The 44869-nt window shown below is 69.8% G+C and carries 38 protein-coding genes and 1 pseudogene; 19 read left to right on the forward strand and 20 right to left on the reverse strand.

Features of this window, described 5'->3' with window-relative positions; all coding sequences use genetic code 11:
• Positions 1-138 precede the first annotated feature (138 nt).
• From ACFXC1_RS24550 to ACFXC1_RS24585, 8 genes are all read right to left on the reverse strand, one after another.
• Positions 139-1149 carry a PAC2 family protein gene (locus tag ACFXC1_RS24550; RefSeq protein WP_381245830.1) on the reverse strand — a complete coding sequence of 337 codons (1011 nt, stop codon included), beginning with the start codon at positions 1147-1149 and terminating at the stop codon, positions 139-141.
• Positions 1150-1347: 198 nt separating this feature from the next.
• Entirely contained in the window at positions 1348-2019 is a 672-nt protein-coding gene (locus ACFXC1_RS24555) for a FadR/GntR family transcriptional regulator (protein ID WP_019066078.1), read from the reverse strand.
• Between the two features lie 85 nt (positions 2020-2104).
• Positions 2105-3400, reverse strand: a complete 1296-nt coding sequence (locus tag ACFXC1_RS24560) for an amidohydrolase (RefSeq protein WP_381245832.1) — start codon at positions 3398-3400, stop codon at positions 2105-2107.
• Positions 3397-4149 (reverse strand): nucleoside phosphorylase, encoded by a 753-nt coding sequence (locus ACFXC1_RS24565; RefSeq protein ID WP_381245834.1) that lies wholly within the window; start codon positions 4147-4149, stop codon positions 3397-3399. The genes ACFXC1_RS24560 and ACFXC1_RS24565 overlap by 4 nt, the downstream gene beginning before the upstream one ends.
• Positions 4146-5018 (reverse strand): ABC transporter permease, encoded by an 873-nt coding sequence (locus ACFXC1_RS24570; RefSeq protein WP_381245836.1) that lies wholly within the window; start codon positions 5016-5018, stop codon positions 4146-4148. The genes ACFXC1_RS24565 and ACFXC1_RS24570 overlap by 4 nt, the downstream gene beginning before the upstream one ends.
• Complete coding sequence (locus ACFXC1_RS24575) at positions 5018-6070, reverse strand: ABC transporter permease (protein WP_381245837.1); 1053 nt, start codon at positions 6068-6070, stop codon at positions 5018-5020. Before ACFXC1_RS24575 ends, ACFXC1_RS24570 begins: the two co-directional genes overlap by 1 nt.
• Position 6071: 1 nt before the next feature.
• Positions 6072-7595 carry an ABC transporter ATP-binding protein gene (locus ACFXC1_RS24580; RefSeq protein WP_381245839.1) on the reverse strand — a complete coding sequence of 508 codons (1524 nt, stop codon included), beginning with the start codon at positions 7593-7595 and terminating at the stop codon, positions 6072-6074.
• A complete protein-coding gene (locus ACFXC1_RS24585) occupies positions 7576-8628 on the reverse strand; it encodes a BMP family ABC transporter substrate-binding protein (protein ID WP_381245840.1) in 1053 nt (350 codons plus the stop codon). The genes ACFXC1_RS24580 and ACFXC1_RS24585 overlap by 20 nt, the downstream gene beginning before the upstream one ends.
• A 308-nt stretch (positions 8629-8936) precedes the next feature.
• Between ACFXC1_RS24585 and mtnA the strand changes: the two genes are divergently transcribed.
• Together mtnA and ACFXC1_RS24595 are read left to right on the forward strand one after the other, a co-directional pair.
• Positions 8937-9974 carry an S-methyl-5-thioribose-1-phosphate isomerase gene (gene mtnA, locus ACFXC1_RS24590; RefSeq protein ID WP_381245841.1) on the forward strand — a complete coding sequence of 346 codons (1038 nt, stop codon included), beginning with the start codon at positions 8937-8939 and terminating at the stop codon, positions 9972-9974.
• Between the two features lie 36 nt (positions 9975-10010).
• Entirely contained in the window at positions 10011-10415 is a 405-nt protein-coding gene (locus ACFXC1_RS24595; protein WP_381245843.1) for a hypothetical protein, read from the forward strand.
• A gap of 30 nt (positions 10416-10445) precedes the next feature.
• Here the strand turns inward: ACFXC1_RS24595 and ACFXC1_RS24600 are convergent, their stop codons facing one another.
• Entirely contained in the window at positions 10446-11432 is a 987-nt protein-coding gene (locus ACFXC1_RS24600) for an alpha/beta fold hydrolase (RefSeq protein WP_381245845.1), read from the reverse strand.
• Between the two features lie 141 nt (positions 11433-11573).
• Between ACFXC1_RS24600 and ACFXC1_RS24605 the strand changes: the two genes are divergently transcribed.
• Complete coding sequence (locus tag ACFXC1_RS24605; protein ID WP_381245847.1) at positions 11574-12182, forward strand: helix-turn-helix domain-containing protein; 609 nt, start codon at positions 11574-11576, stop codon at positions 12180-12182.
• On the opposite strand, the gene mtnB is transcribed toward ACFXC1_RS24605, so the two are convergent.
• From mtnB to ACFXC1_RS24620, 3 genes are read right to left on the reverse strand one after another with little or no spacing between them, the layout of a single operon-like run.
• Positions 12169-12777, reverse strand: coding sequence for a methylthioribulose 1-phosphate dehydratase (mtnB, locus tag ACFXC1_RS24610; RefSeq protein ID WP_381245849.1), 609 nt, complete (start codon positions 12775-12777; stop codon positions 12169-12171). The two genes, ACFXC1_RS24605 and mtnB, sit on opposite strands and share 14 nt — an antisense overlap.
• Positions 12774-13499, reverse strand: coding sequence for an acireductone synthase (gene mtnC, locus ACFXC1_RS24615; RefSeq protein ID WP_381245850.1), 726 nt, complete (start codon positions 13497-13499; stop codon positions 12774-12776). The genes mtnB and mtnC overlap by 4 nt, the downstream gene beginning before the upstream one ends.
• On the reverse strand, positions 13496-14095 hold the full coding sequence (locus ACFXC1_RS24620; RefSeq protein WP_381245851.1) for a 1,2-dihydroxy-3-keto-5-methylthiopentene dioxygenase: 600 nt from the start codon (positions 14093-14095) through the stop codon (positions 13496-13498). Before ACFXC1_RS24620 ends, mtnC begins: the two co-directional genes overlap by 4 nt.
• Before the next feature lie 438 nt (positions 14096-14533).
• Here ACFXC1_RS24620 and ACFXC1_RS24625 point away from each other — a divergent pair, with 438 nt between their 5' ends.
• Genes ACFXC1_RS24625 through mtnK form a run of 4 tightly spaced genes read left to right on the forward strand, consistent with a single transcriptional unit; the run spans position 14534 to position 19417 of the window.
• On the forward strand, positions 14534-15631 hold the full coding sequence (locus ACFXC1_RS24625; protein WP_381245853.1) for a substrate-binding domain-containing protein: 1098 nt from the start codon (positions 14534-14536) through the stop codon (positions 15629-15631).
• Entirely contained in the window at positions 15618-17147 is a 1530-nt protein-coding gene (locus tag ACFXC1_RS24630) for a sugar ABC transporter ATP-binding protein (protein WP_381245854.1), read from the forward strand. Before ACFXC1_RS24625 ends, ACFXC1_RS24630 begins: the two co-directional genes overlap by 14 nt.
• 25 nt (positions 17148-17172) lie before the next feature.
• Positions 17173-18219: an ABC transporter permease gene (locus ACFXC1_RS24635; protein WP_381245856.1), complete on the forward strand. Its 1047-nt coding sequence runs from the start codon at positions 17173-17175 to the stop codon at positions 18217-18219.
• Positions 18220-18241: 22 nt separating this feature from the next.
• The gene (gene mtnK, locus ACFXC1_RS24640; protein WP_381245858.1) at positions 18242-19417 is read left to right on the forward strand and encodes an S-methyl-5-thioribose kinase; all 1176 of its coding nucleotides are present in this window, start codon (positions 18242-18244) and stop codon (positions 19415-19417) included.
• On the opposite strand, the gene ACFXC1_RS24645 is transcribed toward mtnK, so the two are convergent.
• The 5 genes from ACFXC1_RS24645 to ACFXC1_RS24665 all read right to left on the reverse strand — a co-directional run bounded on the left by ACFXC1_RS24645 (position 19386) and on the right by ACFXC1_RS24665 (position 25213).
• Complete coding sequence (locus tag ACFXC1_RS24645) at positions 19386-19916, reverse strand: hypothetical protein (protein ID WP_381245860.1); 531 nt, start codon at positions 19914-19916, stop codon at positions 19386-19388. The genes mtnK and ACFXC1_RS24645 overlap by 32 nt on opposite strands.
• Before the next feature lie 117 nt (positions 19917-20033).
• Entirely contained in the window at positions 20034-21650 is a 1617-nt protein-coding gene (locus ACFXC1_RS24650) for a glycerol-3-phosphate dehydrogenase/oxidase (RefSeq protein WP_381245862.1), read from the reverse strand.
• A 9-nt stretch (positions 21651-21659) separates the two neighbouring features.
• Entirely contained in the window at positions 21660-23198 is a 1539-nt protein-coding gene (glpK, locus tag ACFXC1_RS24655) for a glycerol kinase GlpK (RefSeq protein WP_381245863.1), read from the reverse strand.
• An 82-nt stretch (positions 23199-23280) separates the two neighbouring features.
• The gene (locus tag ACFXC1_RS24660) at positions 23281-24060 is read right to left on the reverse strand and encodes an MIP/aquaporin family protein (RefSeq protein ID WP_381245865.1); all 780 of its coding nucleotides are present in this window, start codon (positions 24058-24060) and stop codon (positions 23281-23283) included.
• A gap of 379 nt (positions 24061-24439) precedes the next feature.
• Positions 24440-25213 (reverse strand): IclR family transcriptional regulator, encoded by a 774-nt coding sequence (locus ACFXC1_RS24665; protein ID WP_019066101.1) that lies wholly within the window; start codon positions 25211-25213, stop codon positions 24440-24442.
• A 307-nt stretch (positions 25214-25520) separates the two neighbouring features.
• On the opposite strand from ACFXC1_RS24665, the gene metH reads away from it, so the two are divergent.
• From metH to ACFXC1_RS24680, 3 genes are all read left to right on the forward strand, one after another.
• Complete coding sequence (metH, locus tag ACFXC1_RS24670) at positions 25521-29039, forward strand: methionine synthase (RefSeq protein ID WP_381245868.1); 3519 nt, start codon at positions 25521-25523, stop codon at positions 29037-29039.
• 98 nt (positions 29040-29137) lie between these two features.
• Positions 29138-29836, forward strand: coding sequence for an HAD family hydrolase (locus ACFXC1_RS24675; protein ID WP_381245869.1), 699 nt, complete (start codon positions 29138-29140; stop codon positions 29834-29836).
• Between the two features lie 414 nt (positions 29837-30250).
• The gene (locus tag ACFXC1_RS24680; protein WP_381245871.1) at positions 30251-31849 is read left to right on the forward strand and encodes an ABC transporter substrate-binding protein; all 1599 of its coding nucleotides are present in this window, start codon (positions 30251-30253) and stop codon (positions 31847-31849) included.
• A gap of 166 nt (positions 31850-32015) precedes the next feature.
• Here ACFXC1_RS24680 and ACFXC1_RS24685 read toward each other — a convergent pair whose 3' ends face one another.
• Positions 32016-32687 carry a response regulator gene (locus tag ACFXC1_RS24685; RefSeq protein ID WP_019066105.1) on the reverse strand — a complete coding sequence of 224 codons (672 nt, stop codon included), beginning with the start codon at positions 32685-32687 and terminating at the stop codon, positions 32016-32018.
• A gap of 493 nt (positions 32688-33180) precedes the next feature.
• Complete coding sequence (locus tag ACFXC1_RS24690) at positions 33181-34194, reverse strand: RecB family exonuclease (protein WP_381245873.1); 1014 nt, start codon at positions 34192-34194, stop codon at positions 33181-33183.
• Between the two features lie 175 nt (positions 34195-34369).
• Between ACFXC1_RS24690 and ACFXC1_RS24695 the strand changes: the two genes are divergently transcribed.
• From ACFXC1_RS24695 to ACFXC1_RS24705, 3 genes are all read left to right on the forward strand, one after another.
• Positions 34370-36397 (forward strand): site-2 protease family protein, encoded by a 2028-nt coding sequence (locus tag ACFXC1_RS24695; RefSeq protein ID WP_381245875.1) that lies wholly within the window; start codon positions 34370-34372, stop codon positions 36395-36397.
• Between the two features lie 50 nt (positions 36398-36447).
• Complete coding sequence (locus ACFXC1_RS24700) at positions 36448-37350, forward strand: tRNA (adenine-N1)-methyltransferase (protein ID WP_019066108.1); 903 nt, start codon at positions 36448-36450, stop codon at positions 37348-37350.
• 242 nt (positions 37351-37592) lie between these two features.
• Positions 37593-38177: a hypothetical protein gene (locus ACFXC1_RS24705; RefSeq protein WP_381245877.1), complete on the forward strand. Its 585-nt coding sequence runs from the start codon at positions 37593-37595 to the stop codon at positions 38175-38177.
• Between the two features lie 31 nt (positions 38178-38208).
• On the opposite strand, the gene ACFXC1_RS24710 is transcribed toward ACFXC1_RS24705, so the two are convergent.
• On the reverse strand, positions 38209-38514 hold the full coding sequence (locus tag ACFXC1_RS24710) for a ferredoxin (protein ID WP_078532318.1): 306 nt from the start codon (positions 38512-38514) through the stop codon (positions 38209-38211).
• A gap of 386 nt (positions 38515-38900) precedes the next feature.
• On the opposite strand from ACFXC1_RS24710, the gene arc reads away from it, so the two are divergent.
• The 6 genes and pseudogenes from arc (at position 38901) to prcA (ending at position 44795) form a co-directional block, all read left to right on the forward strand.
• Positions 38901-40667 carry a proteasome ATPase gene (gene arc, locus ACFXC1_RS24715; RefSeq protein ID WP_019066111.1) on the forward strand — a complete coding sequence of 589 codons (1767 nt, stop codon included), beginning with the start codon at positions 38901-38903 and terminating at the stop codon, positions 40665-40667.
• Between the two features lie 245 nt (positions 40668-40912).
• Complete coding sequence (gene dop, locus ACFXC1_RS24720) at positions 40913-42424, forward strand: depupylase/deamidase Dop (RefSeq protein ID WP_381245879.1); 1512 nt, start codon at positions 40913-40915, stop codon at positions 42422-42424.
• Positions 42425-42579: 155 nt separating this feature from the next.
• Positions 42580-42798 carry a ubiquitin-like protein Pup gene (locus tag ACFXC1_RS24725; RefSeq protein ID WP_019066113.1) on the forward strand — a complete coding sequence of 73 codons (219 nt, stop codon included), beginning with the start codon at positions 42580-42582 and terminating at the stop codon, positions 42796-42798.
• A gap of 185 nt (positions 42799-42983) precedes the next feature.
• Positions 42984-43175 (forward strand): annotated as a pseudogene (locus ACFXC1_RS24730) (endonuclease domain-containing protein); the annotation flags it as partial.
• Positions 43127-43972: a proteasome subunit beta gene (gene prcB / locus ACFXC1_RS24735; RefSeq protein WP_381245881.1), complete on the forward strand. Its 846-nt coding sequence runs from the start codon at positions 43127-43129 to the stop codon at positions 43970-43972. The pseudogene ACFXC1_RS24730 and the gene prcB, both read left to right, overlap by 49 nt.
• A 70-nt stretch (positions 43973-44042) precedes the next feature.
• On the forward strand, positions 44043-44795 hold the full coding sequence (prcA, locus tag ACFXC1_RS24740; protein ID WP_019066115.1) for a proteasome subunit alpha: 753 nt from the start codon (positions 44043-44045) through the stop codon (positions 44793-44795).
• Positions 44796-44869: the final 74 nt, after the last annotated feature.

A 44869-nucleotide genomic window follows, 5' to 3' on the forward strand; every position in this document is an offset into this window, starting at 1 on the left:
GGGCCCCCCCGGGGGTTCGCCCGCGCGGGGGTGCCCGGGGGGGGGGGGGGCCCCCTCCCCCACGGCCCACCCCCGGGGGGGGGGCCCCCCGCCCTCCCCCCCCCCCGCCCCTGTTTCACGCCTTGTTGACCGCCAGGATCACTCCTCGGAGGAATCCTCGTCGTCGGCCTCCGTGTCGGGCCCGGCCTCGGGCTCCGTCTCCGGCTTCGCGGGCCTCGTCGGCTTCGCGCGGCCGGGGTTGTCCCGGAGGTACGACGCGCTGTCGCTGCCGTCCGCCGTGGCGTGCCCCCCGGGCGGCGGGCTGCCGCCGCCGTCCCTGCGTCGCAGGTAGCGTTCGAACTCACGGGCGATCGCCTCGCCCGACGCCTCCGGCAGCTCCGCGGTGTCGCGGGCCTCCTCCAGCGTCTGCACGTACTCGGCGACCTCGCTGTCCTCGGCGGCCAGCTGATCCACGCCGACCTGCCAGGCGCGCGCGTCCTCGGGCAGCTCGCCCAGCGGGATGCGTACGTCGATCAGGTCCTCCAGGCGGTTCAGCAGCGCCAGGGTGGCCTTCGGGTTGGGCGGCTGCGACACGTAGTGCGGCACCGCCGCCCACAGCGACACGGCCGGGACGCCCGCGTGCGTGCACGCCTCCTGGAGGATGCCGACGATCCCGGTGGGACCCTCGTACTTGGTCTCCTCCAGGTCCATCCGCTGCGCCAGGTCCGCGTCGGACGTGGTCCCGCTGATCGGCACCGGACGTGTGTGCGGGGTGTCACCGAGCAGTGCGCCCAGGATCACCACCAGCTCCACACCCAGCTCGTGCGCGAAGCCCAGCAACTCGTTGCAGAACGAGCGCCAGCGCATGGACGGTTCGATACCTCGGACGAGTACGAGGTCGCGCGGCTTCTCTCCGCCGACCCGGACCACCGAGAGGCGGGTCGTGGGCCAGGTGATCTTCCGCACACCGGCGTCCATCCACACCGTGGGCCGGTTCACCTGGAAGTCGTAGTAGTCCTCGGCGTCCAGGGCCGCGAACACCTCGCCCTTCCACTCCTTGTCCAGATGCGCGACCGCGGTGGAGGCGGCGTCGCCGGCGTCGTTCCAGCCCTCGAACGCGGCCACCATCACTGGGTCGATCAGCTCGGGAACCCCCTCCAGCTCGATCACCCAGCGCCTCCTTCCGATCTGCCCTCGCGTACGCCCCAACCTTACGGCGTCCGACGGGGGCGCCCGCAGCCCCCTTGCACGGGGGAGTGACCCCATGCCTGCCCCGTCCGAACCGGTCGAACACACAAGATCGCCATCCTGTGCGGACGCGGACCGGCCGGTCACTCCTCCGATGGATCAGCGGGCCCACCCACTCGTTCACAGGGTCGAACGCAGCCACTGCTCCACGCTCGCGATGTGCACCGTCGCCCACGACCGCGCCGCCTCCGCGTCCCGGTCGCGCAGCGCGCCCAGGATCGCCCGGTGCTCGTGCAGGGTCCGGCTGACCGCGTCCTCCTGGGTCAGCCCGCGCCAGATCCTGGCCCGGGTGGTGGGACCCGACAGACCGTCGAGGAGCGAACAGAGCACCGAGTTGCCGGAACTCTGCACGATGCCCCGGTGGAACTCCAGGTCGCAGGCGACCAGTTCCTCCACCGACGGCGCGCCGCCCAGCGCGTCCAACTGGAGGGTGAGCGCGTCGAGTTGCTGCTCGCTGATCCGCAGCGCCGCCATCCCGGTGGCCGCCGGCTCCAGAATGCGCCGCACCGCCAGGAACTCGAGCACCGTGTCGTCGCGGTGGAAGTCCACGACGAAACTCAGCGCCTCCAGCAGGAGTTGGGGATCCAGACTGGTGACGTACGTGCCGTCGCCCTGCCGCACGTCCAGGATGCGGATCAGTGACAGCGCGCGCACGGCCTCGCGGAGGGAGTTGCGGGACAGGCCGAGTTCGGCGGCGAGTTCGCTCTCCTTGGGCAGCCGGTCCCCGGGACGCAGCGCGCCGGAGACGATCATTCCCTTGATTTTCTCGATCGCCTCATCGGTCACTGCCATGACCGGCCTCCCTGTTGCTCAGACATCCGATGTATCAGGCATATTATGGGGGTTCAGTGGGCTGAACGGGAGGGAAATCCACAGCTCAGGCAAGTGATTCGAGCTCCGCGATCACGGCTTCCTCGTCCAGCGTGCCCAGTGTCCGGTTCCGCATCAGCACGCGGCCGTCCACCACCGTGTCCCGGACGTCCGCCGAGTGCGCCGCGTAGGCGAGCATCGACCAGGGGTCGTGCAGCGGCCGCAGATGCGGAGCGCCGAGGTCCAGGACGATCAGGTCGGCCCGCTTCCCGGCCTCCAGGGACCCCAGGTGCTCCCCGAGCCCCAGCGCCCGCGCACCCTCGATCGTCGCCATCCGTACGGCCTGCTCGGCACCGACCGCCGTCGGGTCACCGTCCGCCTTGTGCACAAGCGCGGCCTGTCGTACGGCTCCCAGCAGGTCCAGCGTGTTGGAGCTGACGGCCCCGTCCGTACCCAGCCCCACGGTCACGCCCGCACTCAACAGCCGCGGCACCGGCGCGATCCCGCAGCCCAACTTCAGGTTCGACACCGGACAGTGGGCCACCGACGTGCCTGTGCGGGCCAGCGCCGCGATCTCCGGGCCGGTCAGGTCCACGGCGTGCGCGAGCAGCAGATCGGGACCGAGCAGCCCCAGCGAGTCGAGCAACTCCACCGGCCGCTTGCCGTACTTGACCTCGACCGTCGCGACCTCGGTCGCGTTCTCCGCCGCGTGGATGTGCAGCAGCGCCCCGAACTCCCTTGCCAGGGCGGCGATTTCGACCAGCTGGTCGGGGGACAGGGTGTAGGTCGAGTGCGCGAACAGGATCGGCCGCCGACCGGGCCGTGCCGCACCCCGCGCCGCCAAGTCCCTGCGCGCCCAGTCGAGTCGGTCCTCGTACGGCATACCGTCCGGCGGCTCCGGTACGTCCATGAAGGTCGGCCCGGAGTGCAGCCGCCAGCCCGCCTCACGGGCCGCCTGCTCGGCCGCCTCGTGGAACCAGTACATGTCGAGCGCCGAGGTCACCCCGGCCCGCACACTCTCGGCCACCGCGAGCCGCACCGCCGCCGCCACGTTCTTCGGCGCCAGCAGCTCGGCCTCCCACTTCAACACCCGCTCCAGGAAGCCCTGGAGAGTGACGTCGTCGGCGCGACCGCGCAGCAGCGTCATCGCGAGGTGGGTGTGCGTGTTGATGAGTCCGGGCAGGACGAGACAGCCCTCGGCGTCGATCGACTCCGCAGCCGTGAACCGTGCTTTCAGTTCCGCGGCGGGTCCCACGGCGACGATCTCGCCCTCGTGGACGGCAACTGCCCCGTCCCGTACGACAGTTCCGGCCTCGTCGACGGTCAGGACATCCCCGCCGTGCACCAACAGGTCGATGCTCACGCCTCGTTCCCCTCCGCCAGCAGTCGCAGTGCCTCCAGCGAGACCACCGCACCCCGCTCGACACCGGCCGCGACGACCTCCCGGTGCGGGTCGTACCCGCCGGTGGCGTCCTCGTCGACGAGTTCATCGGCGTTGGCACCGTCGATGACCAGCACCCCACCCGCGACCAACTCCCGCAGCGAGGCCGTCACCAGCAGCGCCGACAGCTCCATCTCGATCGCCGCGAGCCCGGCGCCGTCGTAGGAGAAGAGGGGGATGAGGCCGGGCTGGAAGGCCGCCCTGGTCCATACGATGCCCCGGTGGTGCGGGGCGCCGGCCTCGCGGGCCGCGCGCTGGAGGGCGAAGACGGCCTCGGGGGAGGAGACCGCGGGGTACTCGGGCGGGAGCAGTTGCTGCGTGACGCCGTCGTCGCGTACGGCCGCCTCCGCGATGACGAGGTCGCCGTCGCCGATGCCGGGCTTCATGGCGCCCGCAGTGCCGAAGCGCAGGAAGGTGCGGACCCCCGCGTCCGCCAGTTCCTGGAACAGCAGGATCGCGCCAGGACCGCCCACCCCGTGCGAGGCGACGGTGACCGGCAGGCCCTTCCAACTCCCGCTGAACACACGGTATTCACGGTGGTACGACACCTCCTCGGCGCCGTCGAGCAGCGCGGCGACGGCGGCGGCGCGCGCCGGGTCGCCGACGACGACCGCGTGTGCCGGCAGTCCGGTGCGCGGTATTCGGGTGATGGGCAGCAGTTCCTGCGTCATGTGGTGGCTCCGGAAGGGGAGTTGGCGGTACGGCGACGGCGGCGGGCCGTCGAGAGGAAGAGGGCGACGAGTGTCACGACGTACGGCGCGGCGTCGGTGGCCTGTTGGGGCAGGCCGACGCCCTGGAGTCGGAAGCCGGCGGCCTCGGCGAGACCGAAGAGCAGCGCGGCGAGCAGTACGCCCACGGGTGCCGCGCGGCCGAGCATCACCGCGACGACGGCGATCCAGCCGCGGCCGGCCGTCATGTTCTCGGAGAACAACGTGACGTTGCCGAGCGCGAGTTGTGCCCCCGCGAGCCCGCACAGCACACCGGAGACCAGCACTGCCGCGTACTTGTACTTCGCCGGGCTCACCCCGAGCGTCGCCGCCGCGTCCGGTGCCTCACCGACCCCGCGCAGCCTCAGCCCCCACACACTCCGGGACAGCATCACCGCGGCCACCGCGACCGCGACGAACGCCAGATACGCGAGCGGAGTGAAGCCACCGATCAACGGCAGCCCGGCGAGTGACGGATCGTCGAAAGTGCCCTGCACACCGAAGACCGTACGCAACAGGAAGCTGGTCAGGCCAACTGCCAGGAGATTCATGGCGATTCCGAGAACGACCGCGTCCCCGCGCAGAGTTACGGCGCCGACGGCGAGGACGAGGGAGTAGGCGGCCGCTGCGAGGGCGGCGGCGAGCACGCCGAGCCAGGCGCTGCCCGTGAACCAGCTCGTGGCCACCGATGTGAAGCAGCCCATCAGCATCATGCCTTCGAGGCCGATGTTGAAGACCCCCGCCCGCTCGCACAGGGCACCGCCCAGCGCGGCCAGCAGGATCGGGGTCAGCGCGCGCAGCGCCGACATCAGCAGATCGGAGTCGAAGAACATCACACGGCCCCGCTTTCCTGAGTACGCCCGGTGAACCACTTCGTCGGGAAGCGGAGTCGGGCCGCGAGGAACACGATCACGATGGCCTGGAGTACTTGGGTCAGTTCGCGCGGTACCTCGGTCGTGCGCTCCATCGCCAGGCCGCCGACCGCGAGGACGGCGAAGAAGAACGAGGCGACGACCGTGCCGAGCGGCGCTGCGGCGGCGAGCAGGGCCGCCGTAAGTCCCGTCCAGGTGTAGCCGGGTGCGGTGAGCGAGCCGTCGACGAAGCGGTAGGGGAAGCTCAACACCCCTATGGCGCCCACCAGTCCGGCGAGCGCGCCGGACACGGACATCAACTTGAGGGTCAGGCCCCGGCGTTCGACGCCCGCGTAGGCGGCGAAACGGGAGTTGAGGCCGGTCATGCGGATCTCGTAGCCGAAGGCCGTGCGCTTGTCGGTGAACCAGTACGCGGCTGCCGCCAGCACCACCAGGACGAGCCCGACGGTGACCGTCGAGTCGCCGAACGCGGGCAGTGCGACACCGTTCGGCATCGCGCGCGTCTGGGGGAGGCTGGAGCCGGGTTCCTTGAGCGGGTAGCGCGCGAGGTAGGAGGCGAGGGAGACCGCCGGGTAGCTCAGCAGCAGGCTGCTGACCAGGAGCGGGACGCCGAGGCGGTTCTCGCACAGGGCGGCGAGGGCGGCGTACGCGGCGCCCACGGCCATGCCCGCGAGCAGCGCCAGTACGACGGTCAGGGGTGCAGGCAGCGGGGAGTAGAGGCCGGTCACGGCCGCCGTGATGCCGCCGAGGACCATCTGTCCGTCGCCGCCCAGGTTGATCAGCCCGGCGCGTAGCGGGATCGCCAGCGCGAGCGCCATGCCGAGCACGCTGGTGCCGGTGCTCAGTGTGGAGCCGATGCCGTCCGCGCCGAGCGAGCCGGTGAGGACGGCGCTGTAGGCGGTGAGCGGGTCCGCGCCGGTGCCGACGAGGAACAGGGCGCCGATTACCAGGCCCGCGAGCACGGAGAAGGTGATGGGGGAGCGCAGCGCTCCGGATATTCGGGTGAGTGTCATGTCAGTCGACGACCCCCGTCGGCGCTACGGCCCCGCCCGCCATGGCGAGCCCGAGTGCCCGTTCGTCGGCCTCGTCCTTCGTGTATGTCGCCGTGACCCGGCCCTCGTACATCACCAGGACCCGGTCCGCGAGGCCCCGGATCTCGCTCAGTTCGGCGGAGACGAGGAGGATGGCGTGACCGGCGTCGCGGTAGGCGACGATCTGGGCGTGGATGTTCTGGATGGCGCCGATGTCGACCCCGCGCGTGGGCTGCTCGACGAGCAACAGCGGTGCCTCGTGGGCGAGTTCGCGGCCGATCAGCAGCTTCTGCAAGTTGCCGCCGGACAGCGCGGAGGCCGGTACCTCGGGGGCGGCCGCCTTGATGCCGAAGCGCTCGATGAGCCGCCCGGCGTGGGCGCGTACGGACGCGGGCGGCAGAAGTCCCTTTGTGGAGAGGGACGTTCGGTGGTGACCCATCGCGAGGTTGTCCGCGACGGTGGCCGCCGGTGCCGTACCGACCGCGTGCCGGTCCTCGGGAACGTAGGCGAGGCCCCGTGCCCGGCGCTCGGTGGCCGAGGCGTGGGTGATGTCCCGTCCCTTGAGACGCACCTGTCCGGAAGCGACCGGCCGCAGTCCGGCGAGCGCCTCGATCAGCTCGCTCTGGCCGTTGCCCGCGACGCCCGCGATCCCGACGATCTCCCCGGCGCGGACGGTGAGTCCCACATCGTGGACGGCATCCGTGGTGAGGTCTCTCACGTCCAGGACCACGTCACCGGGTGCTCCGGGCGCGTGCACGCGGTCCAACTCGACCGCGCGGCCGGTCATCGCGGCGGCGATCTCGTCGGCGGAGGTCTCCGAGGTGACCAGCCGGGCGACCACCCGGCCGTCGCGCAGCACGGTCACGTTGTCGCTGCCTTCGAGGACCTCGCGCAGCTTGTGGGTGACAAGGATCACCGTACGGCCCTGCGCGGCCAGCGACTTGAGGACCGCGAACAGGGCGTCCGCCTCGGCGGGGGTGAGCACGGCGGTCGGCTCGTCGAGGATCAGGGTGCGGGCGCCCCGGTGCAGCAGCTTCAGGATCTCCACGCGCTGGCGCAGGCCGACCGGCAGGCCGCCGACCCGGGCGTCCGGATCGACGGCGAGGCCGTGCTCCTCGGCCAGCTCACGCACTCGACGGCGGGCGGCGGCCCGGTCCACCAGGCCGAAGCGGCGCGGCTCGGCGGCGTAGACGACGTTCTCGGCGACTGTCAGCGAGTCGAACAGCTTGAAGCTCTGGTGGACCATGCCGAGCCCGGCGGCCATCGCGGCGCTCGGGTCGCCGAAGGTCACCTCGCGGCCGTCGATCCGGATGGAGCCCGCGTCGGCGCGCTCCATGCCGTAGAGGATCGACATGAGGGTGGACTTGCCGGCGCCGTTCTCGCCCATGAGGGCGTGGATCTCGCCGCGTCCGACGGTCAGGTCGACGTCGTCGTTGGCGAGCGTGCCGGGGAAGCGCTTGGTGATTCCCCGGAGCTCGACCGCAGGGTCAACCGGCGGCGGGGTCATCGACCTTGAGCTCTCCGGAGACGATCTGGTCGCGCAGCGCCTTCACCTTCGCGAGGACGTCCTTGTGCTCGGCGATCACGCACTTCGACGAGTCGACCCCCGCCTCCAGGCCGGTGAGACTGATGCCGCCCTCCTTCAGCCCGTACGACACCGAGGTGCCGGTCCTGCCCGCGAGGACCTGCTCGACGCCCTTCTCGACGGCGACGTCCGTCTTCTTGATCACGTTGTCGACGACCGTGCCGGGGGAGGAGACGCACTGGTTGACGTCGACGCCGTACGCGAACGCGCCCTTGGCCTTCGCGGCCTCGAAGACGCCGTAGTTGCCGGCCGCCGCTGCCGCCATGACCTGGTCGGTGCCCTTGGAGAGCAGGGAGTTGGCCTGCTCCTTGGCGCGTGCCGAGTCGTCGAACGGGGACTGGCCTCCGACGAAGCGCGTCGACGCGGAGGTCTTGGCGGCGACCTTCTTGGCACCGGCCGCGAACGGGTCGCTGTAGCGCCGGAATTGGGGAGTGTCGAGCACGTCCACCGCGCCGACCTTGCCGCTCTTGCTGAGCAACCCCGCCTCGGCGCCCGCGAGATAGACACCCTCGTGCTCACGGAAGACCGCGCAGGTGACGTTGGTGAACGTCTTGGTCGTGCACGCGTCGATCATCAGGAACTGCTGCTTGGGGTGCGCCTTGGCCTGCTGCGCCACGATGTCGGCGAACTCGAAGCCGACCAGCACGATCACGTTCGGGCTCGCGTCCACGGCGGCCTGCACGTTCTGCTGCTGGGACGCGGTGTCCGTGGACTCGTAGACCTTCTCGGTCCCGTTGTGCGTCTTCGCCGCGGCCTTCACACCGGTGACGGCGAGCTTCAGGAACTCGTTCTGCCCGACCGCGTCCGGCGTGACCAGCGTGAACGACTTCCCGCTGCTGCCGCTCGCGCTGTCCGAGGCGTCGGTCTTCGCGGCGGCGTTGCAAGCGGTGGCGGCGGTGACCATGAGCGTGGTGGCGGCGACGAGCTGCAGGGTGCGACGTGATCTGCGGAGCATGGGGACCTTCCGGGGGTACAGCAAGGCACGCTCCGGCGGGAGCGCGTGCGACCAGATGGTGAGACGGGGAGACGAGGGGTGGACGCGAGAGGGACAGGTCAGCGTCGACAGCAGTCGCTCGCGCAGCGGCCGTGATCGAGGAAGCGGCGCATGGTGAGCAGCACACGTCCTCCTTCGTCTCGGCCTTCGGGCTGCGGGTGCTGGACTTTAACATTCGTTTTGAGACACCTGCTCGACTGTCTCGAACTGTGGTTCTTCGAGGTCATGTACGGTGTCCGACACCATCGGAACAGCAGGAGTGCCCCGTTATGCCCCAGGAATTGCGTGCGGTCGACTGGGCCGGCAGCGGCCTCGCGCTCATCGACCAGACCCTGCTCCCGCACCGCCACGAGACGATGGTTGTCCACGATGTGGACACGCTCGTCGACGCGATCCAGCGTCTCGTCGTGCGCGGGGCGCCCGCGATCGGAGCGGCCGGCGCGTACGGCGTCGCGCTCGCGATCATCGAGGGTGAGCGGGAGGGCTGGACCGAGGCCGAGGTGCGCGCGGCCGTCGCCCGCGTCCGCGAGGCCCGGCCCACCGCGGTCAACCTCATGGCGGGCGTCGACCGGGTCATGACCCGCTTTGCCGAGGGCCTCGACGCGGTCCTCGAAGAGGCCGCCGCCGTCCAGCGCGAGGATGTCGCGGCCAACCGCGCGATGGGCGCGTTCGGCGCGGACTGGCTGGTCCAACGGGTGGGCGTGGAGCGGCCGTTGAGGCTTCTCACGCACTGCAACACGGGTGCGCTGGCCACCGCCGGATGGGGCACCGCGCTCGGCGTCATCCGTGAACTGCACGCGCGCGGGCTGGTGGAGGTCGTCTACGCCGACGAGACGCGCCCCCTGCTCCAGGGATCGCGCCTGACCGCCTGGGAGTTGGTCCAGGAGGGCATCCCGCACTACGTCCAGGCCGACGGCGCCGCCGCCGGCACCATCCTGCGCGGCGAGGTCGACGCGGCCATCGTCGGCGCCGACCGCATCGCGGCCAACGGCGACACCGCGAACAAGGTCGGCACGGTGGGCGTCGCGCTGGCCTGCGCGGACGCGGGTATCCCGTTCCTGGTGGCGGCCCCGACCACGACGGTCGACCTCGCCACCAAGACCGGCGACGAGATCCACATCGAACTCCGGGGCGAGGCCGAGGTGTTGGAGTGGGCGGGGGTGCGCACCGCTCCCGTCGAGTCGCGCGGCCACAACCCCGCGTTCGACGTGACGCCGGGCCGCCTGATCACCGGACTGGTCACGGAGCGGGGCGTGTTGGAGGTCTCGGCCGGTGAACTCCCCGGAGACCGGCTGAACGCAGACTGACAGAAGCGGTCGGACGAGACGAGGAAGAATCTTGCCATGTCCGCACGCAATCGAAGACTGCCCAGGCACCGGGCCTGGCCACTGACCACCACCGACATCACCGATTGCCTCGGCCCCTTGATGACCCGAGTCACGGACCTGCAGTTCCTCACCGGACAGGGCAGCGGGACCATCGTTCTGGGCGCGGAGTGGATCGCTCCGAATAACCGCAATTACGGCGGCGGCACCCACCCGGACATGGTCGGCCTCCGCATCGACGTCCACCCGGTCGATGCCGCCGAACGTGCCGTCACCCGCGCCCTTCTGCGGGCGCAGGCCCTCCCGCAACTCCACGAATGGGTCACGCGGGCGGTCGACGCCGACGAGACCTGGCAGCTGACCCCACATCAGCACTACTGGCGACTCACCGACGGTCACCTCACCCACCGCGACGAAACATGAACCCGGCCCGGACGACAGGGCATCCGACCCTCAGCCCGTGAGGGTGGCGAGCCAGCCGGTCAGCAGGCGGTTGACCTCCTCGGGGCGTTCCTGCTGGATCCAGTGGCCGCAGCCGTCCAGCAGGTGGGAGGCGGTCAGGCCGGGGAGGGTGGCCGGGAAGGCGGCGATCGCGTCGGACATCCAGGTGGTGGAGGCGTCCAGGGTGCCGCCGATGAACAGGGACGGCTGCTCGACCGGGGCTCCGCGGTAGGGAGCGAGGTCCTCCCAGTCGCGGTCCATGCTGCGGTAGCGGTTCAGGGCACCGGTCAGGCCGGTGCGCTCGAACTCCCCGGCGTAGACGTCGAGTTCGTCCTCGGTCAGCCAGGCCGGGAGGACACCGGCGGGGAAGCGGTCGCGCAGCAGGCCGCCGGGGGCGACGAAGTGCGGGTCGGGCTCGCCCGGGGCGGGCATGGTGTCGGCGGACAGGGCCGCGTAGAACCCGGCGAGCCACCCCCGGACATCGGGTTCGATCTCCGCCTCGGCGCGGCCGGGCTCCTGGAAGTAGGAGACGTAGAACTCCTGCTCGGGGCCGCCGACAAGACCGAAGACATCGGTGGGGCGGGGCCCGCCGGGCGGTGCGTAGGGGACGCTCAGCAGGCCGACCGCGCGGAAGACCCCGGGGTGGAGCAGGGCGGAGACGGCGGCGATGCCGGCCCCCCAGTCGTGGCCGACGACCACGGCGTCCTCCGCGCCGAGTGCGCGCACGACGGCGACGTTGTCCTCCACCAGGTCGAGCATCCGGTACGCGTCGGTCGCCGCGGGCCTGGACGAGCGGCCGTAACCGCGCACGTCGATCGCCACCGCCCGGTAGCCGGCCGCGGCGAGGGCCGGGAGCTGTCGGCGCCAGGAGTACCAGGACTCGGGGAAGCCGTGCACGAGCAGCACCAGCGGGCCGGTGCCCTGCTCGACCAGGTGCAGGCGCCCGGCCGGGCCCTCGACGGTGCGGTGGCGGAGCGCGGCGGACGGCTCGGACTGCATGGTGATTCTCCTCGGGTCGCGCTGGTCGCGGGTACCCGTCGATCATGCGGCGCGGCGACCGCCCGACGCGATGAGCGTTGCCAATCTGGCAAGCTTGCAGGACAGGGCGGTGGAGTGCGGCGTTCAGGAGGTGCAGGGGCGGTGGCAGGCGACGGCGTGGCCGGGACACTGGCGGCGATGGGCCCCCGGCTGCGGGCAGCACGCGAGCGTCGCGGCGCCACGCTCACCGGTGTGAGCCGTGCGACCGGTATCTCGCCGAGCACGCTGTCCCGGATCGAGACCGGCCGGCGCAAGCCCACCCTGGAGGTGCTGCTGCAACTGGCGGAGGAGTACGGCGTCTCCCTGGACGAGCTGGCCGGCACCGCAGCCGCCCGCGCGGCCGAGCGCCACACCCCGGTGCCGCTGAGCTTCGGCGACGACAAGGCGGTCCTGCCGCTGACTCGCTACGTCGGCGGACTGCACGCCCACAAGCACGTCCTGCCCGCGGTCGGGGAACCGCCGGCGCGCCCGCGGCAGGTCTCGCACGACGGCTACGAGTGGCTGTGCGTCCTGTACGGGCGGCTGTGGCTCGCGCTCGGCGACCAGGACCTCGTCCTGACTGCCGGGGACGTGGCCGAGTTCGACACCCGCACCCCGCACGGGGTCGCGAACGCCGGCTCCGGCGGGCCGGTCGAGTACCTCATCGTGTTCGGGCCGCAGGGAGAACGCCTGCGACCGCGCACGTCCCCGGCCTCGGTCAGCGTTGGGTGAGCTCCAACTCCAGCAGCCATTCCACGACTTCGGTGTGATGCCGCGCCTGACGCGGGTCGGCACCCCACACGTAGAGCCCGTGCCCGGCCACCACCACCGCCGGCATCCTCGGGTCCCGGGCCGCCTCCAGCCGATCCCCGAGCACCTTCATGTCCTGGCTGTTGGCGATGACGGGCAGCGTCACCTCGACATCGTGTGCGGGCTGCCCGACCCCCTTGAGCATCTCCACGTCCTTGAACACGATCCCGCCCGGCTCCCGCCGCCCCATCGCGACGGACGCCACGGTGTGCACGTGGACCACGGCACCCGCACCGGTCAACGCCGCGACACGCGCGTGCAGTTCGGCCTCGGCGGACGGCTTGCCACCCCGGACGGCGGCACCCTTCTCATCGACCAACACCACATCGTCCGGCGTCAGTTCACCCTTGTCGTGCCCGCTGGCCGTCACAGCCAGCCGCAACGGATCCCTCGCCAGCACCACGGACAGGTTCCCGGAAGTCCCCCGCATCCAGCCGAACGAGGCGAACCGGGCGGACTCGTGGGCGAGTTGAGCCCCGGCCTCCTTCAGGGCGAGGTCACTGATCTCGGTGGTCACGTGGTGCTCCTTGAACTGGTGATGCCGATCTCGTCGAACGCCCCCGCCTCCGCGTGGTCGCCGACGCCTTGCTCGAAGTACGGCTCTCCCGGCCGCCTTACCCCCACGGCGTGCCAGCCCGCGGCGACGGCCGCGTCCAGCTCGCCGGGCCGGTCGGAGAGGAAGAGCAGCCGGGACGGCTCGATGCCGGTCGCCGCCGCGATACGGCGGTACGACTCCGGCTCCTGCTTGGGACCGGCGTTCTCCGTGTCGTAGAGACCGGAGACGAGGGGGAGGAGGTCGCCCTCCGGGCTGGAGGTGAACCAGGCGCGCTGCGCGGCCACCGAGCCGGACGAGTAGACGTACAGCCGAAGTCCCGCCGTGTGCCAGGTGCGCAGGGCCGGTACGACGTCGTCGTAGAAGTGCGAGACGAGGTCGCCGCGGGCGAAGCCCTCCGACCAGATGATGCCCTGGAGGGTCTTCAACGGGGTGGCCTTGCGGTCCTCGTCGAGCCAGGTGCCCAGGGTCTTCTCGATCTGCACGGTGTCGGCGTCCGGGTCGCCCGTCAGCTCGCGGACCTGCGCGATCGCCCGGGACACGGCGGGGTCCTCGGCCCGCTCGGCGAGCAGCGCGGCGAAGCGCGAGCGCGAGTACGGGTAGAGGACGTCGACGACGAATCCCGTGGCGCTCGTGGTGCCCTCGATGTCGAGCACGACGGCGTCCACGTCGTACCGCAAGGTCACGCCGCGGCCTTGTCCCGCTGGTAGCCCGCGTCGATCGTGTCGTAGTCGGGGAAGCGCGAGGCGATGGTCGAGCCGGTGAAGTTGCCGACCCAGCCGTCCTCCTCGTGGAAGAAGCGGATCGCGGTGAAGGCGGGCTCGGTGCCCATGTCGAACCAGTGGGTGGTGCCGCGCGGCACGCCCAGCAGGTCGCCCTTCTCGCAGTAGACGGCGTGCACTTCGCCGTCCACGTGCAGATAGAAGATGCCGGAGCCGGAGACGAAAAAGCGGACCTCGTCATCGTCGTCGTGCGTGTGCTCCTGGAGGAACTTCGCACGGGCGCCGGCCGCCTTCGCCGGGTACTCGGGGTCGTCGCTGGGGTGCAGGCCGAGGACGTCGACGGTGGTGAAGCCCTCCTCGGCGTTCAGCTTGTCGATCTCCGGGCCGTAGGCGGCGAAGACCGTGTCGCTGTCGGCGTCGGCCGGGACGTCCTCGCGGATCGGCCACTGCTCGTAGCGCACACCGAGGGGCGCGAGCGCGGCGGCGATCTCGACGGGGTCGGCGGTGCGGCGGACGAGGTTCTCGGGACCGGACTCGGGCCAGGTGGTGAGCAGGGTCATGGGAGCAACTCCGGAAAGTGGGAGGGATGTCCGAATGCCGAGACGGACAGCGGACCGGTGGGGGGAGGCTTAGAGGTGCAGCGAGGCCCGTCGTCCCGGGTCGGGGCCGGTTATGTGATGGTAACCGCCGTCGGTGACCAGGCCAGATGTGACGTAGTCGTTGTCTCACCAGCTGAGAAACCGCTTCCACCCCTTTGACCAATGGCTGAAAACATTCTCATGATCTCCCTATGAAGACGCTGCTGCTCGTGCGGCGGCTGTACGTGGACTTGCTCCGGTCGACCACAGCCAGCTGTCGCTGACCACATCCGGAGCCCCGCGAGCCTTTCGTGCCGCGGTCCACCACCCGTTCGCGGTGGCTGATTCCTTTTCCCACGCTCCGGGACACGCATGCCCGTCCTTCACCCCTTCTGCACCACCTTGCACCTGGAGCCACTCATGTCCCGCACCCGTGTCCCCCTCGCCGCGCTCTCGCTGGCCTCCGCCTCGGCCCTCCTCCTCGCCGGCTGCTCCCAGTCCAGCGACGCGTCGAAGAGCACCGCCGACACCGCCGCCTCGGCCTCGGCCGCGACCGGCAAGAAGCCGGCCCCCTTCGACAAGGGCACGGTCAAGATCGCCCTCGTACGGCAGAGCGGCGCCGGCGACTACTTCGAGCAGTGGGGCAACGGCGCCAAGGCGCAGGCCAAGGCCCTCGGCGTCGACCTGACCGTGTACGACGCCCAGGCCGACAACGCCAAGCAGGCCACCGACCTCTCCTCGGCCATCAACTCCGGCGCGCAGGCGATCATCATCGACCACGGCTTCCCGTCCACGATCCAGCCCGAGATCGACCAGGCGGTGAAGAAGGGCATCAAGGTCGTCGTCTACGACGTGGACCAGACCAACAAGTCCGTGATCAGCACCGAGCAGGACGACGCCAGCATGGCGCAGGCCGTCCTCGACGTGATGGCCAAGACCGTCGGCAAGAACGCCAAGGTCGGCTACGTCAACGTGGCCGGCTACGCGGCCCTCGACAAGCGAAACACCGTCTGGGCGAAGGAGGTCGCGGCCCAGGGCTGGAAGCAGCAGTTCAAGGTCGGCAAGGTCACCGACTCCACGGCCACCGACAACGTTCCCCTGGTCTCCGCCGCGCTCACCCAGCACTCCGACGTCGCGGGCGTCTTCGCCCCCTACGACGAGCTCGCCAAGGGCACCGTCCTCGCCGTCCAGAACAAGAAGCTCCAGAGCAAGGTGAAGGTCTTCGGCGCGGACGTCTCCAACGCCGACATCCAGAACATGACCGCCGCGAACAGCCCGTGGGTGGCCACCGCCGGCACCGACCCGTCCGCCGTCGGCGCGGCCGTGGTCCGTACGGCAGCACTGGAGTTGGCCGGTCAGCTGAACAAGTCCTCCGTCGACTTCCCGGCCGTCGCCATCACCCAGGACTTCCTGCGCAAGAACAAGATCGAGAACATGGACCAGCTCCGCGCGGCCCTGCCCGCCCTGAACCTCTCCAAGGTGAGCACCGCCGACTGGATCCCCAATGTCGCCCACTGACACGGCAGTTGACGCCGCGGTCTCGCTCCGCGACGTCAGCATGGCCTTCGGCGGCAAGACGGTGCTGGCCTCCGTCTCGCTCGACATCGCACCGGGCAGCGTGGTCGCGCTGCTCGGTGCGAACGGCGCCGGCAAGTCCACGCTGATCAAGATCCTGTCGGGCGTGCACACGGACCACGGCGGGGAGGTGCGGGTCGCCGGGGAACCCGCGGCTCTCCAGTCCCCGTCGGCCGCCCGGCAGTTGGGCATCCAGACGGTCCACCAGCGGATCGGCGAGGGCATCGTGCCCGGCCTCTCCGTCGCCGAGAACCTGGTCTTCGAGGAGCTGGCGCAGAAGCGCGGCAACCCGTTCCTGAACGGCCGTCGCGTGCTTGCCCGCGCCCGCGAGATCCAGGCCGGTCTCGAACTGGACTGGAGCGACACCGTGTTGCGCCGGGACGTCACCGAACTCGGCATCTCCGACCGCCAGTTGCTCATCCTGGCCCGCGCCCTCGCCACCCGCCCCCGGCTGCTCATCCTCGACGAACCGACCTCCGCCCTCTCCGCCGCCGAGGCGGAACGGCTCTTCGCCCTCGTCGAGAAGATGCGCGACGACGGCATCGCGGTCCTCTACGTCTCCCACCGCCTCGGCGAGATCGACGCCCTCGCCGACCGCCTGGTCGTCCTGCGGGACGGCGGTCTCACCGACGACCAGGTCAAGCCCTTCGACTGGGACAGCGCCCTGCGCGCGATGCTCGCCCAGGCCCACGAGGTGACGACGGCCCGCCCGCAGCACTCGGGCGAGCACGGGGACGCCGTCCTCGCGCTGCACAGCGTCCACCTCTTCGAGGGACGGGCACCCCTGGACCTCGACCTCCGCGCCGGTGAAGTCACCGGCGTCGTAGGCCTGTTGGGCGCGGGCAAGACCGAACTCGCCCGCGGCCTGTTCGGCGCCGAGCCCTTCGTCACCGGCACGGTCACGCTCGACGGCAAGCCCTACGCGCCCCGCCGCCCGGCCGACGCGATCCGCGCCGGCGTCCACCTCGTCCCCGAGGACCGGCACGCCGACGCGCTCGTCCCCGGCTGGTCGGTGGCGCAGAACATCTCGCTGCCGTTCCTCAAGTCCCTGTCCCGGGGCGGGCTCGTGAACGCGGGCAAGGAGGACGCCCTCGGCCGCGAGACCATCGACGCCCTCGGTGTCGTCGCCCGCGACGAGCACAGCACGGTCGAGGAACTCTCCGGCGGCAACCAGCAGAAGGTCGTCGTCGGCCGCTGGCTCGCGCACACCCCTCGTGTCCTCATCCTGGACGAGCCGTTCCGAGGCGTGGACATCGGCGCCCGGCGCGACATCGGCCGCCGCGCCCGCACCCTGGCCGCCGAGGGGGCCGCCGTCCTCGTCCTCTCCGCCGACGTGGACGAGGTCCTGGAGATCGCCGACCGCGTCGTCGTCCTCGCGGCCGGCGAGGTCCACCTCGACGCCTACGGCGAAGACGCGGAACGCGACCGCGTGATCCAGACCATCTCGGCGTCCGTGTGACCCCGGCCCACTCAGGAAGTACGCCATGACCACCACCCAGAGCTCCGAGACCGCACCGAAGGCCGCGGCCCGGCCCGCCGTCTCCACCGCCGTGCTCGTCCAGAACGCCGTCATCAAGTACGGCTTCATCTTCGTCACGGTGGTGCTCTTCCTGTACTTCGCGCTGACCGAGGGTTCCTTCCGCGAGTCCGCGACCCTCCTCGACACCCTCCGGTACGTCTCCGTCGCCGCGATCCTCGGCCTCGGCGTCACCCTCACCATGGCCGTCGGCGGAATGGACATGTCCGTCGGCGCGGTCGCCGGGCTCGGTGTCACCGTCGCCGCGAAGACGATGGTGACGTACAACCAGGTCGGCACGGTCGCGATCCTCGCCGTCATCGCGGCGGGCGCACTCGCCGGACTCCTGAACGCCCTGCTGATCGTCGTGATGAAGATCCCCGACATGCTGGCCACCCTCGGCACCATGTTCGTCATCCAGGGCACCAAACTCATCCTGGTCGACGGCCAGTCCATCTCCGCCGGCATGACCCAGTCCGACGGCACCACCGCCCCCGGCAAGTTCACCGCCGGCTTCCTCCGCATCGACCGCGGCACCCTCCTCGGTATCCCCATCTCGGTGGTGATCTTCGGCGCGCTGACCGTCGTCGCCTGGGTGTTCCTGGCCCGCACCCGCTGGGGGCGCGTCCTGTACGCCATCGGCGCCAACCCCGAGGCCTCCCGCCTGGCGGGCATCCGCGTCGGCGCGTACCGGGCCCTGGCCTACGTCCTCTCCGGCGTCCTCGCCTCCATCGGCGGCCTGATCCTGGCGTCCCGGATCGGCCAGGGAGACGTGAGCGCCGGCACCTCACAGCTCCTGGAGGCGGTCGCCGTCGCCCTGGTCGGCACCTCGGTCCTCGGCCGTGGCCGCCCGAACGTCTGGGGCACGGCCCTGGGAGCCGTCCTCATCGGCATCATCACCACCGGCCTGACCATCAAGGGCCTGCCCTACTACACCCAGGACGTCGTCGAGGGCGCGGTCCTCATCCTCGCCCTGGTCTTCAGCTTCACCCTGTCCAAGCGCCGCACCGCATAAGGAAGTTCGAGGAGTTCGTACGATGGGCTACCGCATCCTGGAGACCGACGACATCCCGGCCTACCTGCGCGAGCGGGGCCACTGGGCGGACGTGACCGACATCCACGTCCGCGAGGTGTCGGACGGCAACATGAACCGGGTGTTCCTCGCCTCGAACGCCGACGGCAGCCACCGCCTCGCGATCAAGCAGGCGCTGCCCTGGGTGCGGGTGGCCGGGCCCTCCTGGCCGATGAGCCCGGAGCGCGCCGATGCGGAGGCCCGGGCGTACGAGCAGGTGGCCCGGGTGGCCCCCGACAAGATCCCGGCGATCCACGGCTACGACGCCGACAACTACGCCCTCGTCATGGAGGACATGTCCGACCTGGAGGTCCTGCGCACGGTCCTCAACGAGGGCGCGTCCTACGGTCCGGACACCTCGGCGCGGATCGGCGAGTTCGTCGCGCAACTCGCCTTCGCGACCAGTGACTTCGGGATGGAGTCCGCCGACCGCAAGGCGCTGATCGCGGCCTCGGTGAGCCCCGAGCTGTGCAAGATCACGGAAGACGTGGTGCTCTCCGAGCCGTACATCGAGCACGAACACAACAACTGGCTCCCGGAGTTGACGGTCCTGGCCGCCGAGTTCCGCGCGGACACCCGCCTGCGCACGGAGGTCGCCGACCTCCGGTACACGTTCATGACCAGCGCGCAGGCCCTGCTCCACGGCGACCTGCACACCGGCAGTGTCATGGTCGGCGAGCGTGAAGGCGCCCCGGTGGTACGGGTCTTCGACCCCGAGTTCTCCTTCGTGGGCCCGATCGGCTACGACCTCGGCCTGTACTGGGCCAACGTGCTGGTGTCGGAGGAACGGGCGCGTGCGCTGGGCACGTTGTCCGACCACGGCGACCAACTCCGGTTGTCCTGGGAGGCGTTCGAGACGGAGTTCCGCCGTCTGTGGCCTTCGAGGGTCGACACCTTCTTCGACGACGCCTTCCTCGACCGCTTTCTCTCCCGTGTCTGGACCGACTCCGTCGGCTACGCCGGCACGGAGATCGTCCGCCGCATCATCGGCTTCGCCCACCTGACGGACTTGACGACGCTGCCGGATCCGGTGCCCGCGTCCCGGCGGGCGTTGCTGCTGGGGCGCGAACTGATCGTGCGGCGCGGGGAGTTGACGTCACCGGAGCGGGTCACGGCGTTGACTCCGGACGAACGGCGATAGTGCTGACGGTGCCGTTGCCCCAGACGGTGGTGTTCATGATGACCAGGCCGTCGAGGGACAGCGCGGTGAACTCCGGTACGAAACGCGGGGTGAAGAGCGACGCCATCGGACTACGGAACTGATCCACCTCGCTGCGGACCAGATCCCAGCCGTCGCGCAGTCGAACCTGGGCCCAGCCCCGCAGCAGTTCCTCGGGATCGTCGTCCTCGGGACCCCCGTAGTCGACCGCGAGCAGGAACTCTCTGTGTTCGTTGAAGAGTCCATGTTCCGCGGCCATCCGGTACCAGCTCGCGTTGACCTTGTCGGGCATGTCCGGGGCGTCGACATCGACGATCTCGTCCTTGTGGGAGTCGAACCGGCCGTGCTCGGGGCGGGTGGTGGCACATGAATGCCCGGGTGGCAGCGGGAAGTTCGGGGCCTCGTCCCGGGCGAGGCGGGTCACGAAGCGGAACCCGGCGGGCGCCAGCAGTGCGGCCATCTCGGCGTCGGTGATCGTCACCACCGCACGATAGACATGCCGCGCCTTCGGTGCCCCCGAATATCCGGCACGCCGAAGGGGCGGCCCCCTCAACAGGAAGCCGCCCCTTTCACGCCGTAGCGAATGACGCCGTACCGCCTACTTCTTGTCGAGCAGGTCCTGCACCTTCGCGCGGACCTCGTCCGTGGCCAGGCCCCGGATCGTCAGGGTCGTGCGGCGGCGCAGGACGTCGTCCTGGGTCTCCGCCCACTCGTGGTCGCGGGCGTAGACGACCTGCGCCCAGATCTCGGGGGCGTCGGGGTGCACGCGCTGGCCCAACTCCGGGTTCTCGTTGGCGAGTCGGGCGATGTCGAAGGCCAGCGAGCCGTAGTGGGTGGCCAGGTGCTTCGCCGTGTCGGCCGCCATGCGCGGGCCCGGCGCCGGGTTGTCGACGAGGAGGCGGTGGGCGACCGCGCGCGGATTGGCGACACCCGGGAGCGGGAGCTTCTTCGGGAGGGAGGAGATCGGCTCGAAGTCCTCGCCGAGCGGGCGGCCGGGGAGGGACTCCAGCTTCTGCATGACCGTACGGCCGATGTGCCGGAAGGTGGTCCACTTGCCGCCCGCGACGGACAGCATGCCGCCCTTGCCCTCGGTCACCACCGTCTCGCGCTTGGCCTTCGCCGTGCTGCCCGGGCCGCCAGGCAGGACGCGCAGCCCGGCGAAGGAGTACGTGATCAGGTCGCGCGAGAGCTGCTGGTCGCGGACCGAGAACGCGGCCTCGTCCAGGATCTGGGATATGTCCTTCTCGGTGACCGAGACGTCCGCCGGGTCGCCCTCGTACTCCTCGTCGGTCGTGCCGAGGAGCAGCATGTCCTCCCAGGGGAGGGCGAAGGTGATGCGGTACTTGTCGATCGGGGTGGCGAGTGCGGCCTTCCACGGGGACGTGCGCTTCAGGACCAGGTGCGCGCCCTTGGAGAGGCGGATGGAGGGGGCCGCGTTCGGGTCCTCCATCTTGCGCAGGTGGTCGACCCACGGGCCGGTCGCGTTGAGCACCAGGCGGGCGCTCACGCCGAACTCGTCGCCGGAGGTCGTGTCGCGCAGCTCCGCGCCGGTCACCCGGCCCTGGGTGAAGCGCAGGCCGGTGACCTGGGCGTGGTTGAGGACGACCGCGCCCGCCTCGACGGCCGCGCGGACCGTCATCAGCGCCATGCGGGCGTCGTTCATCTGGTCGTCGCCGTACACGGCAACGGCCTTGAGGTTCTGCGTGCGCAGCTCGGGCACGTCCTGCGCCGCCTTGGCGGGGGACAGGAGGTGGCCGACGCCGTCGCCGAACGCGGAGAGCGCGGAGTAGGCGAAGACGCCCGCCCCGAGCTTCGCCGCGCCGTGCGGACCGCCCTTGTAGACGGGCAGGTAGAACGTGAGCGGGTTCGCCAGGTGGGGGGCCACCTGGCGGGACACCGCACGGCGTTCGAAGTGGTTCTCCGCCACCAGCTTCACCGCGCCGGTCTGCAGGTAGCGCAGACCGCCGTGGAGGAGCTTGGAGGAGGCGGAAGAGGTGGCACCGGCGAAGTCGCCGGCGTCGACCAGTGCCACCCGCAGCCCGGACTGCGCGGCGTGCCAGGCGGTGGAGATGCCCAGGATGCCGCCGCCGATGACGAGGAGGTCGTACGTCGCCTTGGAGAGCTGCTCCCGGGTCTCGGCCCGGCTCGGGTTCGAGCCGGAGGCCGGGTGCGTACCGAGGGCAGGCACGGACTGCAGGGTGGACTGACTGGTCATGTGGGGTTCTTACTCCTCGTCCTCGAGCCAGCCCATGGTCCGCTCGACGGCCTTGAGCCAGCTCTTGTACTCACGGTCGCGCTTCTCCGCGGCCATGTTGGGGGTCCACTCGGCGGCCCGGCGCCAGTTGGCACGCAGGTCGTCGGTGCTGGTCCAGAAGCCGACGGCCAGACCGGCGGCGTAGGCGGCGCCGAGGCAGGTGGTCTCGGCGACCATCGGGCGCACCACGGGGGCGTCGACGAAGTCCGAGAGCGTCTGCATCAGCAGGTTGTTGGAGGTCATGCCGCCGTCGACCTTGATCGCGGCGAGCTCGACGCCGGAGTCCTTCGTCATGGCGTCCGTGATCTCACGGGTCTGCCAGGCGGTGGCCTCCAGGACGGCGCGCGCGAGGTGCGCCTTGGTGACGTACCGGGTCAGACCGGCGATCACACCGCGGGCGTCGGAGCGCCAGTACGGGGCGAACAGACCGGAGAAGGCCGGCACGAAGTAGGCGCCGCCGTTGTCCTCGACCGTGAGCGCGAGCGTCTCGATCTCGGCGGCGGTGGAGATGAGGCCCATCTGGTCGCGCATCCACTGCACCAGCGAACCGGTGACGGCGATCGAACCTTCGAGGGCGTAGACCGCCTTCTGGTCGCCGATGCGGTAACCGACCGTGGTGAGCAGGCCGTTGTACGAGTTGACGGGCTTCTCGCCGGTGTTCATCAGCAGGAAGGTGCCGGTGCCGTACGTCGACTTGGCCTCGCCCTCGGCGAAACAGGTCTGGCCGAACAGGGCCGCCTGCTGGTCGCCGAGCGCGGAAGCGACCGGGATGCCCCCGAGCACGTCGCCGAGGCGCCCGCCGGTGACCTCGCCGTAGACCTCGGCGGAGGAGCGGATCTCGGGCAGCATGTTCAGCGGGACGCCGATGGACTCGGCGATCTTCTCGTCCCACTGCATGGTGTGCAGGTTCATCAGCATGGTGCGGGAGGCGTTGGTGACGTCGGTGACGTGCTTGCCGCCGTTGACACCGCCCGTCAGGTTCCAGATGACCCAGCTGTCCATGGTGCCGAAGAGGATGTCGCCGGCCTCGGCGCGCTCGCGCAGGCCCTCGACGTTGTCGAGCAGCCAGCGGGCCTTGGGTCCGGCGAAGTACGACGCGAGCGGCAGTCCGGTCTCGCGGCGGAAGCGGTCCTGGCCGACGTTGCGGCCCAGCTCCTTGCAGAGCGCGTCGGTACGGGTGTCCTGCCAGACGATGGCGTTGTGGACGGGCTCACCGGTGTTCTTGTCCCAGAGGAGAGTCGTCTCGCGCTGGTTGGTGATGCCGATGGCCTTGATGTCGTCGCGGGTGATGCCGGCCTTCTCGATGGCGGAGGCGACGACTTCCTGGACGTTGGTCCAGATCTCGGTGGCGTTGTGCTCGACCCAGCCCGGCTTCGGGAAGATCTGCTCGTGCTCCTTCTGGTCGACGGAGACGATACGGCCGTCCCGGTCGAAGACGATGCAGCGGCTGGAGGTCGTGCCCTGGTCGATGGCCGCGATGAACGGTCCGGCGGTGTGGGCGTCGGTCACTGTGTGCTCCTGAGGGGTTCCGTGGTCGTGAGGACTGGTTCTACGGCTGCTTCAGTGCTCGGAAGTGCTTGGAATTCTGCTTCTAAGCAAAAGCGACGTTGTAGAGGCCTGCAGCGATGGCGCCGCCGATCAGCGGACCGACCACCGGGATCCAGGCGTAGCTCCAGTCGGAACCGCCCTTGTTGGGCAGGGGCAGGAGCGCGTGCACGATGCGCGGGCCCAGGTCACGGGCCGGGTTGATCGCGTAACCGGTCGGGCCGCCGAGCGACAGACCGATGGAGACGACCACGAAGGCGGTGATCAGGGCGCCCAGGGTGCCGAGACCGTTGCCCTTGTCGTTCAGACCCTGCGTCAGGATGGCGAGGATCAGGACGACGGTGCCGATGATCTCGGTGGCGAGGTTCTGCACCACGTTCCGGACCTCAGGACCGGTGGAGAAGATGCCCAGGACCGGGCCAGCGCCCTTCTCCTCGGCCTCGACGGCCTTGGCCGTCGGCTCGCCGACGATCTCCTGGTCGGTCAGGTGCGCCTGGAACTGGCCGTAGTAGGCCACCCAGACGAGTGTCGCGCCGATCATGGCGCCGAGCAGCTGGCCGCCCCAGTAGATCGGGACGTTGTCCCAGCCACCGTCCTTGATCGCGAGTGCGAGCGTCACGGCCGGGTTGAGGTGGGCACCGGAGAGCGGTGCCGAGATGTACACGGCCGTCATGACGGCGAAACCCCACCCGAAGGCGATGGCGAGCCAGCCGGCGTTACGGGCCTTGGAGGCCTTCAGCGTGACGGCGGCGCAGACGCCGCCGCCGAGCAGGATGAGTACGGCGGTACCTATGGTCTCGCCGATGAAGATGTCGGAGCTGGACACCCGCGACTCCTTTGTCCTTCGTCCAGGGAAGCCGAACCCCGGGTCCCGCCGGGGGTTCGTGCGCCCTCGGGGGTGAGAGCGATATCGGCCTTTGGCGTTGCCACACTCTAGCGCGTATTGCCGGTAGGTGTTCGACAATGCCGACCGATGGACGGGAGTCTTGCTCCGGGGTTACAGGCGCGTCAAGAGTGCTGTTATCGAAAACACGATCGTTATTGATCGCTGCGGGCTATCGATCCAGCGACCGATGCGGACGGCAGTCAAGCGGACACCGTGTGTGGTGATTTGGCGTTTTGGCCGACTTTGTTATCCACAGTACGACTGATACCGGAACGTCCGCATGACGTCCCGGTGAGTTCCCGCTGTGAATCCGCTGAGGTCAGAACCGTCCGGCGCCCAGGTCCCGCGACACCGCGCGGGCGCAGTCCCGTACCGCAGCGATCAGCTCGGGCCGCAGCGCGCCGTCCTCGTCGGGCCGGCACAGCCGCTCCACGGCGCCCGTGATGCCGACCGCGCCGACCGGCATGCGCCGCCGGTCGTGGATGGGCGCGGCGATGGACGCGACGCCCTCCCAGGTCTCCTCGACGTCCGCCGCGTACCCACGCGCGCGCGTGACGTCCAGGACGTGCTCGAAGTCGGCCAGCTCGGACACCGTGCGCTCGGTGAAGGGCTTGCGGTCGGCCTCCAGGACCTCGCTGTGCGCGACCGGGTCGTAGGCCGACAGCACCTTGCCCAGGGCCGTGGAGTGCAGCGGCTGCATGGCGCCGATCTCCAGGACCTGCCGGCTGTCGTCGGGCCGGAAGACGTGGTGCACGATCAGGACGCCCTGCTGGTGCAGGACCCCCAGGTGCACGCTCTCGCCGCTGGAGCGGGCCAGGTCGTCCGTCCACACCAGGGCACGCGCGCGTAGCTCGTGCACGTCGAGATAGGTGGTGCCCAGGCGCAGCAGCTCCGCGCCCAGCTGGTAGCGCCCGGAGGCGTCGTCCTGCTCGACGAAGCCCTCCTGCTGGAGGGTGCGCAGGATGCCGTGGGCGGTGCCCTTGGCCAGGCCGAGCGACGAGGCGATGTCCGAGAGGCCGAGCCGTCGCTCGCCGCCCGCGAGCAGGCGCAGCATCGCGGCCGCCCGTTCGAGCGACTGGATGTTCCGTGCCATCGCCGTACTGCCTCCGTCCCGTTCGACCGCCGATGTGCGACGCCGCCGCCATCGTTCGGCAATGTCGAACACTACCGGTCCATGTCGACCTCCCGCTAATGGTCGGTCAATACCTGTTTCGTCATCCGTCGCGAGAACCTAGACGGCGTTGATCCGCCCGTCACCCAGGTCCGCCCCATGGACGCGTCGAGCATTCTCCCGCCCGACCCCGTTACTCTGGCGGCGTGCAAGCTCCCCGGGGAGTTCCGTGAGAGGTTCCCAGGGAAGCCGCAAAGCCGACAGCCGTCGCACTCCAGGGAGCCCCTTCATGGCCTCGTCGCCACTGACCCCTTCTGCCGACAGCCGGACCCGTGTGTCCGAGCTCCGAGAGGCACTCGCCACCCGTGTGGTGGTCGCCGACGGAGCGATGGGCACCATGCTCCAGGCGCAGGAGCCCACTCTCGACGACTTCGAGCAGCTTGAGGGCTGCAACGAGATCCTGAACATCACCCGCCCGGACATCGTCCGCTCGGTCCACGAGGCGTACTTCGGCGCGGGCGTCGACTGCGTCGAGACCAACACCTTCGGCGCCAACCACTCCGCGATGGCCGAGTACGACATCGCCGACCGCGTCTACGAACTCTCCGAGTCCGGTGCCCGCATCGCCCGCGAGACCGCCGACGACTTCGCCGCCCGCGACGGCCGCCGCCGATGGGTCCTCGGCTCCATCGGTCCCGGCACCAAGCTGCCCACCCTCGGCCACATCGGCTACGCCACCCTCCGCGACGGCTTCCAGGCGAACGCCGAGGGTCTGCTCGCCGGCGGCGCCGACGCCCTGATCGTGGAGACCACGCAGGACCTCCTCCAGACCAAGTCGTCGATCCTGGGCGCCCGCCGCGCCATGGAGGCGACCGGAGTCGACGTACCCCTGCTGGTCTCGATGGCCTTCGAGACCACCGGCACCATGCTGCTCGGCTCCGAGATCGGCGCCGCGCTCACCGCGCTGGAACCCCTCGGCATCGACATGATCGGCCTGAACTGCTCGACGGGCCCGGCCGAGATGAGCGAGCACCTGCGCTACCTCGCCCGCCACTCCCGCACCCCGCTGCTCTGCATGCCGAACGCGGGCCTGCCCATCCTCACCAAGGACGGCGCCCACTTCCCGCTCGACCCCGAGGGCCTGGCGGACGCGCAGGAGCACTTCGTCCGCGACTACGGCCTGAACCTGGTCGGCGGCTGCTGCGGTACGACGCCGGAGCACCTGCGCCAGCTGGTCGAGCGGGTCCGCGAGGCCACGCCCACCGAGCGCCACCCCCAGCCCGAGCCCGGTGCCGCCTCGCTCTACCAGACGGTCCCGTTCCGCCAGGACACCGCCTACATGGCGATCGGCGAGCGCACCAACGCCAACGGCTCGAAGAAGTTCCGCGAGGCCATGCTGGAGGCCCGCTGGGACGACTGTGTGGAGATGGCCCGCGACCAGATCCGCGAGGGCGCCCACATGCTGGACCTCTGCGTGGACTACGTGGGCCGCGACGGCGTCGCCGACATGGAGGAACTCGCCGGCCGCTTCGCCACCGCCTCCACGCTGCCCATCGTCCTCGACTCCACCGAAGTCGCGGTCATCCGGGCCGGGTTGGAGAAGCTCGGCGGCCGCGCGGTCATCAACTCCGTCAACTACGAGGACGGCGACGGCCCCGAGTCCCGCTTCGCGAAGGTCACCAAGCTCGCCCAGGAGCACGGCGCCGCGCTCATCGCGCTGACCATCGACGAGGAGGGCCAGGCCCGCACCCCGGAGCACAAGGTCGCCATCGCCGAGCGGCTGATCGAGGACCTCACGACGAACTGGGGCATCCACGAGTCGGACATCCTCATCGACACCCTGACCTTCACCATCTGCACCGGCCAGGAGGAGTCCCGCGGCGACGGCATCGCCACCATCGAGGCCATCCGCCAACTCAAGGCCCGCCACCCGGACGTCCAGACCACGCTCGGCCTCTCCAACATCTCCTTCGGCCTCAACCCGGCCGCCCGCGTCCTGCTCAACTCCGTCTTCCTCGACGAGTGCGTCAAGGCCGGCCTCGACTCGGCGATCGTCCACGCGTCGAAGATCCTCCCGATCGCCCGGTTCACGGAGGAGGAGGTGCAGACCGCCCTCGACCTGATCTACGACCGCCGCGCCGAGGGCTACGACCCCCTCCAGAAGCTGATGGCCCTCTTCGAGGGCGCCACCACCAAGTCCCGTACGGCGGGCCGGGCCGAGGAACTGGCCGCCCTCCCGTTGGACGAGCGGCTCAAGCGCCGGATCATCGACGGCGAGAAGAACGGCCTGGAGACCGACCTCGCCGAGGCCCTGGAGACCCGCCCCGCCCTGGACATCGTCAACGAGACGCTCCTGGACGGCATGAAGGTCGTCGGCGAGCTGTTCGGCTCCGGCCAGATGCAGCTGCCGTTCGTGCTCCAGTCCGCCGAGGTCATGAAGACCGCGGTCGCCTATCTCGAACCGCACATGGAGAAGTCGGACGCCGAGGGCAAGGGCACCATCGTGCTCGCCACGGTGCGCGGCGACGTCCACGACATCGGCAAGAACCTCGTCGACATCATCCTGTCAAACAACGGCTACAACGTCGTCAACCTCGGCATCAAGCAGCCGGTCTCCGCGATCCTGGAAGCCGCCGAGGAGCACCGCGCCGACGTCATCGGCATGTCGGGCCTCCTGGTCAAGTCCACGGTGATCATGAAGGAGAACCTCCAGGAGCTCAACCAGCGCAAGATGGCCGCCGACTACCCGGTCATCCTGGGCGGCGCCGCCCTGACCCGTGCCTACGTCGAGCAGGACCTGCACGAGATCTACGAGGGCGAAGTCCGCTACGCCCGCGACGCGTTCGAGGGCCTGCGCCTGATGGACGCCCTCATCGGCGTCAAGCGGGGCGTGCCCGGCGCGAAGCTGCCCGAGCTCAAGCAGCGCCGGGTACGGGCGACGGCGGCGGTCACAGAGGTCGAGGAGCGCCCCGAGGAGGGCCACGTCCGCTCCGACGTCGCCGTCGACAACCCGATCCCCACCCCGCCGTTCCGCGGCACCCGGGTCATCAAGGGCATCCAGCTCAAGGAGTACGCCTCCTGGCTGGACGAGGGCGCCCTCTTCAAGGGCCAGTGGGGCCTCAAGCAGGCCCGTACGGGCGAGGGACCGTCGTACGAGGAACTGGTGGAGACCGAGGGCCGCCCGCGGCTGCGGGGCCTCCTGGACCGGCTCCAGACCGACAACCTCCTCGAAGCGGCCGTCGTCTACGGCTACTTCCCCTGTGTGTCCAAGGACGACGACCTGATCATCCTGGACGACGAGGGCAACGAGCGGACCCGCTTCACCTTCCCGCGCCAGCGCCGCGGCCGCCGCCTCTGCCTGGCCGACTTCTTCCGGCCCGAGGAGTCCGGCGAGAAGGATGTCGTCGGCTTCCAGATCGTCACGGTCGGCAACCGCATCGGCGAGGAGACCGCCAAGCTCTTCGAGTCCAACTCCTACCGCGACTACCTCGAACTGCACGGCCTGTCCGTCCAGTTGGCCGAGGCGCTCGCCGAGTACTGGCACGCGCGCGTGCGCTCCGAGCTGGGCTTCGCCGGCGAGGACCCCGCGAACGTCGAGGACATGTTCGCCCTCAAGTACCGGGGCGCCCGCTTCTCCCTCGGCTACGGCGCCTGCCCCGACCTGGAGGACCGCGCGAAGATCGCCGACCTGCTGGAGCCCGAGCGCATCGGCGTCCACCTGTCGGAGGAGTTCCAGCTGCACCCGGAGCAGTCGACGGACGCGATCGTCATCCACCACCCCGAGGCGAAGTACTTCAACGCACGTTGATCGGATAAGTCGTACACTGGTCGGTCCACCGCAGGCCGGTTGCCTCTCTGTGAAAAAGAGGCGACCGGCCTGGTCGTCCCTCAAGGAGGTGCGCCAGGATGACCAGCACGGTCCCCGCGCTCGGAACCCGTACGGCCGAAGGCTCCGCTCTCCAGGCCGTTCTCCTCGACATGGACGGCACCCTGGTGGACACCGAGGGCTTCTGGTGGGACGTCGAGGTCGAGGTCTTCGCCGCCCTCGGACACACCCTCGACGACTCCTGGCGCCATGTCGTGGTCGGCGGCCCCATGACCCGCAGCGCCGGCTTCCTGATCGAGGCAACCGGCGCCGACATCACCCTCGCCGAGCTGTCCGTCCTGCTCAACGCCGGTTTCGAGGACCGCATCGGGCGGGCCCTGCCGCTGATGCCGGGCGCCGCCAGACTCCTGGCCGAGCTCTCCGAGTACGAGATCCCCACCGCCCTGGTCTCCGCCTCCCACCGGCGCATCATCGACCGCGTCCTGACCGCGCTCGGCCCCCAGCACTTCGCGCTGACGGTCGCCGGCGACGAGGTGGCGCGCACCAAGCCGTACCCCGACCCGTATCTGTTCGCCGCCGCCCGGCTGGGCGCCGACCCGGCCCGCTGCGCGGTCGTGGAGGACACCGCGACCGGTGTCGCGGCGGCGGAGGCGGCGGGCTGTCTGGTCGTGGCCGTACCGTCCGTGCAGCCCATCGCCCCGGCCCACCGGCGCACTGTCGTGACCTCGCTGGAAGTCGTCGACCTGGCATTTCTGCGGGGACTGATGACCGATCGATGACGGAAATGCGTCAGCCGTTCACCGAGCGTGCAAAGTCCAATGGGAAAAGAATTCACACGCGGTCGACCGGTCGAATTCTGGTGCTCTCCAACCGAGTTGACGGTGTGAGGTTCCCCACGTGCACGGGAGTCGACATCGCCGTCGTCCTGTGCTGTTCACCCCATTTCTGAGGCCGATCACGCACCGTTGTGTCCCGATTGGTGAAACGCTGCACTAATCCTTCCGTCGACGGGTTTTCGGTCTGTCCACAGCCGGTTCCGCAGCGTGATGGGAACTCAACTACGGTGGCCGCGAACCCCTGTGCGGGTCCGGACTAATCTCAACGCGAGAACATCGCCCTTGCCCCCGTGATCGGCGTCACCACCCTATGCATGCCGGGTACACGGAATCGAACAGCTCTGGAGAAACTCGAGCATGAACCGCAAGACTTTGGTGCTGCCGGCCGTCGTCGGCCTGCTCGCGCCGGTGCTCGCCGCCTGTGGCGGTTCCGGCAGCGGTAGTTCCGGCGACGGAGCGATAATCGTCGGCACCACGGACCGGTTCGAGGCGACGAAGGACGCTCCCGCGCCGCTCGACCCCGCCTACGCCTACGACGTCGGCACCTGGAACATCCTGCGCCAGACCGTGCAGACCCTGATGATCCAGCCCAAGGGCGAGGGCGACCCGGTCCCCGAGGCCGCCGAGAAGTGCGGCTTCACCGACACCGGCAGCGAGCGCTACGCCTGCACCCTGCGCGAAGGTCTGAAGTTCGCCAACGGCAGCAAGATCACCGCGGCCGATGTGAAGTACTCCATCGACCGCGCGATGCGCATCAAGGCCGACAGTGGTGTGTTCGCCCTGCTGTCGACCGTCGACACCGTCGAGACCCAGGGCGACCGCGAGGTCATCTTCCACCTGAAGACGGCCGACGCGACCTTCCCGTACAAGCTGTCCACCCCGGTCGCGGGCATCGTGAACCCCGACGACTACGAGAAGGACAAGCTGCGCGACGGCTTCAGCGTGGACGGCTCCGGCCCGTACACGCTCTCGGTCGCCCAGAAGGACGACGCGATCACCACGGCCACGTTCACCAAGAACCCCAATTACAAGGGGACTCTGCAGGTGAACAACAGCAAGGTCGAGATGCGCACCTTCGCGGACGCCACCTCCATGGGCACCGCGCTGAACAAGAGCGACATCGACGTGATGACGCGCACCATGTCGCCCGAGCAGATCCAGAAGCTCGGCGAGGACTCGAACGGCAACATCGACCTCGTCGAGATGCCCGGTCTCGAAATCCGCTACCTGGCCTTCAACACCGACGCCGCCACCGTGAAGACGAAGGCCGTGCGCGAGGCGATGGCCCAGGTCATCGACCGCGGCGAACTCGTCTCCAAGGTCTACGGCACCGAGGCCGAGCCCCTCTACTCGATGGTCCCCGCGACCATCACCGGCCACTCGAACTCCTTCTTCAACAAGTACGGCAACCCGAGCGTCACCAAGGCCAAGTCCCTGCTGACCAAGGCCAACATCACCACCCCGGTGAAGCTCACGCTGCACTACACGACCGACCACTACGGCTCGGCCACCAAGGACGAGTTCGAGCAGCTGCGGACGCAGCTCAACAACAGCGGCCTGTTCGACGTCACCATCAAGGGCGAGCCCTGGTCGACGTTCGTCCCGGCCGAGCGCAAGGGCTCGTACGACGTCTGGGGCATGGGCTGGTTCCCCGACTTCCCCGACGCCGACAACTACCTCGCGCCGTTCCTCGACACGGACAACTTCCTCAAGCTGCCGTACAGCAACCCCGAGATCATCAAGACCCTGATCCCGGAGTCCCGCCGCGAGGCCGACCGGCTCGCCGCCGCCAAGAGCCTCACCAGCATCCAGGACATCGTCGCCACGGACGTCCCGCTGATCCCGCTCTGGCAGGGCAAGCAGTACGTCGCCGCCCGCGACGACATCACGGGCACCGCGTACGTGCTCAACTCCTCCTCGACGCTCCAGCTGTGGGAGCTCGGCCGAGGCGTGTGACCGCCTGAGGGCGCAGTGAGCAAGTTCCACCAGTGGCCGGTCCTGCCCATCGCGGCGGGGCCGGCCACTGGCCTGTTGAAGAACCGGATCCGCCCCGCAGACACGGAGAGGGCGCCCCTGTCAGGAAGGGGCGCCCTCTCCGCTCGTATCCGGTCTTCTACGGCGTCTACTGCGCGCCGGGTCGCACCAACCCGCTCTCGTACGCGTACACCGCCGCCTGCACCCGGTCGCGCAGGCCCAGCTTGGTGAGGACGTGCCCCACATGCGTCTTGACGGTGGTCTCGCTGACGAACAGATCGGCGGCGATCTCCGCGTTCGACAGCCCGCGCGCCACCAGCTTCAGCACCTCGACCTCACGCTCGGTCAGCGTGTGCAGGGCGTCCGGCACCGGCTCGTCACCGGACGGCAGATGACCGGCGTACTTGTCGAGCAGCCGCCGCGTGATGCTCGGCGCGAGCATGGCCTCGCCGGCGGCCACCACCCGGATCGCCTGCACCAGTTCGTTCGCCGGCGCGTCCTTCAGCAGGAAGCCACTGGCACCGGCCCGCAACGCCTCCACCACGTATTCGTCGAGGTCGAAGGTGGTCAGCACCAGCACCTTCGCCGGGCCGTCCCGCCCGGGGCCGGTGATCTGGCGGGTCGCCTCCACCCCGTCCATCCGCGGCATACGGATGTCCATCAGCACGACATCGGGCTGCAGAGCCCGCACCTGGTCGAGCGCCTGCAGACCGTCACCGGCCTCGCCGACGACCGCGAGATCCTGCTCGGCCTCCAGAATCATCCGGAACCCGGTGCGCAGCAGCGGTTGGTCGTCGACAAGTAGGACGCGGATGGCCACGTGAGTCTCCTTCGCTAGCCCGGGCCCATTCTGCCCTGCGCGCCAGGCGACTACCCGACCGGGCTGATCGCCTCGGCACCTCGACCGCCACGGCGACCTGGCCGGTCCGGCGACCTCGACCGCCACGGCGACCTGGCCGGTCCGGCGACCTGGCCGGTCCGGCGACCTTGCCGGTCCGGCTGCTCGACCGACTCGACCGGTCCGATCCACTCGACCGGTCCGGCGATCTCGTCGCTCCGGCTGCCCCACCCGCTCAACCGGTCCGACCGACTCGACCGGTCCGGCGGACTGACCTGCTTGCCGGACCCGATCGGCCTTACGGCCTGCTCTGCCTCACGGCCTGCCCTGCGGGCTTGACTTGCTCGACGGCCCGGCCCGGCCGACCGGCAGAGGCCGGGCCGCTGCCCGCCGGTGGCGTCGGCGTCGCCGCTGGGCCGTCGGCCAAAACGGCGTCGGCCGCGATGCTCCCCGGCGGAAACACCCTCGGCTGTCCCTAGCCCGCGCTGGAGTCACCGTCCGCTGCCGTGCCTTCGGCAGAAACACCGTGGGTCGCTGTGCCTTCGGCTGAGACGCCGTCGGGCATCCGCATCCGCACCGGCAGCGGATACGGCGGGGGAGTGCCGCCGAACTCCGGGCACACCGACTGGTGGTCGCACCAGCCGCACAGCTTGGTCGGCCGCGGCAGCCACTCACCCGTCTCCGTGGCCAGCCGGATCGCCTCCCACAGCGCCAGCAGCTTGCGCTCCACCCGCTCCAGATCCGCGAGGACGGGGTCGTACGTCAGCACGTCCCCGCTTCCCAGGTACACCAGTTGGAGCCGCCGCGGCACGACCCGCTTCAGCCGCCAGACCACCAGCGCGTAGAACTTCATCTGGAACAGCGCGCCCTCGGCGTACTCCGGCCGGGGCGCCTTGCCCGTCTTGTAGTCGACGATCCGCACATCACCCGTGGGCGCCACATCGACCCGGTCGATGATCCCGCGCAGCTTCAGCCCCGAGTCCAACTCGGCCTCGACGAACATCTCGCGCTCGGCGGGCTCCAGCCGCGTCGGATCCTCGAGGGAGAACCATCGCTCCACCAGCCGCTCCGCCTCCCCGAGCCAGCGCGCCAACCGCTCGCCCTCCGGATCGTCGGCGAACAGCTCCACGACCTCCGGCCGGGTCTCCCGCAACCGGTCCCACTGCCCGGGGATCAACGACTTCGCACGCGGCGCCGTACGCTCGGCGGCCGGCGCGTCGAAGAGCCGCTCGAGGACCGAGTGCACCAAGGTCCCCCTGGTCGCCGCCTCGCTGGGCCTCTCGGGCAGCCGGTCGATCACCCGGAACCGGTACAGCAACGGGCACTGCATGAAGTCGCTGGCGCGCGAGGGAGACAGCGAGGCGGGCGCTATGGCGACACGCTCGACCACGCCCACCGTCCCCGTCTCCACTGCCGCTTCCGCGCCCGGCTCCGCCACCGCGCCCTCGTCGCCGACTGTCCCCGCGACGCCCTCCGCACTCGTCTCCATGCCCACAGACCTTACGGCCCGCCACTGACAGTTACCCGCCCTCGGCCGTCGTGCCCGCGACAGCCGGGGAAACACGGGGGGTGCCGGGGCGGAACGCGTCGCGACCGCCGCATACCATCGACCCGAGACCCCTCCGCCCGGCTGGCGCGGAGGACGCTTCGAACGAGGGGACACCGTGGACGAGAGCGGCGGCAGCGCACAGCCGCGGTCCGGCAACGACGAGCCGACCGAACACGCCACGGGCGCCACGACCCCGGCCGCCGATCCCGGCACCCCCGAACCGAAACACGACGAGACCCCCCGTAACGGCGCCGAGAGGCCGATCCGGCACGTCGGGGACCCCGACACGTCGTCCACGAACCACGCGAAGCCGACCACCCCCGACCAGCCGGAGACGCCGACTCCGTCCGGGACAACACCGACTCCGTCCGGGACAACACCGACGGACCACGACGAGCCGGGACCGCCGTCCGGGCCCACCGCGAGCGACGGCTCGCCGCCGGGATCGGCCACGCCGCCGACCGGCCCCGCGCCGCAGGACGACCTCTCGGCGCCGGTATCGAGCACGCCGACCTTTGACTCGGCCTCGCTGCCCACCGACTCCGCCCCGCACGACGGCCCGTCGACCCCGGCATCGGGCACGTCGTCCGCCGACTCCACTCCGCCCGACGGCACACCGGCGGCGATCTCCGGAACGCCGTCCACCAGCCCCGCCCCGCACGACAGCATGTCGGCGCCGGCATCGGGCACGCCGTCCGCAAACTCCGCCCCGCACGAGGCCGTACCGGCGCCTGAAACGGGCACGCCGCCCGCCGAATCCGCCGCCAACGCCGACCCGTCGACCCCGGTATCCGGCACACCGTCCACCGGCCTCACCCCCCACGCCGACACGGACACCGCGACCGGCACCCCCCACAAGGCCACCACCCCCTACGACACCGACCGGGCCCCGGACCGCCCCCACGCCCACACGGACGCGCCCACGCCCCCCGACGCCCGCCCCAGCACCGGCACCTCCATGCCCAAGGGACGCCCCCCGCAGCGCCCCAAGGAGCCCGGTGGCGGCCTGCTGATGGGGCGGCCCTTCGGGGTGCCCGTCTACGTGGCGCCCAGCTGGTTCCTCGTCGCAGCCCTCATCACCTGGGTGTTCGGCGGCCAACTGGACCGCGTCCTGCCCGAACTCGGCGCCGCCCGCTACCTCGTGGCCCTTTTCTTCGCGGTCGCCTTCTACGGCTCGGTCCTGGTGCACGAACTCGCGCACACCGTCGCCGCCCTCCGCTTCAAACTCCCGGTCCGCCGCATCCAGTTGCAGTTCTTCGGCGGCGTCTCCGAGATCGAGAAGGAGGCCGAGACCCCCGGCAGGGAGTTCGTGCTGGCCTTCGTCGGCCCCCTGCTCTCGCTGATCCTCTCGGGCATCTTCTACCTGGCCATGCAGCCGGTGGAGCCAGGCACCGTGCCCGGTGTCCTGTTGGCCGGCCTGATGGTCTCCAACCTCATCGTGGCCGCCTTCAACCTCCTGCCCGGCCTGCCCCTCGACGGCGGCCGGATGCTCCGCGCCGTCGTCTGGAAGATCACCGGCAGGCCCATGAGCGGCACGATCGCCGCCGCCTGGGTCGGCCGCGCCCTCGCCGTCTCCGTCCTGATCGGCCTCCCGCTGCTCACCCAGACCGGCGCCCTCGGCACCAACACCGAGGACATCAGTGGCATGGACACCGTCACGGACGCCCTCCTGGCCGCGATCCTCGCCGCGATCATCTGGACCGGCGCCGGCAACAGCCTGCGCATGGCCAGGCTGCGCGAGCACCTCCCGGACCTCCGCGCCCGCAACCTCACCCGCCGCGCGGTACCCGTCGAGACCAACACCCCCCTCTCCGAGGCCCTGCGCCGCGCCAACGCGGCCGGCGCCCGCGCCCTGGTCGTCGTCGACGCCGACGGCCAGCCCCTCTCCCTCGTCCGCGAGGCCGCCATCGTCGGCGTCCCCGAACACCGCCGCCCCTGGGTCTCCGTCAGCGGCCTCGCGCAGGACCTCACCGAGGGCATGCGCGTCTCCGCGGAACTGGCCGGCGAGGACCTCCTCGACACCCTGCGCGCGACCCCGGCCACCGAATACCTCGTGGTCGAGGAGACCGGCGAGATCTACGGCGTCCTGTCCGCGGCCGACGTGGAGCGGGCCTTCGTGAAGGCCATGGCCCGCCCCAACTGAGGCACGCGCGCGTGGTCGGCGACCCCCGCAAACGCCGGTAGGCTGGTCACATGTCCGAACCGACCGGTGCCGCCCGCAGGCGCGGGCCCTTCAAGGTCGGGGACCAGGTTCAGCTGACCGACCCCAAGGGCCGCCACTACACGTTCACGCTCGAAGCGGGGAAGAACTTCCACACCCACAAGGGTTCCTTCCCGCACGACGAGCTGATCGGCGCACCCGAGGGCAGCGTTGTCCGCACCACCGGAAACGTCGCCTACCTCGCGCTGCGCCCCCTGCTCCCCGACTACGTCCTGTCCATGCCCCGCGGCGCCGCCGTGGTCTACCCCAAGGACGCGGGGCAGATCCTGTCCTTCGCGGACATCTTCCCCGGCGCGCGCGTCGTGGAAGCGGGCGTGGGCTCCGGCTCGCTCAGCAGCTTCCTGCTGCGCGCCATCGGCGACCAGGGCATGCTGCACTCCTACGAGCGCCGCGAGGACTTCGCCGAGATCGCCCAGCAGAACGTGGAGCGCTACTTCGGCGGCCCGCACCCCGCCTGGCAGCTCACCGTAGGCGACCTCCAGGACAACCTGTCCGACACGGACGTCGACCGCGTCATCCTGGACATGCTCGCCCCCTGGGAGTGCCTGGAGGCCGTCTCCAAGGCGCTCGTGCCCGGCGGCATCCTGTGCTGCTACGTCGCGACCACCACCCAGCTCGCGCGGACCGTCGAGTCCATCCGCGAGATCGGCTCCTTCAACGAGCCGACCGCCTGGGAGACGATGCTCCGCAACTGGCACGTCGAGGGCCTGGCCGTCCGCCCCGACCACCGGATGATCGGCCACACCGGCTTCCTCCTCACCGCCCGCCGCCTCGCGGACGGTGTCGAGCCCCCCATGCGCCGCCGCCGTCCCTCCAAGGGCGCCTACGGCGACGACTACACCGGCCCGAACGCGGACGGCGGTGGCGGCCGCTAGCTCCCGCCGCGCCGCACCCTTGGCGGCCCTGTGCCGCACTCAACGCACGAACGCCGTGGCCGAGTTCCCGGAAGACCTCCGGGAACTCGGCCACGGCGTCTTTCTGCTGACGTACCGCCACGGCCGAACCCTCCCGGGCGATCACGCGAACGAACTGTCGACCCCGCCGTTCCCCCGCATTGTGACGTGTGGCACCATGCAGGCCACCCCCACCGGCACAGCCCTCACAGGAGACACTCCTAGTGCAGCACTCCGCCGTCCCGGAACTGGAACTGGCACACACGAACACCCGGCCCATCCACTGGGTCGCCACCGCCACGGCACTCGCCGCCGTCGTGGCGCTCTCCTCGGTCCTGCAGCCCGATTCGGCGCGCGCAGCCCAGGCCTCCGGCCCGCAGGCGAAGTCCGCGCCCGCCACCGCCGCTGCCCCCGCGACCACAGGGGTCGACTTTCCCATCCAGTGCGGTCCCACGAAGGCCGTCGTCCAGAAGCAGGCCTCCGGCGACCTCGACGGCGACGGCAGGCCGGAGACGGTCGCCGTGGTCCACTGCGACGCCGGCATGGGCACCCCGCCCGACGGCGTCTACGTCCTGACCCAGGCCGCGCACGCCGCCAGGCCGCGCGTGGTGGCCACCCTGATCGCACCGAAATCCCGGGAGACGGTCACCGAGTTCGCCGTACGCGGTGGCGCCGTACTCGCGACCATGCTCGGCTACTCGACCCAGGACGTGCCCAGTTGCTGCCCTGACGTCAAGGAGAGCGCGAAGTGGCAGTGGAAGAACGGCACGTTCGTCCGCTCCACGCCCGGCAACACCCAGAGCGTCTGACGACGCCCCTGGGCCGCCTCCCCGACGGCCCTCAGGCCGCGTCGGGGCCGTACACCTCGACCCGGTCCGCGACCCGGCGCACATGAATGCAGTCGCCGGGACACTCCTTCGCGGAGTCCACCACGTCGACCAGCAGCGGCAGCGGCACGGGCGTGGTGGCGCCCTTGGCCTGCAGCAGCTCGTCGTCCGGGCTCTTCACATAGGCCAGACCGTCGATGTCCAGCTCGAAGACCTCGGGGGCGTACTGGGCGCAGATGCCGTCGCCGGTACAGAGGTCCTGGTCGATCCAGACCTCCAGCGCCTCGCCGTCGGCCGCTGCCTCGTCCTGCACGGTGATGTCTCCTGCTTCCGCCGGGTGTTGAACGCTTCGACCCTACCTCTGCGCACCCGGGCGACACTTCCTGGAGAACCCTGGTTTCACGCCACGACATGACGGGCACCGTCCGCCCGGACACTCTCCGTCAAGGGGCGCCCCGGCGGGATTTCGCCGGGCCCCGGACCCGCCGTCACGGCAACTCACGTCCCCCATGAAGGATTTTGACCGACCCAGCCTTGGAACAGTCGGCTTCCGAATCACGTTGAGTGGGTATCCAGACGGCGTGAGGGAGAGCGCAGGGTGACCGACGACACACCTTGACAGTCTTTGTGATCTAGGGGTTTCAATCGACACCCACCCAGGTAGGGTCTGGAAGCGTCCAGCTCCCCTTGGAGGAGGTGAGGACCGTGGCAGCCCACGACGACGACATGAACCGCGGCATCCGCCCGGGACGAGGGTCCGACGACCCGTCCGGGCAGATTGCCTACCTTGAGCAGGAGATCGCCGTCCTGCGACGTAAGCTCGCCGACTCTCCGCGACACACGAGGATTCTCGAAGAGCGGATCGTCGAGCTGCAGACCAATCTGGCCGGAGTGTCCGCCCAGAACGAGCGACTCGCCAACACGCTCCGTGAGGCCCGCGACCAGATCGTGGCCCTCAAGGAAGAGGTCGACCGGCTCGCACAGCCACCGGCCGGCTTCGGAGTCTTCCTCGTGGCCAACGAGGACGGCACCGCGGACATCTTCACCGGCGGCCGCAAACTCCGGGTGAACGTCAGCCCAAGCGTGGATCTCGAAGAGCTCCGCCGCGGCCAGGAAGTAATGCTCAACGAAGCGCTCAACGTGGTCGAGGCCATGGAGTACGAGCGCGTCGGCGACATCGTCACCCTCAAGGAGATCCTTGAGGACGGCGAACGCGCCCTCGTGGTGGGGCACACCGACGAGGAGCGGGTGGTGCGGCTCGCCGAGCCACTGCTGGACATCACCATCCGCCCCGGCGACGCCCTGCTGCTCGAACCCCGTTCCGGCTACGTCTACGAGATCGTCCCGAAGAGCGAGGTCGAGGAACTAGTCCTCGAAGAGGTCCCCGACATCGGCTACGAGCAGATCGGCGGTCTGGGCGGCCAGATCGAGATGATCCGCGACGCGGTCGAGCTCCCGTACCTCTACCCCGACCTCTTCAAGGAGCACGAACTGCGGCCGCCCAAGGGCGTCCTGCTGTACGGGCCTCCCGGATGCGGAAAGACGCTCATCGCCAAGGCCGTCGCCAACTCGCTGGCCAAAAAGGTCGCCGAGGTCACCGGACAGGCCACCGGCAAGAGCTTCTTCCTCAACATCAAGGGCCCCGAGCTCCTGAACAAGTACGTCGGAGAGACCGAGCGGCAGATCCGCCTCGTCTTCCAGCGTGCTCGTGAGAAGGCCAGCGAGGGCACTCCCGTCATCGTCTTCTTCGACGAGATGGAATCCCTCTTCCGCACCCGCGGATCCGGTGTCAGCTCGGACGTGGAGAACACCATCGTCCCCCAGCTGCTCGCCGAGATCGACGGCGTGGAAGGCCTGCAGAACGTGGTCGTCATCGGCGCCTCGAACCGCGAGGACATGATCGACCCCGCCATCCTGCGCCCCGGCCGCCTGGACGTGAAGATCAAGATCGAACGTCCCGACGCCGAGGCCGCCAAGGACATCTTCGGCAAGTACCTCACCGAGCGCCTCCCGCTCCACCCCGACGACGTCGGCGAGCACAGCGGCGACAAGACCACCACCGTCCAGAGCATGATCCAGACGGCCGTGGAACACATGTACACGGAATCCGAGGAGAACCGCTTCCTGGAGGTCACCTATGCCAACGGTGACAAGGAAGTCCTCTACTTCAAGGACTTCAACTCCGGCGCCATGATCGAGAACATCGTGGGCCGGGCCAAGAAGATGGCCATCAAGGACTTCCTCGACCACAAGCAGAAGGGCATCCGCGTCTCCCACCTCCTCCAGGCTTGCGTGGACGAGTTCAAGGAGAACGAGGACCTGCCCAACACCACCAACCCGGACGACTGGGCCCGGATCTCCGGAAAGAAGGGCGAACGGATCGTCTACATCCGTACGCTCATCACCGGCAAGCAGGGCGCCGACACCGGACGCTCCATCGACACGGTGGCGAACACCGGTCAGTACCTGTAAAAAGCAGGGTGGCTGCGGGTGCCCTAGGCGGGTACCCGCAGCCAACTGTTTTTCAGGCCATGACCGCGACAAGGGGCGCGCAAGGCAATGACGCAAATGATCTCCCCACCAGCGCAAAGCCGTTCTAGGCTCTTCGGTACCGCCGAGTCGCGCAGTGCGGGGACGGGCACCGCACACGCACCGGAGCGCCAGCGGTACTTGAGCGGCGCCCCCGACCGAGGGCGCCGCCGGGCAAGGAGGGCCGCATGACCGTACGGCGAGTAATGGGCATCGAGACGGAGTACGGGATCTCCGTCCCCGGCCACCCGAACGCCAATGCCATGCTCACCTCGTCCCAGATCGTCAACGCCTACGCGGCGGCGATGCACCGGGCCCGGCGGGCCCGCTGGGACTTCGAGGAGGAGAATCCGCTGCGGGACGCGCGAGGCTTCGACCTCGCCCGGGAGGCCGCCGACTCCACCCAGCTCACCGACGAGGACATCGGCCTCGCCAATGTCATCCTCACCAACGGCGCGCGCCTCTACGTCGACCACGCACACCCGGAGTACAGCTCCCCCGAAGTCACCAACCCCATGGACGCCGTTCTGTGGGACAAGGCCGGCGAGCGCATCATGGCGGAGGCCGCCGAGCGCGCGGCCCAACTCCCGGGCGCGCAGCCGATCCACCTCTACAAGAACAACACCGACAACAAGGGCGCCTCCTACGGGACGCACGAGAACTATCTGATGAAGCGGGAGACCCCCTTCTCGGACATCGTGCGCCACCTGACGCCCTTCTTCGTGTCCCGACAGGTCGTCACCGGAGCCGGCCGTGTGGGCATCGGCCAGGACGGACACGAGCACGGCTTCCAGCTCAGCCAGCGCGCCGACTACTTCGAGGTCGAGGTCGGCCTGGAGACCACCCTCAAGCGCCCGATCATCAACACCCGCGACGAACCGCACGCGGACGCCGAGAAGTACCGCCGTCTGCACGTGATCATCGGCGACGCCAACCTCTCCGAGATCTCGACCTATCTGAAGCTCGGCACCACGGCTCTGGTCCTCTCCATGATCGAGGACGGCTTCATCGCGGTGGACCTGGCCGTGGACCAGCCGGTCCGCACCCTCCACCAGGTCTCCCACGACCCCACTCTCAAGCGTCTGGTCACCCTCCGCAGCGGCCGGACACTCACCGCGGTCCAGCTGCAGATGGAGTACTTCGAGCTGTCCCGCAAGTACGTCGAGGAACGCTACGGCTCCGACGCGGACGACCAGACCAAGGACGTCCTCGCCCGCTGGGAGGACACGCTCAACCGCCTGGAGAACGACCCGATGAGCCTGGCCGGCGAGCTGGACTGGGTCGCCAAGCGGGAGCTCATGGAGGGCTACCGGCGCCGGGACGGCCTCGACTGGGACGCGGCACGGCTGCAGCTGGTCGACCTCCAGTACGCGGACGTACGGCCCGACAAGGGCCTCTACAACCGCCTGGTGGCCCGCGGCCGTATCAAGCGGCTGCTGGACGAGGACACGGTCGAGAAGGCGCGTACGTCGCCGCCGGAGGACACGCGCGCGTACTTCCGCGGACGCTGCCTGGAGCAGTACGCCGACGACGTCGCGGCGGCTTCCTGGGACTCCGTGATCTTCGACCTCCCGGGCCGGGACTCGCTCCAGCGCGTCCCAACCCTGGAACCGCTTCGCGGAACGCGTAATCACGTCAAGGAGCTCCTGGACCGCTGTCGTACGGCGGAAGACCTGGTCAGGGTCCTGTCGGGCGGCTGACAGGACCCTCGGATCCGGTGCTCCGGACAGGGTGGAATGTCCGGTGGCCGGGAATCATCGAGGTGGCCGCCGTACGTTGTAGGAACTGCGGGGCCGATGTCAGTCCCTGCAAGTAGGGTCTGATCAAGAACGTCGAACCGAGCGGGGTGAGGGTTATGGCGACCAAGGACACCGGCGGCGGACAGCAGAAGGCGACGCGCTCCACGGAGGAGGTCGAGGAACAGGCCGAGGAAGCGCAGGCTACCGACGACCTCAAGGAGCGCCACGAGAAGCTGAGCGATGACGTGGACTCCGTCCTGGACGAGATCGACGACGTCCTGGAGGAGAACGCCGAGGACTTCGTGCGGTCCTTCGTTCAAAAGGGCGGCCAGTAGGTCGCTCTGCCCTTCGATTCGAAGGTGAACGGGGTGGCGTCGTGGCAGGCGAGGCGAAGATGAAGTGCTGCGTGCGGTGCGGTCGGACCAAACCGCACGCAGTCTTCGCATCCGAGCGCACGAATCGCGTGCGATTCGGGGAGAGCCGGCCGCGTTCGGAGCGGTATTCCGAGCGGTGAAGGAATGCCTCCGCCGTTCATGTGGATCACTGCCACCAGACGGGTAGGGTCCGTTGCGTACTGTGCTTCAACTGCAATTCGGCCATCGGCAAGTTGGGAGATGATCCCGACGCTGTTCGTCGGGCTGCCGCCTACTTGGAAGGATCCTCGTGGAAGCCAACACTCGTAGCACCGGGCGTCTACCAGCTGCCTTCCTGACGCCCGGGTCGTCGTCCTTCATGGACTTCCTCTCCGACCACCAGCCGGAGATGCTTCCGGGCAACCGGCAACTGCCGCCCACTCAGGGCGTCGTCGAGGCCCCGCACGGCACGACCATCGTCGCCGTCACGTTCCCCGGCGGCGTGGTGCTCGCCGGTGACCGGCGGGCCACCATGGGCAATGTCATCGCACAGCGGGACATCGAGAAGGTCTTCCCGGCGGACGAGTACTCGGCCGTCGGTATCGCCGGCACCGCCGGCCTCGCCGTCGAGATGGTCAGGCTCTTCCAGCTGGAGCTGGAGCACTTCGAGAAGGTCGAAGGCGCCCAACTCTCCCTGGAGGGCAAGGCGAACCGACTGTCCACCATGATCCGTTCCAACCTCGGCATGGCCATGCAGGGCCTGGCCGTGGTCCCGCTCTTCGCCGGCTTCGACGTGGACCGCGGCATCGGCCGCATCTTCTCCTACGACGTGACGGGCGGCCGTTCCCAGGAGCACGGCTACGCGGCCACCGGCTCCGGCTCGGTCTTCGCCCGCAGTGCCATGAAGAAGCTCTTCCACGACGGACTGACCGAGTCCGAGGCCACGACCCTCGTGGTGCAGGCCCTCTACGACGCCGCTGACGACGACTCGGCGACCGGTGGACCCGATGTGGCCCGCCGGATCTACCCGATCGTCACCGTGATCACCGAGGACGGCTTCCGCCGGCTCACCGACGACGAGTCCTCCGAGATCGCCGCCTCGATCCTGGAGCGGCGACTGCAGCAGCCCGACGGCCCGCGCGCCGCGCTGCTCTGACCGCGGGCCCGTTCTCATTCAAGGTGATCCAGTGACTTCGACGGAACTTTAAAGAGAGGGACGGATACCGGTGTCGACGCCGTTCTATGTCTCACCCCAGCAGGCCATGGCCGACCGGGCGGAGTACGCCCGCAAGGGCATCGCCCGTGGCCGCAGCCTGGTCGTGCTGCAGTTCGCCGACGGCATTGTCTTCGTCGGCGAGAACCCGTCCCGCGCGCTGCACAAGTTCAGCGAGATCTACGACCGGATCGGGTTCGCGGCCGCCGGAAAATACAACGAGTACGAGAACCTGCGGATCGGCGGCGTGCGCTACGCCGACATGCGCGGTTACACCTACGACCGCGCGGATGTGACCGCCCGCGGTCTCGCCAATGTCTACGCCCAGACGCTCGGCACGATCTTCTCCAGCGCGGCCGAGAAGCCGTACGAGGTGGAGCTGGTCGTCGCGGAGGTCGGGGACACCTCCGACGGCGATCAGATCTACCGGCTGCCGCACGACGGTTCGATCGTGGACGAGCACGGCTCGGTCGCGGTCGGCGGCAACGCGGAGACGATCAGCAGCTATCTGGATCAGCGCCACCGCGACGGCATGACGCTCGCGGAGGCGCTCAAGCTGGCCGTGCAGTCCCTGTCCCGTGACACGAACGGCAGCGAGCGGGAGATCCCCGCCGAGCGCCTGGAGGTCGCGGTGCTGGACCGTACCCGCCCGCAGGCCCGCAAGTTCAAGCGGATCGTCGGCGGCGAGCTGTCCCGGCTGCTCGGTGAGAGCGCGGACGCCTCGTCGGAGTCCGACGACGACGGCGAGGACGACGCCGAGAAGTGAGCCGACGTTCGCTCAGCTCCTAAGCCCTTCGTGGGGGGCCGCCCGGGGGGGCCGCGGCGGCGCCGGGCGCGGCG

This window comes from Streptomyces hokutonensis (assembly GCF_042751305.1).
GTDB lineage: Bacteria > Actinomycetota > Actinomycetes > Streptomycetales > Streptomycetaceae > Streptomyces > Streptomyces hokutonensis_A.

Bases quoted from the DNA above. Each gene is read 5' to 3' on its own strand.
- ACFXC1_RS24555 (WP_019066078.1), bottom strand. From the start codon at position 2,019: ATGGCAGTGACCGATGAGGCGATCGAGAAAATCAAGGGAATGATCGTC.
- ACFXC1_RS24565 (WP_381245834.1), bottom strand. From the start codon at position 4,149: ATGACGCAGGAACTGCTGCCCATCACCCGAATACCGCGCACCGGACTG.
- ACFXC1_RS24570 (WP_381245836.1), bottom strand. From the start codon at position 5,018: ATGTTCTTCGACTCCGATCTGCTGATGTCGGCGCTGCGCGCGCTGACC.
- ACFXC1_RS24575 (WP_381245837.1), bottom strand. From the start codon at position 6,070: ATGACACTCACCCGAATATCCGGAGCGCTGCGCTCCCCCATCACCTTC.
- ACFXC1_RS24580 (WP_381245839.1), bottom strand. From the start codon at position 7,595: ATGACCCCGCCGCCGGTTGACCCTGCGGTCGAGCTCCGGGGAATCACC.
- ACFXC1_RS24585 (WP_381245840.1), bottom strand. From the start codon at position 8,628: ATGCTCCGCAGATCACGTCGCACCCTGCAGCTCGTCGCCGCCACCACG.
- mtnA (WP_381245841.1), top strand. From the start codon at position 8,937: ATGCCCCAGGAATTGCGTGCGGTCGACTGGGCCGGCAGCGGCCTCGCG.
- ACFXC1_RS24595 (WP_381245843.1), top strand. From the start codon at position 10,011: ATGTCCGCACGCAATCGAAGACTGCCCAGGCACCGGGCCTGGCCACTG.
- ACFXC1_RS24600 (WP_381245845.1), bottom strand. From the start codon at position 11,432: ATGCAGTCCGAGCCGTCCGCCGCGCTCCGCCACCGCACCGTCGAGGGC.
- ACFXC1_RS24620 (WP_381245851.1), bottom strand. From the start codon at position 14,095: ATGACCCTGCTCACCACCTGGCCCGAGTCCGGTCCCGAGAACCTCGTC.
- ACFXC1_RS24625 (WP_381245853.1), top strand. From the start codon at position 14,534: ATGTCCCGCACCCGTGTCCCCCTCGCCGCGCTCTCGCTGGCCTCCGCC.
- ACFXC1_RS24630 (WP_381245854.1), top strand. From the start codon at position 15,618: ATGTCGCCCACTGACACGGCAGTTGACGCCGCGGTCTCGCTCCGCGAC.
- ACFXC1_RS24635 (WP_381245856.1), top strand. From the start codon at position 17,173: ATGACCACCACCCAGAGCTCCGAGACCGCACCGAAGGCCGCGGCCCGG.
- mtnK (WP_381245858.1), top strand. From the start codon at position 18,242: ATGGGCTACCGCATCCTGGAGACCGACGACATCCCGGCCTACCTGCGC.
- ACFXC1_RS24650 (WP_381245862.1), bottom strand. From the start codon at position 21,650: ATGACCAGTCAGTCCACCCTGCAGTCCGTGCCTGCCCTCGGTACGCAC.
- ACFXC1_RS24665 (WP_019066101.1), bottom strand. From the start codon at position 25,213: ATGGCACGGAACATCCAGTCGCTCGAACGGGCGGCCGCGATGCTGCGC.
- metH (WP_381245868.1), top strand. From the start codon at position 25,521: ATGGCCTCGTCGCCACTGACCCCTTCTGCCGACAGCCGGACCCGTGTG.
- ACFXC1_RS24675 (WP_381245869.1), top strand. From the start codon at position 29,138: ATGACCAGCACGGTCCCCGCGCTCGGAACCCGTACGGCCGAAGGCTCC.
- ACFXC1_RS24680 (WP_381245871.1), top strand. From the start codon at position 30,251: ATGAACCGCAAGACTTTGGTGCTGCCGGCCGTCGTCGGCCTGCTCGCG.
- ACFXC1_RS24690 (WP_381245873.1), bottom strand. From the start codon at position 34,194: ATGGAGACGAGTGCGGAGGGCGTCGCGGGGACAGTCGGCGACGAGGGC.
- ACFXC1_RS24700 (WP_019066108.1), top strand. From the start codon at position 36,448: ATGTCCGAACCGACCGGTGCCGCCCGCAGGCGCGGGCCCTTCAAGGTC.
- dop (WP_381245879.1), top strand. From the start codon at position 40,913: ATGACCGTACGGCGAGTAATGGGCATCGAGACGGAGTACGGGATCTCC.
- ACFXC1_RS24725 (WP_019066113.1), top strand. From the start codon at position 42,580: ATGGCGACCAAGGACACCGGCGGCGGACAGCAGAAGGCGACGCGCTCC.